The sequence below is a fragment of the Streptomyces sp. ISL-36 genome, from assembly GCF_018614205.1.
Lineage (GTDB): Bacteria > Actinomycetota > Actinomycetes > Streptomycetales > Streptomycetaceae > Streptomyces.
Window position 1 is genome coordinate 1 of sequence record NZ_JAGGOS010000095.1, and the last position, 56,098, is coordinate 56,098.

Sequence of the window (56,098 nt, forward strand, 5' to 3'; positions counted from 1 at the left end):
CCAACCTCACAGGGCAATACAGCTAGGGCCGTCCGGAAGGGTCGAGCAGGTCAGGATGAGGTGCCCGGCTTTTGCCTCTGAGGCAAGAAAATTGCCTCAGAGGAAAGATCATGGCGGAATGGAGGCATGGAGCACCTCCCCGGGGGGTCCCCGGACCCCGCTGCACCTGCACCTGCACCTGCGCCTGGACCTGCACCGGACACAGCCGATCCGTCCGACGCCCTTCCCGACACGCTTCCCGACGTCGCTCCGCAGCTGCGGGGGCTGCGTCGCCGCCGGGGGCTGACCCTGGAGGCCGCCGCGCAGCGGGCGGGTCTCTCGCCGGCCCATCTCTCCCGGCTGGAGACGGGGCGCCGGCAGCCCTCGCTGCCGATGCTGCTCGCCCTCGCCCGCATCTACGGCACGACGGTCTCCGCGCTCCTCGGCGAGGTTCCGCCCGAACGCGATCCGATCGTCCGGGCGGGCCGTTCCGAGCCCGTCGAGGCCGACGGCTGGGTCTACCACCAGGCCGGCGGCCCGGGCCGCGCCCTGCAGGCGCTCCGCGTCCACGTGCCGTACGCCACCCCGGCCGACATCGTCCGTGTCCATCCCGGCGAGGAGTGGCTGCACGTCCTCGACGGCCGGGTGCGGCTCGCGCTCGGCGACGCGGTGCACGTCCTGGACCCCGGGGACAGCGCGCACTTCGATTCGCTCACCCCGCACCGTATCGGCGCCGCCACGCGCGGCGGCGCCGAGCTGCTCTTCGTCCACACCCTGATGCAGAGCCCCGTCGCCGAACTGTGCCTCGGCGCCGGCGCCCCCCATCTCCGCTGAGCCGTCACCGAACCGAGACCGTCAGGAAGGGCAGTCATGTCCGAAAAGTCAGTTCCGACCACCGGCGAGGAGCGCGGCGGCGGGAAGTTCCCCAAGGGGCTGGTCCTCAGGCTCTTCGCCTACCTGGTGGCCGGCCACCTCTTCGCGGGCTTCCTCTACCTGCTCTTCATGCTCGGCGGCCAGAACCGGTAGCCGCCCCGGCCGGCTCGGCTACGCCTCGGTGACAAGGCGCTCGCGCAGCCGCTCACGCGTCTCGGGGGAGAGCTTCAGCCCGTCCGAGAGGTAGCTCTCGACCGTCCCCCAGCTCTGCTCGATCGTCTCGAACGCCGCCCGCAGGTACTCCACGCGCGCGTCGAAGAGGGGGCTGAGCAGCTCCATCACCTCGGGCGACATGGCGTCGGCGGCGGTCGAGCTGCGACGCACCTTGTAGCGGCGGTGCGGGTCGTTCGACTTCACGTAGTCGGCCTCGATCGCCTCGCGCTCGACGCCCACCGCGAGCAGCGAGATGGCGATGGAGAGCCCCGCCCGGTCCTTGCCGGCCGCGCAGTGCATCAGCGCGGGGATGCTGTCCTCGGCCATGGCGTGCAGGACGCGGCTGTGCTCCGCCGTCCGCTCGACAATCATCTTCCGGTACGAATCGGACATTCGGGCCGCCGCCTTGCCGTCGGCGAGCACGGAGCGGAGCTGCTCGAGATCGCCGCTGCTGACGAGCTTCCAGAACTCCTTGCCGTCGGCCGGGTCATTGAGCGGTATGTTCACATTTCGTACACCCGGGAGTTCGACGTCGGCGCCCTCCACCTTCCGGTCCGCCTGATTGCGGAAGTCGAAGACGGTGTGCAGCCCGAGCGTGGAGAGGAACGCCGCGTCCTCCTCGGTGGCGTGCGCCAGGTGGCCACTGCGGAAGAGTCGTCCGAACCGCACCGACCTGCCGTCGACGGTCGGCAGGCCGCCCACGTCCCGGAAGTTGCGTACCCCGCTCAGCTCGGGCTCGGTCGACGGGACCTGAGGCAGCTGCTGCGTCACGAGTGCTCCTGAGTGTTGTGAAGATCTTCGACGATATGAGATCGGTTCCTGGCGCAATCATCCCGGGTCGGGTCACGTCGGCACACCCCTCGGGCGGTAATGAGCGATCTGTCCGAATTGGGATGTAAGGGATAACGCGCCCTGGTTGCAGGGGAGATGGTCTTCGGTGCGTGAGCAGCGTCATAACTGTGACGGACCGTGCCTGATCATTTTGCGCAATTTCCCTGCGCCAAAAGGAAATCGAGGTTCCGCCATCGACGGAGGGTGACGGGAATTTCGTGCGGATATCGCGGCGCGGAATGCGAGATGAATCCGACGGCTTGTTCGCGCCGACCCCGCTCGTCTACGGTCACCGTCAATCCGGTCGGACCGCCGAATCCTGCCACCGACCGGAATCCGCACCCACCCACGTATGGCAGGAGCGGGGGACCCAGGTAAGTACGCCGATCCGGTCGTTCCGGACGGCTCGGGGTTAAGCCGCGTGAAATCGCGGCCGGACATCTCCAGTCCGAACCCGACAGCTCACCTCGCAGGCGACGGAGAGGAATTCGCCATGCCCGCAAAGGGTAAGCACCGCCGTCCCAAGGTCAACCCGCTCACGCGCGGTTTCGTCGCCGCCGGTACCGGTGGCGCCGTCGTCGCCCTCCCGCTCCTCGGCGCGACCGGCGCCCACGCCGCCGACAAGGCCGCTCCCGCGCTCACGCCGGAGCAGGCCGTGGCCGCCGTCGCCGCGGCTCCGGCCAAGGCCGCTCCGGCCGCCGCGCCCGCCGCCAAGGCCAAGCCGACCACGTACTCCGTCGTCCCCGGCGACTACCTCTCCAAGATCGCCGCCGAGCACCACCTGGCCGGCGGCTGGAAGAAGCTCTACGCCGACAACCGACAGGTGGTGGGCGAGAACCCCTCGCTGATCCTGCCGGGCATGAAGCTCACCCTCGGCGCCAAGGCGTCCGCGCCCAAGGCCGCTCCGAAGCCGGCTCCGAAGGCGGCTCCGAAGGCCGAGAAGCCCTCCAGCGACGCGAGCGAGTCGCGTAGCTCCCGCAGCAGCGAGCGCCCCTCCGTGGAGTCCTCGCCGGCCCCCGAGGCCGCGCAGACGACTCAGTCCGCGGAGCCCTCCCAGGCCTCCTCCTCCGGCTGGGTCGCCCCGGTCGGCGGCGGCATCTCGACCCCGTACCGCGCCTCCGGCTCCATGTGGTCCTCCGGCTACCACACCGGTGTCGACTTCATCGCCTCCTCCGGCACCTCCGTGAAGGCCGTCGGCCCGGGCACCGTCTACTCCGCGGGCTGGAGCGGCTCGTACGGCAACGAGGTCGTCATCCAGCACGCCGACGGCACGTACTCCCAGTACGCCCACCTCTCCTCCCTCTCCGTCTCCGCCGGCCAGACCGTCGGCGCCGGCGACCAGATCGGCCTGTCCGGCTCGACCGGCAACTCCAGCGGCCCGCACCTCCACTTCGAGATGCGCACCGGGCCGAGCTACGGCTCCGACATCGACCCGCTGGCCTACCTGCGTCAGCAGGGCGTCGGCATCTGACCCACGCGCGACAAACTCCGCCACAACTCCGCACGCCAGAAGGCCCGGCACCCATGTGCCGGGCCTCCGGCGTATTCCGGCTTGGCGGAATCTTGACCGGTGGCATATCTCACCCACCGTCAACCCCTCCTTACGGTCGCGTAGGTCACACCCATAAGGGAAAGATGTGCTCCCGTGGCAGACGATTCGAGATCAAGAGACACGCACGTATTCGGGTCGTACGCGGCGATCGGTGACAGCTTCACCGAGGGCGTCGGAGACCCCGGACCCGACGGGAAGTACGTCGGGTGGGCGGACCGCTTCGCGGTCCTGCTCGCCGACCGACTGCCGGAGCACGACACCTTCCGTTACGCCAACCTGGCCGTACGCGGCCGGCTCCTCGACCAGATCGTGGCGGAGCAGGTGCCCCGGGCGAAGGAACTCGCCCCCGATCTGGTGTCCTTCTGCGCGGGCGGCAACGACATCATCCGCCCCGGCAGCGACCCCGACGACGTCGCCGAGCGGTTCGAGCGTGCCGTCGCCGAGCTGACCTCCGCCGTCGGCACGGTCATGGTGACGACCGGCTTCGACACGCGTGACGTTCCCGTGCTCCGGCACCTGCGGGGCAAGATCGCCACCTACACGGCCCATGTCCGGGCCATCGCCGACCGCTATGACTGCCCGGTCCTGGACCTGTGGTCGCTCAAGTCCGTGCAGGACCGGCGTGCCTGGGACGCCGACCGGCTGCATCTGTCGCCCGAGGGGCACACCCGGGTCGCGCTGCGCGCCGCCCAGGTCCTCGGCATCGAGGTACCCGCCGACCCGGACCAGGTCTGGCCGCCGCTGCCTCCCCGGGGCACGCTGGAGGTGCGCCGCGACGACATCCAGTGGGCCAGGGAGTACCTGGTGCCGTGGATCGGGCGGCGGCTGAGGGGCGAGAGCTCCGGCGACCACGTGGCCGCCAAACGCCCGGACCTCATGCCCCTGTAGCGGTCCCGGTGGCCCGAGCGGTCCCGGTGGCCCGAGCGGTCCCCGAGGCCCGGGCGGACGGTCCCGGTGGCCCGGGCGCCCGCCACCGGGATCCGCTCCAGCACGCCGGTCCGGCAGGGGAGACCGGCCGAGGGGTGCGGGTGGCGGCTGTACGGGGAGATCGGTCTGGATCGCGACCCGCTCGATGTGCGGAAGCCGGGACAGCTCGCTGAGCGCCGGACGGCACCTTCCGTACGTACTGGTTGCGGGTGCCGCCGGAGACCACGACCGCGCGGCAGGGGGTGGCCCGGACTTTGGGCTCGCGGCGGCGGCGTGCGAGCCGCTCGCGCAGACCTGAGCGGGTGACCGGGCAGGAGTGGCGCGCGGGCGGGGGAGGCGGGGGGTGCTGGGATGTCCGCGCCGGATCTTCCGGTATCCACCGTCGAAAGGACCGACTGTGACGATCCGCCACTTCCCGACCGCCCGCGCCGGAATGCCGCCCGCCGACCGCGCGCCCCGCCGCACGATCACCATTGGCCTGGTGATCGGCGCGCTGACGCTCGCGGGAGCGGGCCCCGCGCTCGCCGCGAACGCCGGGGGCTCGGCGCCCGCACCCGTCGTCGCTGCCACGGCTCCGGCTGTGGCTCCGGCTCCGGCGACGGCCCCGGCTGCGGCTCCGGCGACCCTCACCGTCACCGGGACCGGACGGGCCGCCGCCGCGCCCGATATGGCCATTCTCTCGGTGGGGGTGGAGGTGACCCGCGTCACCGCCAAGGAGGCGATGTCGGCCCAGCGCACGGCTGCCGAGGCGCTGCTCGGCGCACTGCGGAAGCAGTCGGTCGCCGACCGGGACATCCGGACCGACAACCTGTCCCTCTCGCCCGTCTACACCCAGAACTCCAAGGGTGAGAACAAGGTGACGGGCTATCAGGCCGGGCAGACCTTCTCCGTGAAGGTCCGGGACGTCGGCAAGGCCGGCCAGGTCATCGGGGCCGTGACCGGGGCGACCGGTGACGCGGGCCGGGTCAACAGCATCGCCTTCGACGTCGCCGACCCCAGCGCGCTGCGCGCCAAGGCCCGCGAGGCCGCACACCGGGACGCGTATGAGAAGGCCTCCCAGAACGCCCGGCTCAGCGGCCACCGTCTCGGCCGCCTCGTCTCCCTGACGGAGGGCGAGAGCCTGCGCCCCAGCCCTGGTGCCGGCATGCCCGCCGACGCGCCGGAGGTTCCTCTGGCTCCGGGCGAGATCGAGGATCAGGTGACGGTCACGGCGGTCTACGAACTGGTGTGACGGTCGCGGGGGGAGGCCGGGGCGGGGGCCTCCTGAGGGGCAAGGCCGAGTTCGCGGACGAGGGCCGCGTCGGCCCACTCCAGCATGACGGCGCGGGAGAGCGACCCGGCGTAGGAGGTCATCTGCACGGCCAGCCCGTCCAGGAAGGCGGTGAGTCGCCAGGCCGCCCCGGCCGGATCCTCGCAGGGGAACTCCCCTGCCGCCGTGCCCTCGGCGATCACCTGCGCCAGCGCCGCCTTCCACTGCTGGTCGAGCGCCGCGGCGACCTCACGCAGCGCCGGCTCCCGCAGACCGGCCGCCCAGCCCTCGATCCACAGCCGCCAGCCCTTGGCCTGCCCGGTCGGGGCGTACCAGCGGACGGCCGCGCGCAGTCGGCGCAGGGCGGTGGTGCGGCGCCCGAGGAGCCGGCGCAGATGCGCGAGGTCGGCTTCGGCGGCATGGGCGAAGGCCGCGGCGACGAGCTTCTCCTTGGTCGAGAAGTGGTAGAGCACGAGCGCGTTGCTGACTCCGAGGGCGGCGGCCACATCGGCGATCCGGACGGCGGCCACGCCTCGGGCCTCAATCTGTTCGACGGCGGCCCGCAGCAGCTCCTCCTTGCGTTCCGGCACACTCAACCGCACTCTCGCCACGGCGGTCAGCCTACACAGAACATGACACGGGCATGATCGTTTATTCGCCCGCCCGCCCGCCCGCCCGATCGGCCGCGCTGCCCGCCACGTCGGCGGCCCGCGTCGGCGACCGCGCAAGGCGACGGGCGCCGAGCGCCCCGCGCGCGTCAGTACCACCCGTAGCGCTCGGCGATCTCCGGCAGCCGTTCCTCCACCAGCGCGTGCGCCGCCGCGCGCGGCGTGACGCCCTCCGCCTCCGCCCGGTCCATCATCCGGCCCACCAGGGACCGCATGGCCCGCCGCGTGTGGGCGAAGGCCTCGTCCGCGTCCGCCCCGATGTCGCCGAACAGCGTCCACCACCACCAGGCGTTCGTCGCCGAGTTGACCACCACGTCCGGGAGCACCACGACGCCCCGTGCGGCGAGCAGTTCCTCCGCTTCCGGCAGCACCGGCATGTTGGCCGCCTCCACGATCCAGCGCGCCCGGATCCGCCCCTGCGCCGCCGCGTCGACCGCGTACGAGACCGCGGCCGGCACCAGGACCTCCGCCTCTGCCGAGAGCCAGGCGCCGCCCGCCTCCTCGCGGTCCCCGGGCCGCAGCGCCGAGCGGTCCACCGTCCCGTGGCCGTCACGGGCGGCCAGCAGCGCCTCCACGTCCAGCCCCTCCGGGTTGACGATCGTGCCCTTCACATCGGCGACGGCCACCACGCGGAGGCCGGCCCGGTCCAGGAAGCGTGCGGCCGCCCCACCCATCGTGCCCAGCCCCTGGAGCGCGACACGGGTCTCCCCGTAGGGTCTGCCCGCCCGGTCCAGCGCCACGAGGACCGCCTCGGCGACCCCGCAGCCGCCCACGAGTGCGTCGAGCCCGATGCCGTCCACCTCCACGGCGAACGCGTCGGCGAGCCTCTGCCGCGCCTCCGCCTCGTCGTCCAGGAGGGGATAGACCGCCTGGATCGAGGAGACCAGTCCCGCCTCCGCCGCCGCCCGGTCGATCAGGTCCTGGGTCAGCCCGAGGTCCTCACCGGTGGTCCAGAACCGCTCGATGTACGGACGCATCGCCCGCAGGTAGCGGACCAGCACGCCGTACGCCTCGGGGGAGCGCGGGTCGCAGTCGATGCCCCCCTTGGCGCCGCCCAGTGGGACGTACCGGCTGGTGGGGTCGTAGTGCAGCGCCTCCTTCATGGTCATGCCCCGGGCCAGCCCGGCGACCTCCTCGGCCGTGCACCCCGCACGCATGCGCAGCCCGCCGCTGGCCACCCCGCGCACCAGCCGGTCGACGACCAGATGACCGCGGCGGCCGGTGACGTGGTCCGTCCAGCCGACGGTCAGCAGGGGGGCGGTGCTCATGGGGTGCTCCTCCGGAGTGGCGCTGTACTGAACGGTGGTTCAGTATCGCGGATCGCCCCGCCGCGATGACCGAGGGCCGCTCATAATGGAACCCCGACCCTCAGGAGGCCCTGTGACCGGCACCGGCTCCGACCCATCGCTGCGGGCCCGTCTGCGCGCCCGGCGGCCCGAAGCCTTCGGCGCCGACCCGACGGGGGAGCGCCTGGAGCGCATCAGGCGCTCGCCGAACTTCGCGGACGGCGTCTTCCAGAACCCCGTGGCGTCCCGGACCGTGCCCTCCGGCTCCGGCGTCGAGCTCGCCAAGATCTACTTCCAGAAGGAGGCACGGGCGAGCCGAGCACCCACCGGCGCCGTCCCCGTCCACGCCACCACTCTGGCCGATCTCGCCAAGCGCCCGGTCTCCGGCCTGCGGCTCACCTGGATGGGGCACTCCAGCGTGCTCGCCGAGATCGACGGCCACCGGGTGCTCTTCGACCCCGTCTGGGGCGACCGCTGCTCCCCCTTCTCGTTCGCCGGTCCCAGGCGGCTGCACCCCGTGCCGCTGCCGCTCGCCGCGCTCGGTCCCGTCGACGCCGTCGTGATCTCCCACGACCACTACGACCACCTCGACCGGCCCACGATCAAGGCGCTGGCCTCGACCGACACCGTCTTCGTGGTGCCGCTGGGCGTCGGCGCCCACCTGGAGCGCTGGGGGGTGTCCTCCTCCCGTCTGCGCGAGCTGGACTGGAACGAGTCCACCGAGATCGGCGAGACGCGCTTCACCGCGACACCGGCCCGCCACTTCTGCGGCCGTGGTCTGCGCAACCAGCAGCACACCCTGTGGGCCTCGTGGGTTGTCGCGGGGGCCGAGCACCGCATCTACCACAGCGGTGACACCGGATACTTCCCCGGCTTCCGGGAGATCGGCGCCGAGCACGGCCCCTTCGATGCGACCATGATCCAGATCGGGGCGTACAGCGAGTACTGGCCCGAGGGCCACACGGGTACCACGCCGCTCCCGGGAGCGTGGCCGGACATTCACATGACCCCCGCCGAAGGCGTGCAAGCCCACCTCGACCTGCAAGGCCGCAAACCGCACGGGGTGCTGCTCCCGATCCACTGGGGGACGTTCAACCTGGCCTTCCACGCCTGGGCGGAACCGGGGGAGTGGACGATGGACGCCGCCGCGGACGCCGGGCAGGCCGTCGCCGTCCCCCGGCCGGGTGAGCCCTTCGAGCCCACGGCTCTCCTCCCCGTCGACCCCTGGTGGCGGGCGGTCTCCAAGCCCGTCGCCCGCCCCTGGCGTGGCCCGCAGCCGGTGACCGTCCCCTCGGAAGCCACCCCGCGGAGCGACCTCGATCTCGCCGGCGAGCGATGAGGGATCGCCGGTGACGGATTCCAGGTGACGGGCCCCCGGCCGCCGAAGGCTCCCTGGGAGCGCCGCAGAGGCGTCCCGAGGAGCCTTCCGGCCATGGGGGCCGCCCCCTGGCCATGGGGTGGCATCTCCTGTCCGGGGGCGGCACCGCTCCTGGGTACGCGCACACGCGCCGACTGAGGCCCGCGCCCCGCGGGAGCACGTGCCGCCTCGGTGTACGCCGCCCCAGCCCGGCGGGCCCGCCCGGTGGCGGGCCCGCGGGCGGCTCCGGCGCGGACCGACCCACGCCGGTCAGCTCCTGACCAGCTCCTGACCAGCTCCCGGTCAGCTCTTTCCGCCGCCCCCGAAAACGGTCTTCTGCACGTCGTCGGGGCCGTCGTACCGCTTCGATCCGGAGCTCCGGAGCTTCTCCACGACACTGTCGTCGGCGCCGTTGCTCTTGGCCAGTGAGACCAGGTCCTCGCCGCTGGCGGGGTACTCGGCCCCCTTGAGAGCCTTCTGGACATCGATGGGGCTGATGTCGGCCATGGTGCTGACCTCTCTCTTCTCCTCGTGCGTGCATACCGGTCTCGTGGCCGGTGCCCAGAATCCGGCCGCCGATTCGGCCGCGGGACGCCGAGGTGGCGGCCGTTCGCGGGGGAGGCCCCGGCGCTCGATTCCGGGCTGGGCCACCCTCCGCTCCTACGGACGGTCACGGCCTCCGCGTCCACGGGAACGGGCGCGCGGCCGTCTCCCCGCGTCACCGGAGGCCGCCGGACGGTCCGGGAACCGTGACGGGCGCCGGCCCCCGCGCTCCGCGCGGCGCGCGCGCCACCCCGGCCCGAGAGCGCGACGGCGGATTCCGGTCGCGGGCGATTTCCATGGCGGGCGGGGCGTGCACCCGCCTCCGCCCGCTTCCGCTCCATGCTCCCCGACGCTGCGTCATGTTTCGGCCAAGCATTCTCGGCCGGTTGTGCGAGGGGTAATACCAGAGTGGGCGGCTCTCCGGGTAAGTTTGCCAACTGCGCACCGCACATGAACGGTTGACGACTACAGTGTGTGGTTGGTGATCATCGGTAGGCTCATCACACGCACGTAGCACGCACCCCTCAGTACACGTTGCAGTACGCCGATTCCTGGGCACGTACCAAGGACACTCATGTCTCAACTTCGCGCACCCGCCTCGCGGTCCGAACGCCGCGAGGGCGGGCGGCACGGCCGGTCAGGCGCCCGCTCCGCCCCCAGCGCGGGGGCCCCCAACCCCGCGCAGCATCCCGCGCCGCTCCCGACGGAAGCCCGCATACGTCCACAACTCCTGCGCACGTCCGTGCTCCCGGCCGTCGCAGTGGCACTCGGCGGCGCCGCCGCCGTTCTCTTCACCCTCCGCTCCACCGGGGCCAGTCCGACCCCCGGCCTCTGGGCGGCGCTGACGGGCGCCGCTGCCCTCACGGTCGCCTCCGTGACCGCGGCGGCCCTCGGTGCCGACCGGGCCGCCAAGGCCGTCCTCGACCGCTGCAACTCCCTGCGCCGCTCCAGCGCCAGGAGCCAGAGCGAACTGCGCGCGGTCGTCGAACAGCTGCGCCGCGGCGAGGGGCCCCCGGCCCGCCCGGCCGTCCCGCCCGCCGCCGCGTCGGGCGACGAGTTCGACCTGCTCGCTCAGGAGTTGACCCGCTCCCACGAGGCCGCCGTGGCCGCCGTGGTGCAGGCCTCCCGGCTCTCCAGCAGCGTGGGCAACGAGCAGAAGGTCGAGGTCTTCGTCAACCTCGCCCGCCGTCTGCAGTCGCTCGTGCACCGCGAGATCCAGCTCCTGGACGAGCTGGAGAACGAGGTCGAGGACCCCGAGCTGCTCAAGGGCCTCTTCCACGTCGACCACCTGGCCACCCGCATCCGGCGCCACGCGGAGAACCTCGCCGTGCTCGGTGGCGCCATCTCCCGTCGCCAGTGGTCGAATCCGGTCACCATGACCGAGGTGCTGCGCTCCTCCATCGCGGAGGTCGAGCAGTACCCGCGCGTGAAACTCGTCCCGCCGATCGACGGTACGCTTCGGGGCCATGCCGTGGCCGACGTCATCCACCTGCTCGCCGAACTGGTCGAGAACGCCACACTGTTCTCCGCTCCGCACACCACGGTGCTGCTGCGCGCCCAGTACGTCACCGCCGGCCTCGCCATCGAGGTCGAGGACCGCGGCCTGGGCATGCCGGTCACCGAGCAGAACAAGATGAACGCGCTCCTCGCCGACCCCGACCAGGTCAACGTGGCCCACCTGCTGCAGGACGGCCGCATCGGACTGTTCGTGGTCTCGGCGCTCGCGCGGCGCCACGGCATCGCCGTACGTCTCCAGTCGAACATCTACGGCGGTGTCCAGGCGGTCCTCGTGCTGCCGCAGGGGCTTCTCGGCGCCGACCCGGAAGGGCTCGCGCGGAGCGAGAACCAGGCGGGAGCGGTGACCGCCGGCCAGGCGGCCCAGGCTCAGGCCCAGGCGGCCCAGACCCACGCCGCGCAGCAGCTCCAGGGCCAGGCGCCCGCCCAGCCGCAGCCTCTCGCGCCCGCGGCTCCGGCGGCCCCCGCGGCCCCTGTCGCGACCGGGTCGCCCGCGCTCGGACCCGCGCCCGTACGCGTACCGGCGCAGACCTCCTCACCCCAGCCCGTACAGGCGCACGGACAGGGGCAGGCACACGGACGCACACACGGACAGGGGCAGGGGCAGGGGCAGGCGCAGGCACCCGACCCCGGGCAGCGGCCGCTGACGTACACCCCCTCAACACCGCCCGCCCTGCCGACCCAACCGGCACGCCACGGTGAGCCCTCCCCGGCCCCCCCGAGTGCCCGCACCGGAGGCGCCCCCCTGCCTCCTCAGGCGCCCCCGACCCCCCCGGCCCCGCGCGCGGAAGCGCAGAGCCGCCCGCTCCTCCCCAAGCGGCGCGCCCAGGAGCACCTCGTCCCGCAGCTGCGCGACGAGCCGGCCGCCCGCAAGCCGGAGGAGCACACCCTGCACGACCCCGGTCTGATGGCCGCCTTCCAGCGCGGCATCGGACTCGCCGAATCCCAGCCCTCCCCCCAAGAACCGCTGCGTCCAGGCGACGCGCACAAGGAGTAGATGCACCATGGCGAGCAATGTGCCGAACGGCCATTCCTCGGATCTCGACTGGCTGCTGAGCGGTCTGGTCCAGCGGGTCCCGTACACCCGCAACGCGGTACTGCTCTCCTCCGACGGCCTGGTCAAATCGGTCCACGGCCTCGACACCGACGCCGCCGACCATATGGCGGCGCTCGCCTCCGGGCTGTACTCGCTCGGGCGCAGCGCCGGCGCGCGGTTCGGCGATGGCGGCGAGGTGCGCCAGGTGGTCGTCGAGCTCGACTCCACGCTGCTGTTCGTCTCCACCGCCGGTTCCGGCACGTGCCTGGCGGTCCTCGCCGGACGCGAGGCGGACGCCGCCGTCCTCGGCTACGAAATGGCGATGCTGGTCAAGAGCGTACGGCCGTATCTGGTCACGCCCGCCAGACAAGCGGCGGGCGCGGCGGGCAGTACGGGGCAGTGAGCGTGACGTCCCCACAGGAGGGGCCCTGGCTCGACGACGCGGCCGGCCGGCTGATCCGGCCCTACACCGTCAGCGGCGGCCGGACCAAGCCCACCACCGCGCTGGACCTTCTCTCCATGGTGATGGCCACAGGCTCCTCCCCGCAGGGGCACATGGGCCCCGAGCACAGCCTGGCCCTCGGGCTGTGCGACGGGCCCACCTCGGTGGCGGAGATCGCGGCGCACTTACGGCTCCCGGCGGTCGTCACCAAGGTTCTGCTCTCCGATCTCGTGGACTGTGGGGCGCTCACCGCCCGGGCACCCCGCTTCCACGCCAACCCAACCGACCGTTCCTTGCTGGAGGCAGTGCTCGATGGCCTACGACAACGGCTCTGAGCGCAACGAGAGTTTCGCGACCGACCCGTTCCCCACCGCGCTCAAGATTCTGGTGGCGGGCGGCTTCGGCGTGGGCAAGACCACCTTCGTGGGCGCGGTCAGCGAGATCGAACCGCTCAGTACCGAAGAGCTGCTGACCCAGGTCAGCGCGGGCACGGACAGCCTGGAGGGCGTGGAGTCCAAGACCACGACCACGGTCGCGATGGACTTCGGGCGCATCACCCTCGACGACCGCCATGTGCTGTACCTGTTCGGCACACCGGGCCAGGAGCGCTTCTGGTTCATGTGGGACGAGCTCTCCGAGGGCGCGCTCGGAGCGGTCGTCCTCGCCGACACCCGCCGACTGGAGGACTGCTTCTCCGCGGTCGACTTCTTCGAACGGCGGGGCATCGGATTCGTCGTGGCCGTCAACGAGTTCGACGGTGCCTACCGCTACGAGCCCGACGAGGTGCGGTCCGCGCTCGACCTCAAGCCCGAGGTGCCGGTCGTGCTCTGCGACGCCCGGATCTCCAGCGCCGGCATCCGCACCCTGCTCACCCTCGTCCAGCATCTGCTCACCACCATCCCGGCCGCCGTGCCGAGCTACGGAGCACCGACATGACCTACGACCCGACCGGTCATCTGCTGTTGACCCCCGTCGACCAGGAGGCGCCCGCCCGTGTGCAGCGGCTGCGCGAGCTGGGCCTCGGGGAGCGGCCGGAGCCGGCCTTCGACGAGTTCGCCCACCGGCTCGCGGAGGTGACCGGCGCCCCGTACTCGATGGTCAACTTCATCGACGAGAACCGGCAGTTCTTCGCCGGTCTGCACACCCCGGCGGGCACCCACTCGGGCAGCGACCTGGGCGCGGCGGCGGCCGGCGGCAACGTCGGCCGGTTCATGGCCCGCGACCACGGCTACTGCCCGCACGTGGTGGTGCGCCGCAAGGCGCTGGTCCTCGAGGACGTCTGCGACTACCCGCGGTTCGCGGGCAACCCGGTGGTCGACGAGATCGGCATCCGCTCGTACATGGGCGCGCCGCTGATCGACCGTACGGGGATCGCGCTGGGCACGATCTGCGTGGTCGACACCGACGTACGGCCGTGGGGCCGGGCCGGTCTGGAGACCATCAAGTCGCTGGCGGCGGAGCTGGTGGAGCAGATCCACCGTCGTGAGGAAGGCCTGCTCTGACGGCAAGGGGGCGCCCCGGAACGGCACATGGCCGGGCCGGGGCGCTTCTGTGTCGGCGGACGTTCCGTCGCGCGAACCGCCTCCGCCTCCGTCTCTGCCTTCACGTGTACCCGTACCTGTCCCTGTACCTGGACCTGTTCCCGCACCCGTACCCGCGACTCCGCTCCGCAGAAGTCAGGCGTGGACCGGCTCCAGCCTGACCAGGTCCGACATCCTCTCCGACCAACTCCCCTTGTCCTGGCCGAGGGCGACCTCCGCCAAGCGCAGCAGCTGGATGTCCGACGTACCGGCCGGGGCGAAGATGTGGTGCGCGTCGCGCAGATAACGCTCGATGGAGCGGTCCGTGAAGAGCCCGGCCGCGGCGTGGATCTCCATCGCGTTGCGCCCCGAGTCGAGGGACGACTCCACGTTGACCAGCTTCGCGTTCATCAACTCGGCGTCGCAGGACATGCCCTGATCCAGCAGGTGCACCGCGTGGTAGGCGGCGAGCCGGGCCGTCATGAGCCGGGACTGCATCTGCCCCAGCTTCAGCTTGACGGTGGGCAGCTCGTGCAGCGGCTTCCCGTAGCGCTGGCGCTCGGCGCAGAACCGGGTCGTCTCCTCGAGGATCGCCTGGTGGATGCCGAGCGAGACGGCGGTGAGGTTGGCGCGGCCGTACAGCACGCTGGAGGAGTACGCCACGGACAGACCGTCGCCTTCGTCGCCCAGGCGGTTGGAGGCGGGGACCCGGCAGTTCTCGAAGATGAGCTCGCCGAAGCTGAAGCCGTGCAGGCCCATCGCCGGCTGCTGGGGACCGGTCCGGAACCCAGGGCGATCGGATTCGACCAGGAAGGCCGTGAGTCCCTTCGATCCGGGACCGGTCCTGACCACCACGCCGTGCAGATCGCCCACATGGCTGTTGCCGACGAAGACCTTGCTGCCGTTGAGGATGTAGTCGTCCCCGTCGCGAACGGCGCTGGCGGTCATGCCCAGGACATGGCCGCCGGACCCGGGCTCGGTGACCGCGATGGTCGGCAGGCACTCGCCGGCCGCGATGGCCGGAAGCCACGTCTTGCGCTGCTCGTCGCTGCCGAAGTGCACGATCTTGGCGGTGCCGAGCTGGGAGGCCTGGACCATGGCGCCCATCGCGCCGCTGACGCGGGAGAGCTCCTCGATGATGATGGTCTTGGCCAGGTGCCCCGCACCCATGCCGCCGTACTCCTGGCTGATAGTCGCACCCAGCCAGCCCTGCTCGCAGATCAGCCGGGAGAGCTCGTGGTGCACCGACCGGGACGCCTCCATCTCGGCTATCCGTGGCCGGACCTCACTCTCCGCGAACGCGCGGACCGTTTCCCTGAGCTGATGATGCAGTCGGCTGCTGAAGTAGCCGTCCATACGAGTCCTCCCCTGCGAAACGCCTGCCCGTTCGGTTGTTCGAGCAGGTGGTGCATCGGCAGTGGTCCCGTCCCGAACAGGCCGACACTTCATGGTGTTGATCTTTCCTGGGCGGATCAATATCGCCACCGAGTTTGTCCGAAACCCGAGTGGTTGACGTTTGAATCTGACTGTGTTTCGCGTGGACTTGGCCTGTTCGCTCGGGTCCCCAGGGCATTCCCCGTGGGCATCTTTCTGCCACATGCCAAGGGCACCCAGTTCTTGGGCATATGGCGTCGAGGCGTACCGGCTCGCCTCATACGTCACGTCATCCCCAACGGGGACGCATAACGGAAGTCTCCGCGAGGCCGCGGAAGCCCCTGATCGCGGGGCCGTGGCCTCGCTCAACCCTCCGGCGCGGGCTCCCGCACGGCGCAGAGGTGTGCCCGGTGGCGCCCGGGCGCGTCACGGGGAGTGACCGGCGCACACTCCGGCGCATGCGCCGACGACGGCGTGGGCGACGGCGTGGGCGACAGCCCCGACGGCGGCGCGTCCTCCTCCTCCTCCTCCTCCTCGTCGGCGTCGGCGTCGGTGCCGTTGTCGGTGGCTGCCCGTACGGTCGGGGTATGGCCACCGCCGACGACGTACGCCGCATCGCACTCTCCCTGCCCGGGGCGGTCGAGAAGCTCGCCTGGGGCATGCCCACCTTCCGGGCCGGACCGGGAGGGAGGATCTTCGCCTCGCTGGACGACGACGACCAGGTGATAGGGGTGAAATGCCCCAAAGAGGAGCGCGAGGAACTCATCGCGTCCGAACCCGACAAGTTCTTCGTGCGCGAGGGCCACGACGACGGCTATGCCTGGGTACGGGTCCGGCTCGCCGCCCTCGACGACGAGAAGGAGCTCCGCGCGATCCTCGCCGACTCCTGGCGCCAGGCCGCTCCACGCCGGCTCCTGGAGCAGTATCCGGAGGTGGGTGCCCCGCGGCAGGAGCGCTGAAAGCCGGACGACCGCCGGGCCGGGCGGCGAGCGGCCGGTACCGACCGCCGGCCCCGTGGCCGCCGCAGGTCAGCGCCCGAGGAAGGCCGTGATGCGTTCCCGCAGGCCGGCCGGGTCCAGGCCCTGGCCCACCAGGTGCTCCTCCATGCTGCCGTACGTGCGTAGCTCCCGCCGGGAGACGCCGAGGCCCAGGACGCGATGGGGCGTCTCGGCGAGGGCGTCGTTGGCGGCAGTGGTCGAGGTTCCGGCGAGGTAGGGCTCCACCAGGACGACGTCGGCGCGGGTCTGGGCGACCGCGTGGCGCAGTGTGTCGGCGTCGAAGGGGCGGATCGTGGTGGCGTAGAGGAGGGTCACGTCGAGGCCTTCGACGGCGGCGAGGACGTTGTCGAGCATGGGGCCGACCGCGACGACGACTCCGTCACGGCCGTCGCGCAGCGTGGTGAAGCCAGGGGAGACGGGGCGGGCCGAGGCGTTGGACTGCAGCGAGAGCCGGACGTAGACGAGGTCGTCGCCCGCGACGGCCCGGCGGAGCAGTGCCTCCGCCTCGTCGGGGTGGCCGGGGACATGGACCGTCCAGCCGTCGAGGGTGTCGAGCAGGGCGACGTCGCCGGGCGACATATGGGTGAAGCCGCCGGCGGGCCAGTCGTACGAGGCTCCGGCGCTGACGAGGACCCCAGAGACGCCCTGATGGCCGAAATCCAGCTTGACCTGCTCGAAGGGGCGCTCGACGAGGAAGCTCGCGAAGGTGTGGACGACCGGCCGCATCCCGGTCAGCGCGAGTCCGGCGCCCGCGCCGATCATCAGCTGCTCCCGGATGCCGACATTGATCACACGATCGGGATGGCGGCGTTCGGCCTGCTGGAAGCCGTCGCTGCTGATCTCGGCGAGAACGAGCGCGAGGCGGGGATCCTCGTCGAGAAGGCGACTGGTGGTCGAGATGAAGCGGTCACGCATGGTGTCCATGGAAGGCTCTCCTCGGGGGGTGCTCAGGCGTGCTTGGGCTCGACACGGGCCACGACGGCGCGGGGCCGCCCCGGGTGCGGGGTGGTGAAGGCGGTGTACAGCGCTTCGTGATCACGCCCGTCGACGGTCTCCGCGGACCATCCGGCGGCCTCGAAGCGTGAGGCGATCCCGCCGGGCCAGCCGTGGGTGGCGGAGCTGTTGTCGATCACCAGCGTGCGCAGCTGCTCCAAGCCCGCGGGCCCGGCATAGGCGAGGGCCTCGTGATTGCTGCCCTCGTCCAGCTCGGCGTCCCCGATCAGCACCCACACCCGTGGCTCGGTCAGCCCCTGCGCCCGCAGCCCCAGCACGCTCCCGACGGCCAGCGGCAGCCCGTGCCCCAGCGACCCGCTGCCGATCTCGGCGCCCGGCACCAGCGTCCGGTCGGGGTGGTGCCCGAGGGGCGAGTCGTAGGACCCGAAGCGGGAGAGCAGCTCCTCGGGGAAGAAACCCTTGGCGGCGAGGACGGCGTAGTACGCCATCGGCCCATGCCCCTTCGACAGCAGGAACCGGTCCCGCCCTCTGTCCCCGAAGGTCTCGGGCGAGACCCGCAGGACGCGGTCGTAGAGGACCCAGAGCGCGTCGAGCGTGGAGGTGGCGGCGGGGGAGTGCTTCTCGTCGCCGGTCATGAGCCCCATGAGCCGCTGAAGCCGATCGAGGTCGGGACGGGGATCGCGCGGGGCGAGGGTGTCTGCCGTGTTCGTCATGCGACTCACGGTGCTACCTCGAGCAAGGTTGAGGTCAAGCACGGAAGTGGTTCGTGATCACCCGGGGAAGTGCGGTATTGTTCTCATGCGCGTTCGGCCGGGGGGAAACCCCAGGTCAGACGGGCACCGGGACGTGGCGCAGCTTGGTAGCGCACTTGACTGGGGGTCAAGGGGTCGCAGGTTCAAATCCTGTCGTCCCGACTCGAAAGAGTCGCAGGTCAGGGGACGTTTCAGAGCAATCTGAAACGGCCCCTTGATCGTTTCTGGGGACCACTTGGGGACCAGTTCACCTTGACCCGGTCAGCGGGCCACGACGATCGGGCTGGGCAGCGACCGGGGCGCCCGGAGCACGCTGAGGTGGGCGGTGAGGGCGGCGCCGGCGGCGGTGATCTGGCGGACGTCGGGGTGCAGGTATCGCTGTGTGGTGGTGAGCGATCCGTGCCCGGCGATCTTGCGTAGGACGTGCACGGGGACGCCGGCGTCTGCGAGCCAGGTGAGTCCGGTGTGGCGGAGGTCGTGGCGGCGCAGGTGCTCGTATCCGAGCTTGCTGACGACCTCGTCCCAGTGAGTGGCGTCACGCAGAACGGCGGTGGAGATAGGACCGCCGCGAGGTCCGGTGAACAGGCGGGCATCGGGATCGGGGCCCGCGGCCAGGACGCGCTGCGCGACGAGCGGCCGGATCTCCTCGATGATGGGCACCTTACGGGCGCGCTTGCCCTTGGTCCCCTTGTCGACCAGACCGCCCGGAGCCGGGGTGGTCTGCCGACGGACGGTCCAGATCCAGTCGGTCGTGTCGATGTCCCCGACCCGGCAGCCGGAGACTTCGCCGATGCGGGCAGCCGTACAGGCGGCGAACAGGACGACGTTGCCCCAGCCTCGGTACTCGCCGTGGGAAGCGGCGACGAGGGCGTCGGCGAGCTTGATGAGCGCCTCCCCGCCGGGCAGGGCCAGCGCTCGCGGGTCGAGGAGCTCGTCCTCAGCCTGCTTGTACAGCTTCTGCCAGCCCGTCACGCGGGCTGGGTTGATCTTGATGATCCCGTCGCGGACTGCCTGTTCCATGACGCGGACGAGAACGGCGATGGTGTTCTTGACCGTTGACCGGCTGTGCTCGTCGGTGATCCAGTTCTGTACGGTGCGGTCGACCGCACCGTTGGTGATCATCCGAACCGGCAGGTGACCCAGCGCGGGCACCACGCGGAGCCTCCACCCCGAGAGGTAGGGGTCGCGTGTTTTCAGTTCAAGGCCTCGCAGCGCGAGTTCCATGTTCGCGTTGCCGTAGTCGGACAATGTCATCGTGGCGAGCGATGGGTTGATACCGGCTTCGGCGGCCTCGATCAGGCCGGTGAGCCACTCTTGGGCTTCGTCCTCGCTCTCCTTGGCGGCGGAGAGGGACTTGCGGGACTTGGTCGCCGGGTCCCACCAGCGCACGCGCGCGCGGTATGGAGAGGGGCGGTCGGGGCGGTATTCGACGTCGGTCTTGAGGCGGACGCCGATGGGAATGGTTTCGGCGGCGGCTGTAGAGGGGGCTATGACCAAGTCAGGCCGCCTGTTCGGGGTCGACACGGCGGCTGCGCAGCCAGTGTTCGACGTCGATGGCGCTGTAGAGGATGAGACGACTGGACACGGGGACGAACGGCGGCTCTTGCCGCGGGCGGGCCGTACGCCAGCGACGAAGCGTGGAGGGATCGACGTTCAAGATGCCTGCGAGCTCATCCGTCGTGAGCCATTTGCCGGCGGCCAGATCGGAGGAAACGTTTCGTCCGCTCTTGGTCAAATCATGGGATGTCATGAGGTCCTTGTGACGGTGCAGAACGCCGATGTAGCGCGTCGGTGCATGAGGCAGGTCGGTCACGCTCCCCTGCTCGGAGGAATGGTGGGACGACGACCATAGGGGGAATGGTCAGAAAGTCCAGCGAAGGACCGCCTGATTCGCGCACGGAGAACGACTAATTGAGCGTCGCCTGATTCGAGAACCGCATGCGAGGCCTCGACCTGCGGCTCGCTGACGGACCACCGCGCCCCAACTCCGGGCCCTGGCAGCCAAACCCGGGATGGAAAGGGGCGGCGTCGGAAGACGAGGGTGAAACCGTTGCATGAGCTGGCGAGAACCGTTCGGCTAGCGGACAGGGATGTGGCGGTCGAGGTTCGATCATCCGCACGATCCCCGGTTTCGGAAACCGGGGATTCTCCGCTATATTCCGCCCCGGATCGGCTGCATGGTGATGTGAATTGACGATCGAGCGGGCGGGCGCCGGCCATGGAACTTTCGACCTTCGGCTTTCAGGGGCCACCACAGGTCAAGCGCTTCGGCCCCGGTTCCGACGGTGAAGATCAACAGGACTACGACTTCCCACGAGGAAATCTTCTTGAAGTCCTCGCCCTCAACGCGCTGACCTGCGCGGATAGCCGTGTGAGGTGTGCTGAGCTGCAACTTTGCAGCTTTCAGGGGCTTTCATGATGATGCTGTCTTACGCGGTCGATTCTCCCCAGACGCCCCCCAAGGGGGCTTAATTCTCCCCGGATTCTCCCCAGCTGGCACTGCTTCGGTAGGAGCACCGCCCCTGGCCAAGGCTAGTTCTCGGCTCGGAGAAGCGACTACGCATAGTGTCGGGGGAGGAGCATGACCGTGTGGTGCGTCTTCTGGACGGCCCGTCCCGGCGGGAGCCTTCCGTGAGCGGCCAGCGGTTCGTGCCCTTGCCGTCCAGAGCGGGGTCGTCCCCGGTTGTCGTTCGAACACGCGCCTGGGTTTCTGAGCAGGGACCCGAAGGAGTCCGCCGACCAGGATCCCTCTTCGGCCTTCATCGGTTCACTCGGGTGCAGCTGGATCAGTTTTGTTAGGAGCGCTCTTGTCCTGCGGCGCTGTTGGTTGGGAGGTCGGGGTAGCTCGCCGATCCAGGTGCGCCTGGTAGCGGTGCTGCGAGTCTGGCTCGCAGAGACGGAAGATCGCTGTGGAGGCCCAGTGCGGCGTCCACCAGCCACAGTTGTGCTGCGAGTGCTGGTCGCAGGGACGGCCGAGTGAGTCAGCAGACCCATGCGCAGGAGGTGGTCGCCGTGGTGGTGCTGCGAGCCGGACTGGCAGAGACAGCGTCGCAGATCCGGCTACTGTGGCGCTGGGCGTAGGGGCCGTAGTGGTGCTGCGAACCGAACTCGCAGAGATGGGTCCTCCCGGTACCCGAGAGGCGCTCCGCTTCGTAGCCGCGGTACAAGGTTGGCGTCCACCTTGCCGCACTCATCCTCTGGCTTCGCTAACCCATCCAAGATCATTTGTCAGACAGGCCCTAGCCCTAAGACAGACCCTTGATGGGCCAGGACGGTTCAGCCCCGCGCGGGCGGAGCAGACGCCGAGCCGATCTTGCCGATGTAGTCCTCGAACGGTTCAGCTCCGCGCGGGCGGGGCGGACACGGTGACGACGAAGGCGATGATGCCGAGGGGTCATGCGCCGTGGCTTGTCGAACCCCCAGTTCCGTGTGTTCCAGAACGGGCGCGAGCTTCACCTGGGCGAGTACTTCACCGACACCGTGACACGGCGCGGGCAGGGCATCCGCTTCGCGAACATGACCCGCCTCGGTGCCCTGATGGGCGAGGGCTGCACTTTGGTCCTCGACGAACTCGATTTCTCCGACCCCACTCTGGAGGCGGCGTGCCGGGCGCTGTAGTGGTGGTCCCACGAGCTCGTCCAGGTGAACGCGTATCTGACGACCCAGGACGCTGCCGGCTTCGCGCTGCACTGGGACGACCACGACGTGGTGATCGTTCAGGTGGCCGGCGAGAAGTCCTGGGAGGTGCGAGGAACGTCGCAGCCGGTACCGATGTACCGGGACGCCGAACCCAACAACACGCCGCCCGATGAGGTGATCTGGAAGGGCACCCTTCGGGCCGGGGACGTCATGCACATCCCCCGAGGCCACTGGCACCAGGCCACTCGCACGGACCGGGCGGACGGATACAGTCTGCACGTGACGTTCGGCTTCGTGAAGCGCACGGGGGTGAACTGGCTGGCATGGCTGACAGACCAGTGCCGCCGCGAAGAGGTTTTCCGCACCGACCTGGACCGCTGGGGCACAGCCGAAGCGCAGGCCGAGCAGATCGCCGCGCTCGCCTCGGCGACCGCCCGCCTGACCGACCGATTCGGGGCCGCCGCGTTCCTCGCGGCCCGGGAGCAGGAATGCCCAGCCGCCCGGCACGTGCAGACCGCCGGCCTGTTCGGGCCGCCGGCCGCTGTGGTGTGCGTGACGGAGTTCCCGCCGATCCTTGAGCCGGCGGCCATGTGACCGTCACGGCAGCGGGCAAGCGTCTCACCTTCCACGGCTAAGCCCTGCCCGCGCTGCGCCTGTTCCTCTCCGGCGCGCCGGTGGACATCGAGCAGGCGGCCATCGAGACCGGCATCGACGCCGGCGAACTTGCCGACATCCTGCTCCGGGAGGGGCTGTGCGCGGAGCTGACCGACGAATTGCGCTCGGGCTGTACCGGGCTGGTCCCAGCCGCCCTGTCCTCGAACGCGCACTAGAAGTCGGCGTTACCGCGGTCGATACGGCCTACAACTACAGCCGGGCCGTGGTCGCTGTACCTCGGCGATGGTCCGTTGGCAGGGTTCCCACGCCAGGCCCAGGCTCGCCGCGGTGGCCAGGGCCAGCACCAGGAAGGCGAGTCGAAGCCACGGCTGCTGATTGAACATGTCCGCCGTCATGTCGCCGGCCCCGAAGAGACCGAGCCCGGCGAGCCCGGCGCCCATGTAGGCGATTCGCCGGGTCTGGTAGTGGGCTTGTTGTTGCAGCCACTCCCAGGTGTCGGCCGTCACACCTAGCCTCCCTCCTCATCCACGGGAGGCGACTTCCACCAGCCGTCAATGAAGCGAGAGAACGAGACCAGAAACCGTGGCATCCGCCCAGCGCCTCCATGCACGCCGGGTACTGGTCCTGGTGCCCACCCTGGACCTCCTGGCGCAGATGAGCGCTGCCTGGCGGGCCGGCGGCCGCGCGATCGCAGCGGCCGTCGTCATCGAGCGGGACTGCACACCCGCCCAGTACAAGGAGCTGGAACAGCGGATCATCCAGCGCACCCACGAGCTGTAGCCAGGAGACCGGGCCGCGGTGGTCGATAGAGTGATCAGTCGCGGGACGGGTCACCGGTGTCTGGCCGGTGACGGAACGCCCGCCCTGCGCTCCTACCCCGGATCAGCCAGGACGAGAAGAGCCCCGCGAGCGGCTCTGTCTCGCATGACGCTGTGTGGCGGGCCCGGCCGAGCGGTGTGAGCCAGTCATGGCCAATGCGCGCATCTCAGCCACGAAAGCGGTTGCAAGTGGGCGGGCATAGGCGCTGTGCGCGTCATCCACGGCGAGGCACAGGGAAAACTGCCCCCCGAACTGCACAAGCACCGCACTGATACTCATGCCCGCAGAAAGGTTAGGGACGCCAAGGAGAGACGCGGCGCTGTGGCCATTGACCATCAAATCCTCGGTGCCTTCGCCGTACCGGGAAAGCTACAGGAGAAGGTAGCCAGTGAGCCGATGCCCATCTGACGAGCAACAAATCGCACCCCGACCCCGCCAAGGCCAGCTAGGTAGTCCACGAACCGTGCCAGACCATGCGCGCTGCGCAGTCGCTTGTTGTCATCCATCTGGCGCCCCACCTCGCGCAGCCGCATCATCGGATCAGCCATCTCCAGCGGCAACCGCACCCGCACACCCGACAAGAAATTGCCCAGCGCATGACGAAACTCCGGACCGCGCAGATCCACCGGTACCGCCGCACATACACGGTCCAGCCGCGGTCCCCTTCCCAGGAGGCCCGGGCAGGCGTGCACCGCCGAGGTAAAGGCGGCAAGGAAGACGTTGTTGGGCGAAGTACGCCCTTCCGGGAGCGCCTTCCTGGCCGCGTCCATGACGTCAGCAGGAAAGCTGCTCCACGCCACCGTGCGACCTGAGACCGCCACCGACTCGCTGCACTGGTAACGTCCCGGGCGACGCCCCAAACCTCGCAGCGCCTGTGCCATCTCCCGGACGCCGCCTGTGGCTGCCGGTACAGCTTCAAGCTCTCGTGGCACGGGTGACACTGATCCCGCTTTGTCATCACCCAGCAGACGCATAACAGTGAGCATCGAGGCACCATCCAACAGAGCGTGATGCGCGCGGAGCACCAACGCGAAGTGCCCTGGAGCGGCGTCATGCACGACTCGAAGATCCCACAAAGGCCCCCCAGCCACGCGCGGCATACTGCGGCCGATCAGATCGGCCGCCAAGTCCTCCAAGCACTGACCACTTCGCAGGCGATCGTGCGCCACATGGCAGGCAACGTCCAGCTCATCCGCAAGACGCCATACGTACGGTCGCCGCAGCCTCCCCCTGGCGTCGGTCTCCATCCGTAGGCGCAGCCGCGTGACCGGCCCGAGGCGCTGCCGCACTCGATCATTCAACTGCTCAGGTGTCGGCGCAGGGCCTGGAAAGACAGCCACCAACCCGATGGTGGCTGGAAAGCCTGAGTTCTCCTGCTGCAACGCCAAAACCGCGTCCACAAATATGCATCCTCATGACCTGCATCCTTGGGATAAAGACCATCCGGGTCGGATCGGGCACGAACAGGATCGAACGAGGACGACCCCGGAGCGCGAGATTCGTAACTCAATGCAGCTTACCATTTTCGTAGAGTAGTAAGCGCTGGAGGCTGCGCGCAGGCGCGAATTGACTTCGCCGCAACTACCGCCCCCCTCCTCCAGGACTTGCCGTGGCCGGCTTGACCCGATGCCTGCGTGGGAAAGGCACGAGAATGCGTGGCGAATGCGTCATGCCCCGCCTTCCCCGGCTGCAATAGCAGGACGCCGCAGAGGTTGCCGGGTGTGTCAATTTAACGGCTGATCTTAGTTGTTGAGGTTCAGTTGTTGGCCGGGGGGAGCCAGCCTTCGAAGGCGATCTGGAAGGCGTTCAGGGGTGCCTTCCAGCGCATGGTCCACCTCTTGCGGCCCTTGCCGGTCGGGTCGAGGCTCATCAGCGCCATGTAGACGCACTTGAGGGCAGCGGTCTCCGACAGGAAGTGGCCGCGAGCACGAACGCCCCGACGACACCGAGGAGGTCGTACGCCACCGGCTGCGCGTCTACCGTGAACAGACGTGCCGCTCCTCGCGCACTACGCGGACATCGTCGTCCAAGTCCCCGCCGACGGCCCCGTCGAGGAGGTCACGGCCCGCGCGAGCGCGGCCCTGGAGGAACTGACGGCAGCTTGAGACCTACGAGCCCCTCGGGCCCCGACCCCCGGGGCCCCCGGCCCCCGGGGCAGCCATCCGGCGATCCGGCGATCCGGCGATCCGGCCGGGCCGGCGCGGCGGGGCGGACCATAATGGAACGCCCCGACTTCCCCTGGAGGTGCCGTGACCGGCTGCCGTCCCACGAGCAACGGGCTGCGCGCGCTGCGGCCGGCGGCCTTCGGCGCCGACCCGGCCGGGGCGCGACTTGCGCGCATCCGCCGCTCACCGCACTTCAAGGACGGCGTGTTCGTGAACCCCGGCGGCGCCGCCCGCACCCGCCCGTCCGGCTCCGCGCTGGACCTCGCGAAGGTGTACTTCGACAAGGAGGCCCGCCTCCGGCGCTCCCCGACCGGCACGGTTCCGGTGCACGCCACCACGCTCGCCGACCTCGCCCGGCCGCCGGTCACCGGGCTGCGGCTGACCTGGATGGGGCACTCCAGTGTGCTCGCCGAGATCGACGGGGAGCGGGTGCTGTTCGACCCGGTGTGGGGTGAGCGCTGCTCGCCATTCCCCTTCGCCGGCCCCAAGCGGCTGCATCCGGTGCCCCCGCCGCTGGCCGCGCTCGGCCCGGTCGACGTCGTCGTCATCTCGCACGACCACTACGACCACCTCGACATGCCAACGATCAAGGCACTGGCCGGCACGGACACCCTGTTCGCCGTGCCGCTCGGCGTCGGCGCCCATCTGGAGCACTGGGGCGTCGCGGAAAGCCGGCTGCGCGAACTGGACTGGCACGAGGAGACGAAGGTCGGCCCCCTCACCCTGACCGCGACCCCGGCCCGCCACTTCTGCGGCCGCGGCCTGCGCAACCCACAGCACACGCTGTGGGCGTCCTGGGTCGTCGCGGGGGAGCGGTACCGGATCTATCACAGCGGCGACACCGGCTACTTCGACGGCTTCAAGGACATCGGCGCCGCCCACGGGCCGTTCGACGCGACAATGATCCAGATCGGCGCGTACAGCGAATTCTGGCCCAAGAACCACACGGACTATGCGCCGCTGCCGGGTGCGTGGCCAGACAATCACATGTCGCCCGCGAAGGGGGTGCAGGCGCACCTTGACCTGCAGGGAGGTGGTCCGGGCGGGGTGATGCTGCCGATCCACTGGGCGACCTTCAACCTGGCCCCGCATGCGTGGGCGGAGCCGGGCGAGTGGACGAAGGACGCGGCGGAGGAAGCGGGGCAGGCGGTGGCGTTCCCGCGTCCTGGTGAGCCGTTCGAGCCGGCGGGGAAGCTGCCCGCGGATGCTTGGTGGCGTGGTGTGTCTCAGCCGATCGCTCATCCGTGGCGCCGGTCGAGGCCGGCGCAGACTCCTGTCGAGGCACCCGAGCATGATCTCGACCTGGCTGGTGATCGGTGACGTCGGGTGAGGAAGAGCTAGGCAGGGTCGTGGCCCTGCTGGCCCGCCTTTCGGCCGAGGAGCGTGATCGCGTTGTGCGTTGAAGCTGTTCGACACGACGAACGGCGTGACCGAGGTCACGCCGTGGCTGGCTGAGGCTGAGGCCGATGTGCAAGCGCTCGTCGAGAGCGCGATGAGTCCATGCTCGGGGTCCGCTTCCTGGCCAGCGAGTGCAGCACCGGTCCCGTTCACGGCGGGCGCATCGACTCACTCGGGCTGGACGAGAACGGTTCACCGGTGATCGTCGAGTACAAGCGGGGGACCGACCCGGGTGTGCTGTCGCAGGGGCTGTTCTACGTGGCCTGGCTGATGGACCACCGAGAGGAGTTCGAGGCTCTGGTCCGCGAGCGGCTCGGGGCTGCGGCTGCCGCCGGAGCTCTGTGGTGCGCGCCCCGGCTGATCCGCGTGGCCGGCGGCTTCACGCGCTACGACCTGCACGCGGTGCGCGAGCACCGGCGGTCCATCGACCTGGTGCGCTACACGATGCTGGGCGAGCACATCGCGCTGGAGACCGTCACGTCGGTCGCTCCCCAGGGCAGCGGAACGCGGCGACAGCGCCTCCGTAGCGGGCGGGAGGCGTCACCGCGCCGGCGAAGCGACGCCATGGCGGAGCTGGCGGCCGTGGTCGACGAGACGCTGCTGGGCCTGGGCCTGGGCGAGGGCGTAACGAAGGTCGAGCGCAAGCAGTACGACGCGTACCAGCGGCTGCCGAACTTCGCCTGCGTCACGCCGAGGCAGGACCAGCTGCTCAAGAGCCTCACCCGAGACCTCTATTGATCACGACTCATACGCGCCCTCACTCCCCTCGTTCTGAGTGCCGAGAGCTCTGCTCTTGCACTGTAGATGCCACCAGAGAGGGTGGAATCACTCAGATGAGTGGTTGCACATAGTCCTGAAAAGCCGATGAAAGAAAAATCGCACTATGTCATTAACGCCCTCTGGAAGCGAACAACCCGTCTCCGGTGAGTACTAACACCTGTGCGCACGACGGCGGTTGCACGATCAAAGGTTGTTACTGTCGCCGCTAGCAGGTATACAGCTCCAGGCGCATTGCTGCGGCCCGCTGCCAATTCACATGGCGGGTGAAAAAAATGCGCCGCGGCGTATCCTGCGAACTGCGGGACGCCCGTATGTGTCACCGATCTCGGCCATCGGCCCGGACGACGTCCCGTGGACGTGTCTGATCGAGTTGGAGGGCCATGGAATCGTTGGAATCGGCGTCTGCGCCCCTGCGCATCGAGGTGAATCAGCTAGGGCCCTTGCCGGCGTTCCTGACAGAAGCCCCGGGAGCCGTTGCTCGTGTGACAGCACCGACCGGCGACAAGGTGTGGCTCGTACGTGACCACGCCCTCGGGCGCCTGGTGCTGACGGACGACAGATTCAGCCGGGTCGCGGCCGCCGGGGCCCGGGCGCCGAAGCTGGTCGACGTCCAGCCTGCCCCGCAGTCGATGGTGAGCATGGACGGCCCCGACCATGCGCGGCTGCGGCGCGTGGTGGCGGGCGCGTTCACCGGCCGCCGGGCAGCGCTCCTGGGCCCGTCCATTGAGCGGTTGGCCGACGAGCACATCGGCCGGCTGATCGCTGCTGGGCCACCCGCGGACCTGAGCGGAGGTCTGGCCCTGCCGCTGGCACGCGGCGTGCTGTGCTCGCTGCTGGGCATCCCCGCGCAGGACAGCGACTGCTTCCGTGACCACGTGGAAGTGGTGTTCGACTGCACGCACGGCACACGCCAGGAAAAGGCGCGGCACCGCGTCCGGCTGGTGAGCTATATGGCGGGCCTTATCGAGCGCCGACGCCAGGAACCGGACGACGACCTCCTCACCGCGATGATCCAGGCACACGACGAGGACAGGCTGTCTTCTGCCGAACTGATCACCATGGGCTTGACGTTGCTGACGGCCGGATATGAGACGACCGCGGGTCAGATCGGTCTGGCGGCGCTCGCCTTGGTGTCCGACCCGCTCGCGTACGGGCAGCTGCGCCGACGGCCCGAGCTGCTGCCCGCGGCGGTGGAGGAGCTGCTGCGGCTCACGCCCTCCACCCCGGTGAGTCTGACCCGGGTGGCAACGCAACCGGTACGGCTGGGCGGAGTCACGGTCGCCGCGGGCGAGGCCGTTGTGGTGTCGTTGCTGCACGGCAACCGGGACGAGAGCGTTTTCGCCGAGCCGCGGGGCGGCACGTCGCAGAGCCGTTCCGTCACTCACCTGACGTTCGGTCACGGCGCGCACCGGTGTCCCGGCGCGCCGCTCGCCAGGCTCCAGCTGCAGATCGTCCTGGCGCGACTGCTGCGGCACTTCCCGTCCTTGCGTCTGGCCGCCGGGCCGCCGCAGGCCGTCGCCTGGAAGGAGGGTCTGTTCACCCGCGGGCTCTCCAGGCTGCTTGTGGAGTGGTGAGCCAGGGTGCCCGGGGGCTGGCCCTTTGCGCTGTGCCGCGGTGGGAGCCTCTTACGGGTGAAAGGCCCGCTTTTGGTCGGGTAGGCGGGGTTTTCCCTGCCAGAATCGGGAGTCGCGCACCGATGACAGCAGCCGGTTCGAGCGACGTCACGAGGAGTTTGCAGTGGGCACGGGATACAGCATCGTCGTGGAAGTTCTGGTCGGCGAATTCGGGTGCCTCGAGGGTGATCTGACGCCCGAGGCCACGATGGAGGACGTGAACCTGGACTCCTTGTCGCAGGTCGAGTTCGCCGTCGCCCTGGAGAGGCGGACCGGCCGGCCATTCAGCCACGATCAGGTCACCTTGGACACGACGCTGAGTCAGGTTGCCGCCGCCATCGATGGCTCGTACGCCTCCGGTGCGGAGATGACGGCACCATGACACCGAGCAGTGGCCAAAGCGCGCCGAGGCCCGGAGAGGGAAACGCGGCTCACACGACGGGCAAGAGTGTGTTTCTGTCGCCCGTCGATGAACTCCTCGCCGGAATTGGCGCGCGTCCCTCACCTCCCATCGGAATGGCCCTGCTGTTCACGGGGACACCGCCGTCGCTTGCTGATCTGCGCGCTCGCGTGGCCGACCGCTGGGGCGGCATTCCGCAGCTGCGCCGCGTCCTGCTACCGCCCGGGCCACCCTCCTGGCTGCGCCGTCACCGCTGGCACCACAGTAAGGACGTCGACCTTGGCGCTCATGTCGCCGAGATCCGCGCGGCGGTGCCCGGTGACGGTATGGGGCAGGAGGCGTTCACGGGACTGCTCGCCCGCCTGATCACCCAGCCGGTGCCCGGCGGGCGGCCCTCCTGGCGGCTGCTGCTGGTCCGCCCCGGCCAAGAGGGGTCGCAGGAGCGCTTCGCCCTCATCCTCACCGCCCACCACGCCCTCATGGACGCACGGTCCCTGGAACGCCTGCTGAGCGGGCTCCTCGACAGCGGCAGCGAGCGCGGCGGCACCACGCACCGCGGTGTGCGGGCCGCACCTGCGCCGCGGGGTGCCGGCCGGCCGCTCGACACCCTGCGGTGCGGGCGTGCCCTGCCACGTCTGTGCGGGCCGGCCCGCCCGGAGAGGGACTTCGCCTGGAGTGGCCTGGACACCGACACCGTACGAGCGGCCCGCCGGGCTTTGCCGGGGCTAGGCGCGACCTTCAACGAACTGCTGCTCGCGGCGTCCGCAGGCGCCCTGCGAGCCGTCCACGGCCCCCCGGAGCACTGGCCCGGCGCGGCTCGCCCGCTCTACGGCATGTTCTCCGTGGACCTGCGCACACCTGAACAGAGCGAAGAGCTCGGCAACCTCCTCTCCGTGGTGCGCATTCCCCTGCCCGTGGCGGTCGACGACCCCCAAGAACGGCTGCGAGCCTGCCGTGAGCTGCTGGCCGGCCTCGGGCCCGTGCAGCGGGCGCACGCCACGCTCGACCTGGTCAACGCCGCCTCCCGCATCGGGCCCTGGGCGCTGCGCCTTGTCAGCATTCCGGCCGCTCTGCCGAACTGGGCGCCCGTGGCCTGCACCGTCATCAGCTGGCCGCGCGGGCCCTGGTCCCTGGACGGCGCAGCGCTGGAGCGGGTGATTCCCCTGGCGCCGTTGCAGACCCGCGGAACGGTCCGCCTGACGCTCACGGACTACGCGCGCGCCTTCACGCTGACCGTGACGGGCCACACCCCCGAGGGCCACGCCCGGGACCTGGCCGACGCGTTCGGGCGAGAACTGGCATCGCTCGCGCACGGGGTGCCCGCGTTCAGCGCCCGGCCTGGTGACCGGCCCGTCACCGGTCTCGGACACCGGGCCGGTCGCTGTGCCATGGACGTGCCTGATCGGCGTGGAAGGCCATGAGTTCCGCCTCCCCGGCGCCCGGCATCGGGGCTGTGTACCGACGGAAGACCGACAGGCGGTGTCGCTCATGAGACTGTCCCTCGCCGACGAGATGCTCCTGCGCAACGGATGCTCCGGTGTCACGGGGCTGGCGGCGGTCTTCACCGGGGAACCGCCTTCGCTGGAGGAAGTGCGGCAGCGGGTCGCCGAACGCTGGACGGCCCTGTCCCGGTTGAACCAGGTGCTTCACTTCCCGCCGGGCGCCGACGAGGACGGGCGCCGCGCGCACTGGGCCGTCCCGGGACCGTTCCACCCTGATGAGCACGTTCTTGACGCGGACTGTGAGTTGCACGAGCTGTGGGCCCACCTCGTCAACCGGCCGCTGCCCGGCGGGGTGCCGCTCTGGCGGCTGTTCCTCGTTCCGGGCGGATCGAAAGGCGGCTTCGCGCTGGCGCTGGTGGCCCAGCACGTGCTGATGGACGGGCACTCCCTCACCGTTGCGCTGCGCGTGCTGATGGACGGTGCCGACCCTGTACGGACCACCAGCCTCGTGCCCCGGCCCCCTCGAATCCCGCTGGCTGCGGTGGCCCGGGAGCTCAAGGCGCTGACCTCACCCGGGCAGATCCTCCCCCTGCCCTCGCCTGACCAGGCGGAGCCGTCGGTCGCCGTCCGCCTGCTGCCGGCTCCCACGCTGCGTGCCGCGGGCCGGCACCCTAAGGGCACTCGCGGCGCCACCCCGAACGAGCTGCTGACCAGCGCGGTGGCCGGAGCGCTGCGCACCCATTTCGGCCCTTTGAAGGACTGGCCGTCCGCGCGGCCGGTGTACGCGTGTGTGCCGTGCGACCTGCGTACCCGGGAGAACCAGGACGAGCTGGGCAACGTCGTCACCGCCATTCGGGTCGCGCTGCCCCTCGGCCTCGCCGACCCGGTGGCCCGCCTGCGGGTCTGCCAGGGGGCGCTCCAAGCGGTGCCCGAACGAGCCGGCGTTCACGCCGCCGTGCTGCTCCCCCTGGCGGAGAGCGTTCGGCGGATGGCGCCGTGGGCGGGCGCGCGGCTGACCGGCAGAGGAGGCCGGCCGTCCTACATGGCGACGGTGACGACCACCGTGAAGTGGCGTGCCCGCTCGACCACCTTTCAAGGCCGGGAGCTAGGGCACATGGCGGGCCTGCCCCCGTTGTCCCGGCCGGGCGGTGCCAGCTTTCTGCTGATGCAGACTCCGGGCGCGTGCGCGCTGACCGCCGTGTGCCACCTGCATCCCGGCAGCGCCGACCGGCTCGCCGACGCCGTCGTCCAGGAGATCGACACCTTGGCGCGGATGTCAGAGCCGGGCCACTACGCCGGCCACGCCGGTGCGCACCGACCAGGCCTCTGATGAGGCACCAGAGCAAAGGAAGACATCGTGAAGACAGCACACCTGGACCACTGGGATGAGCTGCGCGCCTTGTGCGCGAACTGCCTGTCCGTGCCGGTGCAGGACGTCGTGCCGCAAGCTCGGCTCGTGGCCGACCTCGGAGCCGACAGTTTGGACATCACCGAACTTCAGGCTGCCGTGGAGGACCACTTCAACGTGTCGTTCCGAGGCGTCGATCCCGCCTCGGTACGCACGGTCGGCGACCTGGCCGAGCTCATCGAGCAGCTGCGCACCACCCGTGCCTCGGGAGTGGTCACCGGATGACTCACCAGAGCGCCGTCGCGGTCACGGGCCTCGGTGTCCGCTGCGCGGCAGGGACGAGTGTCGGCGCACTGTGGGAGAACCTGCTCGCCTCCCGCTGCCCGGCCCAGATGCACGCCTTCGATGCCGAAGGCACCGTCGTACGCCCCGCATGCCCGATGCCCGAGTTCACATCGGAGGGCTACCTCACCTACAAAGAAGCGCGGCGAACGGACCGGTCCGTGCAGATGGCGGTGTGCGCCGCCACGGACGCCGTCGCGGATGCCGGAGGCCTTCAAGCCCCCGCAAGCCGCAGGGCGGTCGTCACCGGCACCGCCTACGGCGGAGTGATCGCCCAGGAGGCCGGGATCGGAAGGCCCGACGCGACGTACGTACCCCGGATGATGCCCAACGCCGGCGCCCACTGGATCAGCGCCAAGCACGGCGCCACCGGCCCCACACTGACTCTCTCCACGGCCTGCGCCTCCGGCAGCCATGCGGTGGGCGAGGCGATGCTGATGATCCGGGCCGGGCGCGCCGACGTCGTCATCGCAGGCGGCCACGAAAGCCCGATGACCGCGACGACCGCGCTCGCCTTCGGACGATCCGGTGCCATGATCACCGAATGCGACGACCCTGCCCGTGCTTTGAGGCCCTTCGACACGGACCGGCAGGGATTCCTGCTCGCCGAGGCCGCAGCCTTCCTGGTGCTGGAGCGGCTGGATGACGCCCGCGACCGCGGCGCCCGGATCTACGCCACCCTCACCGGATACGGCAGCACCTCCGACGCCCATCACCTCACGGCGCCTCACCCCGAAGGCACCGGCGCGCGAGCGTGCATGGAACAGGCGCTCGCCGACGCCGGCACCCCCGCCGACGCCGTCACGCACATCAACGCGCACGGCACCGGCACCGCATTGAACGACGTGGCCGAAGCACGCGCCCTCAGCGCCCTGTTCGGCCCCGCCGCCGTCCCGGTGACCGCCAGCAAGGCGGTCACCGGGCACTCCCTCGGGGCGGCGGGAGCCCTGGAAGCCGTGATCACCTGCCTGTCACTGCACGAGGAGCTCGTGCCGCCGACCGCGAACACCGTGCGCCTCGATCCGCAGTGCGACGTGGACCTCGTGACCGACCGGCCCCGCAAACTGCCCGCCGGACCGGCCCTCAGCACCAGCTTCGCCTTCGGAGGCCACAACGCCTGCCTCGTCTTCGACTCCTCCCGCATCTGACCCGCCGACCGCACCGAAAGCAACGACCGTACCTATCAGGAGCACAGGGAGATCCGCATGCGGCTGTCAGGGAAAGACGCAAGCTTCCTGCGCCCGGGGCTGCCCGGAACAATGGGCTCTGCCACGCTGTACACGGGCAAGCCGTTCGACCTGGCCGAACTCCGCTCCCGTGTCGGTGAGCGGTGGGGTGGGCTGGAGCGGATGCACCAGATCCTGCAGCCGCCTTCCCGGCTGCCGGCACTGTCCGCCCACCGCTGGGCGTTCGCGGGGCCGTTCGATCCGGCCGCCCACGTCACCGCCTGCGCACAGGAAGTGCCCTCGCTCCTGGCCGCGGCGGCAGTGCGGCGGCTTCCTGCCGACCGGCCCCCGTGGCAGCTGCTGGTGGCCGAACCCGCACCGACCGGCGAACAGTCCCTGGTGCTGCTGGCCCACCACGCGCTTCTCGACGGCGTCTCCGTCGCCATGCTCCTTCGCCTTCTCATGGACGAGGCCGACCTCCGCGTCCGCGCACCGAAACCCGCCCCGATGCTGCCGCGGCCCCGCGTCCCGGTCGCCGAGCTGCTCGGGGAGTGGCGTGCCAGCAGCGGCCGGGGACAGCCCCTGCCGCCGGCACCTGGCGAATGCCACCCCTCCGTCACCGCCGCCCGGCTCGACCCCGCCGTGATGCGCTCGGCACGGCGACAGCCCGCGACCGGGCGGGGCGCGACGTTGAACGAGCTCCTCCTCAGCGCCCTGGCCGGTGCCCTCCCCGCCTGCTACGACACCCTCTCCACCCGGTCCCGCGAAGCCGCGCCCCTGTACGCGAGAGTGCCCGTGGATCTGCGCAGCCCGTCCGAGGCGCAGACGCTCGGCAACCTCAGCACCGCCATCCGCGTCCCGCTGCCCGTCGACACCGATTCCCCGGCCGACCGCCTGCGGACCTGCCAGCACCTGCTGTCGGCCGCGAACCGGCGATGCCAAGCCCACCGCGCGGCCCTGCCCGTCCTGGAAGGCATCTCCTGCACGGCACCCTGGCTGACCACAGCGCTGACCAGGCGTCTGATCCAGCCCGATGTGAGCACAGCAGTGTGCACGGCGTTCAAGTGGCGAGGCGGCCCGAGCCACCTGCACGGCCGCCGCCTGACCGGCATTACAGCCCTGCCTCCCCTCCCTCCACCCGGCACCGTCAACCTCGACCTCGTCCAGAACGCGGAGACCTACACGCTCACCGTCGTCAGCCACCTCCGCCCTGGTGACTCCCAACTGATCGCCGACACCGTGGCAGGGGAACTGACAACGCTGGCTGCGATGAGCACTTCTAACGTCGCATGAACAGCTGGGTCAGCGGAGCGAATCGGTCGGCATAGGGCCAGGCGGCACACGGCTGCTGCTCGTGTAGCAGGCCGGTGCTACCGGTGTGCTGCTCCGTCCCGGCCGGGGACGACGACGGCGCCCTCCCGATCGGGGGGCGCCGTGATGGTGCGCAAGGTGCGGCAGTCGGTTCAGCCGGCGAGCCGGAGGGTGGGCCGGACCTCGGGGGCCGGGGCGTCCTCGCCGCGTTCCGGGTCGGGGTCGAAGTCGGTGCCGGTTCAGGCGTCTCGGGCCCGCGGGGGCCGGATGTCGCCGGTCGGGAAGTTCAGCGGCCACACGAAGGTGTCGGGGTCCTTGAAGTGGTTGACCATGTGGGTCAGCGACTCGTAGCCCGGCGTGGGCGGCCGGGAGCCAGACCTTCACCGCGAACGGCACCTTTACGGTGCCGCAGGGAGTCACCCGGATCACCGTCGAACTGTGGGGTGGTGGCGGGGGTGGAGGCGGCTACTACGGTGAGGGCGGTGGTGCTAGCGCCTACACCAAGTGCGTCGACCTGCCCTGTGAGACCCGGCGAAGAGAGACCGTGGCGCGACCCTACTCCGCTCCGTGTGAGCAGGTGCGCCAATGGCGCGTTCTAGGGCCTGTGTGATGTCGTGATCAGTCGGCGACCTTCAGGAGGTCGTCGATCCAGATCATTGCGGCGCGGAGGTGGAGGCCTGCGAGGTAGCTCTCGGGCGCCTTGTCGTAGCGGGTGGCGATCCCTCGCCAGGCCTTCAGTTTGTTGATCAGGCGTTCGACGGTGTTCCGTTCCTTGTAGAGATCGGCGTCGTGGCTGATGGGCCGGCCGCCTCTCGCGCCCTTTTTCTTGCGGTTGGCGGTCTGGTCCTTCTTCTCCGGGATGACTGCCTTGATGTTTCGTTTGCGCAGGTAGGCGCGGTTGCCGCGCGACGAGTAGGCCTTATCCGCGGCGACCGCACCGGGCCGGGTACGGGGGCGGCCGACGGGCAGGCGGACCCGAACCTTCCTGAGCACGGGGATGAACTGCGGACTGTCTGCGGCCTGCCCCGCGGTCAGGACGAAAGCGAGCGGGCGGCATTTGCGGTCCGCGGCGAGATGGACCTTGCTGGTAAGTCCACCGCGGGACCTGCCGAGCAGGGCTTCCTTCGGTCGGAGCTTGCGCCGGCGCCGGACGCGTCGACGCTCGACCTGTCCGTTCTGTTCCTCCGGCCAGCCCCTTTTTGTCGGGCCTCCTCCTGCTCACGCGCGGCTTCTTCCAGGGCATCCATGAGGTCCTTGCCGACACGCATCCCATCGGCGTCCTGATGGGCGCGAGCAGTGGTGGAATCCACGCTGACCAGCGACAAGTCCGTTATCCCCGCGCGGGCGGCCTCGGCGATCAGGCCTTCCAGCAGAGCGGAGAAAACACCGGCGTCCCGCCAGACGCGGAAGCGTCCGTAGACGGTGGCCCAGGGGCCGAACTCAGCGGGCATCTCCCGCCACTGTGCACTGGACCGGAACCGCCAGACCACTCCCTCGAACTGCTCCCGCAGCCGTTCGGGGTACGGACCGTACCGGCCGATCGGCAGGTACGGCTCGATGAACTTCCACTGACTGTCGGTGAGTTGGCTGCGCGTCACGGCTAATTCCTACCGGGTCCCGCCCCGCGAAGGAGGCAGAACCCAGCGACTGATCACAACGTCACACAGGCCCTAGCCGTGTGCCGAAGGCGGCTGTCCGAGGAACTCCATGGCGCCGCGCAGCCTCGTGCCCAGCCGGCGCTGCGAGGCGCGGCTGTCGAGGCGTACGTCCAGGGCGCCCGGGAGGCCAGTGTCTGCCCGTCGGCCGAGGGGCAGCCGGGAAGGATCGATGCCGTCGCGTCGGGCGATGAGCACGCCGAGCTCGTGGCGGCTGATGGCGTCGTGGCCGGCCAGGTGGAAGACGCCGGTCGCGTCGGTGAGCGCGAGCTCCCACAGGGCAGCGGCCAGGTCGGCGACATGGACGGGGCAGCGAATGTCGTCCGTGAACAGCGCTCCTTCCCGCGTCCCGGCGGCGAGTTCGTGGGCCAGCCGTTCGTGTGCGGACGCCCCATCGCCGATGATCAGCGAGGTGCGCGCCACGATAGAGGCCGGGTGAAGGAGGCGTACGGCGGTCTCGGCAGCGGCCTTGCAGGCCCCGTACGGGGTGACGGGATCGGGTAGGGCTGTCTCGTCGTAGTGCACGTCGGTGCCGGAAAAGATCGCGTCGCTGGAGACGTGCACCATGCGGATCCCCCTGCTTGCCGCGGCCACGGCGAGGTGGAGGGGACCGTCGGCGGTTCAGGGCGTTCAGGACTGTGACGGTGCCTCTCGCGAAGGCCCCTATCGGGACACGCCCGCCGGTCCACCGGCAGCGAGAGCCGCTCCGGACAGTGGCCGACAGATCAAAACCAAGGCACCACGGCCAGTCGTAACGCGGGTCAGGCCACCGCCCGAAGCGACTCCTGAACATCCTCACAGTCGTATCGGGTGTCCAGGCCGCGCCACTGCTTGAGCCTGTTGATGCACCGTTCGACGGTGTTGCCCTGCTTAGGCCCTCCCTCCAGCGTGAAGCGTGGCGAGCCAACGGCAACAACTTCCGCCGTGCCGCTCACGCGCTGGGCTTGGGGTCGACGCCTTCATCGTCGGCGAGCGAAGCCATTGCTTCCCACATGGCCTCATCGTCGTAGTCCGGCACTACGAGGTCAGGCGCCAGATCGTCGCTGTCGGGATCCAACGAGGTGTTTTCCGGCCTTGCGGTAGCCCAGTGTGCGCACGGCGGAGAGCCGCTTATGTTCCGGCGGCGACCACGGCCCAACCACTGGCGCCGCACCGTCCTGCCGGTAGCGCAGCTCCTCCAGCTCAGGCAGGGCGCGAGTCGGAAAGCCGTCCGCTTCGCGCGCGGCCTCTGCCACCTTGCGTAGCCGCTCCTGCTGGTGCTTCCCACGCTGTTGCTTGCTCACGACCACGCATGCCGAGGGAAACTCAGCGATACGCCGTAGCAGCTCGGCGTCGTCCACCCACATGAAGGCCCCGAGCATCGCCGGCCCCAAGCTACGAAACCCCGGCCGCTGCTCGAGATCCCTTCTAAACCTGTCGATCCCCTCAATGAGACCCGCGAGTACGTTCGTTCCGAACTGGGCGGGACGGGTTCCGTCCAGCACCGTCTGGACATTGAACTGGTTTGAAAATGACGGATTCATGCGCCCCCCTGCCTCACCACCCTTATGACCTGCCGTAACGGACCCCTGATGGAGATCGTCAGACAGCGACCCCAGGGTGGGCTTCAAAGCTGCGCTGCGGTGGCGCCCTTGGCGCATCACCCAGATCCTGCCTGGTGCACGTCTGGCTCGACTGCTCTCTGACTCAATCGACGGTCCACGACGGCCCTCTAAGGCGCTCGGCGCACCTACCGCCACGGTGCTTGGGCGCGCTGGGCCTGTCGTCGGGCGGAGGCGGCTTCTGTGCGCGCCATGACTAGGAGGTGGGGGAGCCGGCCGGCTGCGTTGGTGTTCCACCAGCAGTGGGCGTCGGGGGAGAAGGCGGCCTTGGGGACGTTGTCGATCGCTTCTTGGTAGACGGCTGGTGAGTCGTGCCAGTCGGTGTCGGCGATCACGTCGAGGGAGCGGCGTGAGAGGCTGTCGAGGAGGGTGAAGAGCCGGGGGAGTGCGGTCAGACGATGTTGGCTGCGGCCGGCCTGACGGACACCACCCGGGTATTGGACCCAGAGGATCTCCTGGGCCAGCCAGGGAAGATCGATCACCTCGCGCCCGTCGTAAGCCACGACCACCGGCTCGGCCATCGACGCAGCGATGCCGGCCACCAATCCTCGACCGGTGTGGTGCAGGCGGTCGGTCAGCCGCACCGCCCAGGGCTGGTCCTGAAGATCACGCTTGATTGCACGCTCCAGCACGTCGTGGGCACGGGCCCATCGGGCCGCGACAGGTGAAGGACGGGCGTGCTGTACGGCAGGTGAGAGGTCCATGAGGGCCGTGAGCCACTTCTCGCACCATCGGTCGAAGCCATGCCGGTAGTCGTAGCGGAGCTGGCCTGACGAAGGGTTCTCCGGCTCCTGCGCATCGAGGGCTTCTTCGCAGATCTCTTCCCAGGCCTCCTGCCAGGGCAGTCGGAACTTCCCCGGTCGGCGGCGATGGAAGTCGGCGTGGAGCAATGACGCCGTGCCGATCAGCAGGAGCTCTTCCGTGGCCTCCCCGCCGCGGTAGACGCCGGCGTGGCGTGCCGCCACCTGGTCCCGGGCTGCTGCCAGGGCCGCGAGCGGTTTACGCAGGAGGCGGTGGGCGTCTTTCGGGTCACGCCCTCCCAGCCCGTGCATCCTGAAGGCGAGCACCCCGCAGTAGGCGTCCAGGTCGTGTCCGGCTTTCAGGCGATCGGCCAGTTTGCGGAGCTCATCCATGCGTGAGACCAGGTGGCGGGCCTCGGTGTAGTAGTCCGGAAACGGGTTGGGGCAGCTCTGGCAGCCTCCCGGCTCGGGAACGTCGGCCATGCTGCCGCGGTCCGGAACGCGCAGGCTGACGCCAGCTCGCTGTGGAGGGACTCGGAACGCTCTGCACTCGGCCGACAGGTGGAGCACTGCACCGGTAGCTGCCTTCCACAGTGGTACGTCCATCCCTGCCAGGGGGCCGAGCGGAACGTCGCGGGCCGTTGGAAGGGATGGCTCGTTCTGTGCTGCAACGCTCGCGGACACGCTCGTGCGCTCCTGCCCTCGGGATGTCGGATGTGTGCCGCATCAGACTGTCGTACGGCCGAGGGCCGCGGTGTGTCTTTCGCCGATCGAGTGACGGGACAGGCCATCGTGCCGACGGCCTCGCCGGGCTGCGCGTTCCGCTGCAGCACACGGCTCAGCTCACGCGAGCGAGTGGCGAGTGTCACAATCGAGGGGAGGTGGCTCCCCATCTCGCCGGGGAGTCCAGCAGTGGAGGTGGCGCGTCGTTGGGGACCACATGGGGACCAGCATCGCCGCACGCCGGTGCACGGCAGGTGCGCTCACGCACGTTAGCCGCCCTTAAATAGTGGCACATGTCCCAATTGTGGCCCCGGCGCAGCCATCTGGGGGTCAAGGGGTCGCAGGTTCAAATCCTGTCGTCCCGACTGTGCGGAAACGCAGGTCGGAGGCCGTTCTCTCATCCATGGGAGGGCGGCCTTTCGTGCGTCCGGGAGCGTGGTGGTCGCAGTGTGGTCGCAGGCCCGAGCCGGGGCTGGTTCGCCAGGGTGCTGGTGGCGTGTGGTGCGAGGGAGCGGAGCTGGTGGAGGGCTTCGCGGACGCGGTGGATGTGGTCGCGCGGTGGTCGCAGCCACGCAGGCCGGTCCGTACGGCCGACCGTCTGCTCGGCTCCGCTGAGAACGTGGTCGATGGTGTCGACGGCTTGGTGCGCGGCTTGCTGGGTGTGGGGGCTGTAGAGGTTCGCAGTGGTTGACAGGGTGGAGTGCCGCAGTGTCTTGGAGACCACGGTCAGCGGGACGCCGGCGGAAATGGTGATCGTGGCGGCGAGGTGCCGCAGGTCGTGGACCGTGACCCGGGGGCACCGGCTTCCTCGGACAGCCGGTGGAGCCGGTCGAGCACCAGATGCGGCCCGAGCGGGCGGCCGTCGGGTCGGCAGAAGACCAGCCCCGCAAAGGGGTCGTTGGGGTCGCCGCGGGCCCGGGGTGCCGAGCGTGCCCGGCGGCGGAGTGCGGTGGCGAGGCGGGGTGAGATGGCGACCCAGGAGTCAGGGAGCGGGTGGACGCCAAGCCCAGCACCGTACTTGCTGTGCTCGCCGTGACAGGTCAGGTCGATGCCGGCCCGCATGGCGAGAAGCCGGATCCCCCGGACTGCTCCGTCGACCCAGGCGTTTCGTACCGCGTGGGGTGCGCGACCATGGCGGTCAACGACCCCTTCGTATGGCGGGGCGGGAACCTCGACGAGTACTCCTCCATCGCCCTCGGCGAGGAACGTCTCCGCATCCAGAGCGCCCCTTCCCTGAGAACCGTTCGGAAGCCTCGCGCGAGACTCTGTTTCTCGTCTTGCGTGTACGTGGACCATTCGCGCACGCGCATGCCGACTCCCCTCTCGGCGGCCGGGCCATCCGGCCGGGACGGCGACTCCATTCCGCCGCTCTGACACGTCTGCCGAGCGGGCGTGCCAGGAGTTCGTTGAGCGGGCCGGGGCCGTCCGCGGCGTCCCCATGCCTGATGTTCCGCCGGTGACGAGCGCGACGTGCCCGGTCAGGTCCATGCCGACGGCGGTCGGCACCAGACGACTTCCTGACGGTCGCCCCATGCCATGGCGTCACTCGTGAACCCGCCGTTCGTCACGGAGGGCGGCGAGAGCTTCCCGGGTAGAAGGGCCGCGAAGAAAGGACGGCCGGTATGGGCGAGTTTTTGATCGGGACGTGTTCATGGACGGACAAGGCGCTGGTGGCCAGCGGATGGTACCCACCCGGGCGGCGTGACCCGGAGGGGAGGCTGCGGCACTACGCCGAACACTTCTCCGTCGTGGAGGTCGACGCCGGCTACTACGCTCTCCCCAGCGTGCGCAACAGTCTGCTCTGGAACGAACGCACTCCGCCGAGCTTCCGGTTCGATGTCAAGGCGTTCTCCCTCCTCACCGGCCACCCGACCCGCAAGACCGCCCTGCCCGCCGACCTGCGCGGCCACGCCCTCGGCGACCCGGAGCTGCTCGACGAGGTCTGGCACCGTTTCGGCGCGGCCCTGCGGCCCCTCCGCGAGTCCGGCCGGCTGGGCGCCGTACTGTTCCAGTTCCCGCCGTGGTTCGGTCCGGGCGCGCGGGCGGAGACCGTGCTCGATGCCACCAGGAAACGGGCGTACCAGTGGCCGATGGCCGTGGAGTTCCGCCATCCCGACTGGTGGCGCGAGGACCGGCGGGAGCGCACTGCCGCCCTGTTGAGGGACCTGGACGCCACCGCGGTGGCCGTCGACACGGCCCAAGGGCTGCCCGCCTCGATGCCCGCCGTCACACCCGTCACGTCCTCGAGGCTCGCAGTGGTCCGCTTTCACGGCCGTAGCGCCGCCTGGGGGACCGGAAGCAAGGAAGACCGCTTCCGCCATACCTACACGCGGGAGGAACTGGCCGCCTGGCTGCCGCGCCTGCGCTTTCTGGCGGACCGGGCCGAGCAGCTGCACGTCCTGTTCAACAACTGCTGCGGTGACGCCGCGGTACGTGCCGCCGAGACGCTGCGCGATCTGCTGGAAGGTTCCTGAAGCGACCGTACGGTTAACGCCGCCGCAGTGGCGAGTGGGCGCTCACGCGGCAGCGGACTGGAACGCGGGTCGGAGGCCGTTGTCTCCTCCATCAGAGGGCGGCCCTCGTGCGTCCCCGCCCCGCGTCCGCGACGGCGCGGGGCACCCGCAGGTGCCGCGCCGCGCCGGTCGCGGGGAAGCCGGCCCATCTCAGGACGTGCTGCTCCACCCGGCGGTCAGGGAGTACGAGTCGAGCAGGTCCACCACGAAGACGAGGGTCGAGTGCGCCGGGATCAACGGTGAGGGTGACTCCTTGCCGTAGCCGAGACGCGGAGGAATGACGATCTCGCGCCGACCGCCGACTTTCATCCCCCGCACACCCCGGTCCATGCCCTTGATGACCCTGCCGCCGCCCAGGGCGAACTTGAACGGCTCGCCGCGGTCCCAGGACGCGTCGAACTGCGTCCCGGACTCGAAGGTCACCCCTACGTAGTGCACCCGGACCACCATGCCCGGCTTCACCTCGGCCCCGTCCCCGACGACCAGGTCGCGAATGGTCAGCTCGGTGGGAGCGGCACCCTTCGGAACGTCGACCTCGGGCTTCGTCTGCTCACCCATCACAGCCTCATCACTCTCCGCCGGCGCCCCGTACGGACCAGTCGGACACACGGACTCTCCATGGCAGCCTATGCCGGTCTCGTGGCGGTCGCGGACGCTGCTCGGGGGATACTCCACCGCACCCGGGCCGCTACCCGGATGTCCCCTCGGCCGGGGGCCGAACAGGACGGACGGACACACCCGGATCCACAAGCAAGGTCCCCTGTGCTCACTCTCACGTCCCTGGGCCGCCACGTGACGCGCACCACCGCCGTCGGCGCTCTCGCCTCGGGGCCTGCGCCAGCCTGATGAGCGGCAGCGCCGGAGCGATCGTCAACGGGACCGATGCCACGGAGCGTTACCCGTGCGTGGCGGTGGTCCCGGAGTCGACCCCTGAGCAGGGGGTGCTCGACGGCAACTGCGGTGCGTCTCTGATCCATCCGCGGTGGGTGGTGACGGCGGCCCATTGCGTGCGGGGGACGGCCTCCGGCTGGACGGCATCGTCCGGATCGGAAGCGAGCGGCGGAAGTCCGGTCATCGACCGGGCCGTCGTTGACTCCGGCTATGTGACCTGTACACCGACGTGCCGGCCTATGCGGACGGCATCCGGAAGACCATCCGGCACCACGCCTGACCCGGTCAGGGGCCCACGGTTCGATGAGGCCCACGCGGATGGCGTACCGGGTGAGCTCCAGGCGGTCGCGCAGGCCTAGTTTCTGCAGCAGGTTGGCGCGGTGCCGCTCGACGGTCTTGGCGCTGATGACGAGGAGGCTCCGATCTCCTTCGAGGTGTGGCCCTCGGCAATCAGTTTGAGGATCTCCTCCTCACGTTCGGTGATGGGCCGCGCGGGGAGGGGGTCGCCCCGTCGGGCACGCTCGGGACAGATGTGGATGAGGGGCGCCTCGACGCCGGGATAGACGAAGGGTTCGTCTGCCGGGGGTCCGGCCGCTGGCGTGCAGCATCGATCCGGCTACAGGGCCGGAAGGCCCCGATGCCTCTGCAGGCGGTCGGCGGGCTTGCGACCTCGGGACGGCTTGAGGCGCTCGCACGGGATGTCGGCCGCGTCGGCGGGCGACGGCAATCGGTCTCGGCAGGACGTGCACCGGGACGCCTGCGCCGGCGAACCAGGTGAGGCCGGTGTGTCGGACGGTCCAGATCCAGTTCGTGGTGCCGATGTCCCCGACTCCGCATCCCGAGACTGAATTGATCTCGAAGATGCCGTCGCGGACCTGACCTACGGTCGACGAGCCGTTCCTGCTGCAGGAGCCGCGCCCCGGCCGGTCCGGGTCGGCAAAATGGTTTGAGCCTTGGCGACGGCACCGGCAGGATCGGGTGACACCGATGAGTTCTTCCCGCCGCCGTGGTCTGTAAGTGTGCTGCGCCCCCGCGGAGGACACTCACATGACGGAAGGCACCATGCTCGCACCACATGCAACGCCCGCCCCCACGCCCGCCCGCGTCACCGGCGTGCTGCGGATTCTCGTGCTGTCCACGTTCGTGGTCCTCCTCAACGAGACGATCATGGTCAATGCGATCCCGCGGCTCATGCGCGAGTTCGAGGTCACCGCGGCAGCCGCTGGATGGCTGTCCACGGCCTTCATGCTGACCATGGCCGTCGTCATCCCGGTGACGGGGTGGTTCCTCCAGCGCGTGACGACTCGGACCGCCTTCGGCCTGGCCATGGCGCTGTTCCTCACCGGCACGGCGTTGGCCGCGGCCGCGCCTGCCTTCCCCGTGCTGTTGGCCGCCCGCGTCATCCAGGCAAGCGGTACCGCCGTCATGATGCCGCTCCTCATGACGACGCTGATGACCCTCGTACCCTCGCACGATCGCGGCCGGGTCATGGGCAACATCACCCTCGTCATCTCCGTCGCACCCGCCCTGGGCCCGGCGGTCTCCGGTGTTCTGCTGCAGCTGGGCACATGGCGGCTGTTGTTCCTGGCCGTGCTGCCCATCGCCGGAACCATGGCCATCTTCGGCCTGCGTCAACTGGTCAACATCGGCGAACCGCAGGCCGGCCGGATCGACTGGCTGTCCGTCCTCCTGGCGGCAGCGGGCTTCGGCGCCCTGGTGTACGGCCTGAGCGGGCTCGGCGCAGGGAACGCGGACGAGGCCACTCTGCCGCCGTCGGCCACGACCGTGGTCGGTGCTGTGCTGGTGGGCCTGTTCGTATGGCGACAGCTGTCACTTCAGCGTTCATCCACGCCGCTGCTGGACCTGCGCAGCCTGACGTTCCGTCACTTCTCCGTGGCACTCGGCTTGATGTGCCTGTCGTTCATGGCCCTGATGGGCGCGTTCATCCTGCTGCCGATCTATCTGCAGGACGTGTGCGGCCTGACCTCGCTGCAGACCGGGCTGCTCCTCATCCCCGGCGGCCTGACGATGGGCCTGCTCGGGCCGCAGGTCGGCAAGCTCTACGACCGGCTCGGCGCACCACGCCTGGTCGTGCCGGGAGCCGTACTGACAGCGTTCTGCCTCGCGCTGTTCGCCTTCGCGGGCGAACAGACCTCGCCGTGGCTGGTGCTCGCCCTCCACGTGGCACTGAGCGCCGGTATGGCGTTCGTCTTCACCCCGATCTTCACCTCCGGCCTGTCCGTACTGCCGCCACACCTCTACGCGCACGGCTCCGCCATCCTGGGCTCGCTCCAACAGGTCTCGGCTGCCGCCGGCACCGCCCTCGTCATCAGTGTCATGTCGGGACACGCAGCCACGGCAGCAGCCGATGGCGCCGACACCACCGGTGCCCTGGCCGCGGGCATCCGATGGGGATTCGGCGTCGGCGCCGTGCTCGGCGGACTGACCGTGCTGGTCGCGTTGCTGGTCCGCACCCCGCCCGCTACGCAACCATCCGCTGCGGCGGAGGCCCAGGACGAAGACGGCACCACTGCGAACGAAACCGCCCGCACACCCATCTGACGCCCTGGAGGATCGGCCCGGTGGTCGCCGCTGCGGGAGAGTGGAAACACCGCACCGCGCGACGGCAGGAGCGCTCCCACTCGCTGAGCCTCCGCAACGCCGCACCAGCGGACAGGGACCACGGCTGCGGTGTCAGTCTACTGAGCTATCCTTCCCGCCACCGCACACCGACTGTAGGGACCACGAGAATTGACCGGCCTGTCTGCTTTCCCGCTGCCCTTTCATACTTCCCGTTCCATATCGTTCGCGACACCCCGAACGCTGCGGGAACTTCAGATGATGCAGTGCAGCGCACACATTCGGGCGAAGCCGGGGTGGTTCGACAAGATGAACGATGCCCACATCGTCGCCAGGTGGACGCAAGAAGCGGTCGCCCAGGGCCTCACCGAAGCGCAGGTTCGTTACGTGCTTGCCGAACTCGCGCATTACGCCGCGCTGCGGGACGGACGAACCGGCGTCGAGGTGTCCGCCGTCGACGGGGTGTGGCAGTCGGACGCACTGGTCGACGACAAGCTCAGATCCCGGCTGCGCGAGGCGGTTCGGGTTCTGGAACAGGTCCCCGAAGCGGAACGGGACTGGCATCCCGGATCCGACGGGCAGGTACTGGATCTGGTTCATCCGTCACTGTTCTGCCTGGTGAGAGGGGTGAGCGGCGCGCCCGAGCGGGCTTGGCAGAATCCGACGGACCGCTACTCGAAGTACGAGTTCTCGGAGAGGTTCCAGTGGCTGCCCACGGACGTCGACGTCAGTGACGACGGCGACGTCGCCTTCCGTTCGTACGTCAACAACGTCCACCCCAAGACTCATCACGAACTGGCCTCGGTCCTGCCGGACTTGTTGGCGCGCATGCGCCCGCTGCTGGAGAACGTGCTCACCGATCTGCGCCATCCGCGGCCCCTGCGGATCGAGGCCGATCCTTACGGGTGGTACGACTCGGAGCCGGAGTATCCGGACAAATCTTCCTACAGTGATGCTGCGGCCTACGCAGAAGCCCTCCGCATATGGGAGGAGGCCCAGGACGACTGGTGGGAGAACCGCCGCCCGGTCATCCCGGACGCCCCGGCCTTCACCCCGCCCGAGCTGCCCGAAGGATCCGCCCGAGTCGACCTGCGCGGCCGCCGTCTTCAGGTCATCGTCAAGCTCGCCACCATTCATCTCACCTCGGACAAGCCCGAGTACCCCGGAGGTTCCTGGCATGTCGAGGGGATGTTGAACGAGCGGATCGTCTCGACCGGCATCTACTACTGGGACAGCGAGAACATCACCGAGAGCCGGCTGAGCTTCCGGGCGGCACTCGACGACCCGGACTACGAACAGAACGACGACAACGGTCTGCGCGAGGTCTACGGCCTGGAGGACGAAGACGCACTGAACCAGATGCTGGGATCGGCATCGACGCCAGCGGGTCGCTGCCTGGCGTTCCCGAACATCCTGCAACACCGCGTCGGCTCATTCCGCCTCATGGACCCCACCCGCCCGGGACACCGCAAAATCCTGGCGTTCTTCCTGGTCGACCCGTCGGAAAAGATCGTCTCGACATCCGATGTGCCACCGCAGCAACCGTGGTCCGACACCTCTACCATGACGCTCGAACAGGTCAAGGACTACCGCGAACAACTCATGCAGGAACGCAAGTTCTTCGTCGACGAACACAACGATCAGCTCTACGAACGAGAATTCTCCCTCTGCGAGCACTGAACCTCTGTCGGGAACCACACGGTGTGCGCGATGACGCACGGCGGAGGCCGTTTCAGAGCGATCTGCGGCTGGTACTCGGCGAACCAGCGCAGCACCGTGGGCATCCAGGAGGTGTCCGGTCGATCACGTGGAAGTGGAGGAAAATGGGGGGCCGGGGTTGCCGGCCCCTGGTAGAACATGGGTCGATGGGTATTCAGGAACGTGACCGCAAGGTGTACCGGCCTCTGCGGCGGGCCGGCCTCGAGGTGATCCCCAACGCTGTGCCAGCGGGCACGATGCCGTTCGTCCGCGGATACGATGCGGAGGACGTGGCCGGAGGCTTCTCGCACCGATACGACACCTCGCGGCTGGTCGAGCGGCTCAATAGGGACTGGTACGACCTGGCGGTCTCCTCGGGCCTTTTCGACTACCAGCGCGAGTTCCTCGTGCAGCTTCCGCAGGGCACCCGTTCGCACCGGGCCGCTCTGAAGCACCTGCACAGCGGCAACACTGCACCGGCGCTCTGGACCCGGGTCCGGCTGCTGGATCGCTGGGACATCATGGGCCGAGGCGCGGCATCGGCGTTCCTGGGCGTGCACTCGGGCCACCCGGGCTTCGGCATGATGGCTCTGGACGGCAGCGTGTACGTCGAAGCCTCGACGGGCGAGACCGGCATCGACGTGCTCGTGGTGCATCACCCGGACCGCTCAGAGAACGTCCTGCGATACCTGGAGTGGATCACGCGTTACGACAGCCCCTATGCAAACCGCGAGGAAAAGCAGCGCGTCGCCGTCTGGCTCGCCGGCCGTGCAGGGGGCCTTCCGGGTCGCTGATGACGAGGTCCCGGACGGGCTGACTGATCATGTGCGGAGCCAGATGACGAGGGCGGCCGCGGTGACGGTGCCGAGGAAGACGTATCCGCGCTTGTCGTAACGGGTCGCGGCACGGGGGCTTCAGCTTGTTGATGGCCCTCTCCACCGTGTTGCGCTTCTTGTACCGCTCCTCGTCGAAGCCCGGTGGCCGTCCGCCTCGCGATCCTTTCCGAAGGCGGGCGGCCTGACTGTCGGCCTTCTCCGGGATCGTGTGCCGGATGCCGCGCCGCCGCAGGTACTGACGGCAAGGACCGTTGCTGTAAGCCTTGTCGGCCGCGACGCTGTCGGGCTTCTTGCGGGGTCTGCCCAGTCCGAGGCGGGGGACCCGGATCTTTTCCAGCACCCGGAAGGAACTGGGTGCAGTCGGCTCGCTGCCCGGGCGTGACGATCAAGGACAGCGGGCGACAGTGGCCGTCCGCGTGCTGGTGGGCGCGCACGATGGTGGAGTCCACCGAGATGTCCCAATCGATCTCGCGGGCCGCGTCGGCCGCGGCCTGGACCTGTTGCAGCAGACGTTCCCAGGTGCTGTCGGCGGACCAGAGCCGATGGCGCTCGTAGACCGTCTTCCGACCAGGCGACAGTCACATGATCGGCCGGACAGCTCCTCGTCGGTCGGGACGACGGCGCTGCCGAGGAAGGGCAGGAAGGGCAGGAAGGTCAGCGGCAGCGGCGCGTTGCTCGCCGACTCCGGGGTCCTGGCCACGAGTCCCATGGCGGCCGCCGGCCAGGTCCGCGCGAGGACGAGCGGGGTCAGCAGGCCGACGGCGGCGATCCACTCGACGAGGGAGGCGTCGGGGCGGAAGCCGATGGCGGGCGCGACGCCGATCACCGGGGCGACGGCGACCGGGGTCTGGAGGACGCTGCCGGCGACGTGCCCGGTCAGGAACGCGGCGCGGGAGATCGAGATCGTACGGAAGCGGTTGACGATGCCTTCGGTCAGGTCGACGCAGACCCCGACCGCCGTCATCACCGCCCCGGCGGTCGCGGCCATCAGGATGATGCCGGGCGCGACGGAGATCCCGGCGCCGAGGGCGCCGCCGAAGGCGTAGTCGAACAGCAGCAGCATCGTCACCGGCATCAGCGCGACGGAGAACGTCATCGCGGGATAGCGCAGCGCATGCGTGAGGTTGCGCCGCAGCATCGTCATGGAGTCGCTGACGTGATGGGTGAGAGTGCTCATCGGGCCCTCTCCATGGTGATGCCGGTCGTGTCGTGGCCGGTGAGGGTCAGGAAGACGTCGTCGAGATCGGGTGTGTGCACGGTCAGCGACTCGGCCCGCAGCGCTGCGCCGTCCAGGACGTCGAGTACGGCCCGCAGGGTCGGGATGCTGCCGTCGCCAGGGACGCGGTGCGTGAACTCCTCAGGGCCGCAGGCCGCAGCGCCGAAGTGGCGTACTGCAGTGTCGAGTTCGGCGAGCTCCGAGAAGCGCAGCCGGATGTGGCCGCCGGGGATGAGGCGCTTGAGCTCGTCCCCCGTTCCCTCGGCGACCAGCCTGCCCTTGTCGAGGACGGGCGATGCGGTCGGCGAGCAGGTCGGTTTCCTCCAGATACCGACTGGTCAGGAAGAAGGTGACGCCGTCGTCGGCGACGAGCCCGCGGATGATCTCCCCCATGGTGCGACGGCTGCGGGGATCCAGGCCCGTGGTCGGCTCGTCGAAGAAGATGATCCTCGGGTCGCCGACCAGGGTCATCGCCAGGTCGAGCTTGCGGCGCATGCCGCCGGAGAAGGCGGAGACCGGCTTGCGGGCGGCCCGGGAGAGTTCGAAGCGCTCCAGGAGTTCGACCGCCCGGCGGCGCCCCTCGCGCCGTGGCGGATGAGGAGTCGCAGGTTGTTCAGGGCCGCTGACGGTCGCGTCGGCGGCCCGCCGGCAGGGGCACGAGCTCGGCCCCCGGCACCACGGTGTTGGTGAGCGTCCCGATGCCCTCGACCGTGAGGGTGACGGTGTCGCCGGGCTTGAGCGGCGGCGGGGTCTGCTCACCGCGCACGCCCCAGAGCTCCGCGAGGCAGCCGCCGTTGCCACAGGTGCCCGAGCCGAGGACGTCGCCGGGGCGGACGAGCGTGCCGCGGGAGGCGTAGGCGGTCATCTCCTCGAAGGTCCAGCTCATATGGGAGAGCAGGTCATCGCCGACGGACTCGCCGTTGATCTCCGCCCTCAGCGCCAGGCGCAGGAATCCTTCGGCGTCCCGGTACGGCTCCAGCTCGTCGGCGGTGACCAGATACGGGCCCAGGGTGGTGGCGGTGTCCTTGCCCTTGCAGGGGCCGAGGCCGACCTTCATCTCGGCGGACTGAAGGTCCCGGGCGGACCAGTCGTTGAAGACGGTGTAGCCGACGATGTGGTCGCGGGCCTGCGCCGGCGAGAGGTCGCGGCCCTCGCGGCCGATGACGGCGGCCACTTCGAGTTCGAAGTCCAGGACGGCGGAGCCGGGTGGCACCGGTATGCCGTCGAACGGACCGTAGATCGCATGAGGGTTGGTGAAGTAGAAGGTGGGTGCGGCGTACCACTGCTCGGGCACGCCGCCCGTACCCTCCACGGAGCGCCGGACCCCCTCGACGTGCTCCTCGAAGGTGACGAAGTCCCGTACCGCCGTGGGCTGTACGGGAGGCAGCAGCCGCACCTGGGAGACGTGCGGGCCGGGGAGCGCGTCGAGTGCCGACGCCCCCGCGTCGAGCAGCCCGGGCAGACCGCCGGTCTCTCCGAGCAGCGCGGTGAGCGAGGAGACGCCGGGCAGGGGGAAGAGCGTGCCGTCCTCTTCCAGGACGGCGACGCCGGGGCGATGTTGGTGCTCGTAGGAGGCGAAGCGCATGTGCGGCTCCTGGTGGGAAGGGTCGGTCAAGGGGGACGGCTGCTTCGACCGAGTCGGTGAGGACTCAGACGGGCGGGGCGACGAAGACGCCGCGGTCGGGGTCGTTGAAGGACTCCTTGGCGACGAGCTCGTTCATGGCGTTCGCCGTACCCCACTGGTCCGTGACCTCGGGCCGGGAGAAGTCGTAGACGTGCGGGTGCCAGGTGTCCTCGTCGAGCAGCTCCAGCTCGGTGGTGTACTCGACGGTGTTGCCGTGCGGGTCGAGGAAGTACGTGAAGGTGTTGTCACCGGCCATGTGACGGCCAGGGCCCCAGATCTTGCGGAAACCGGCCCGGATGACGCGGCCGGAGCCGCGCATGTACTCGTCGATGCCGCGCATCTCGAAGGAGATGTGGTGCAGGGAGGTGTGCGGACCCTTGGCCAGCGCCATGGAGTGGTGCTGGTTGCTGATCCGCATGAAGTGCATGACGTCGCCCATGTGGGGCGAGCTGAGGCTGTCGGAGAGGCGGAAGCCGAGGTGGCGCTCGTACCACGCGCGGGTGCGCTTGAGGCCGGGGGAGTTCAGGACGACGTGGGAGAGCTTGACCGGGATGGCCTCCTTCTCCTCGATCTTGCGGTGCTGCCGTACCTGGACGTCGGCGGAGACCTCGATGGTGCGGCCGTCGACGTCGAAGAAGCGGAAGCCGTAGCCGCCACCAGGTGTGTCGACCGTGCCGGGCCGCGAGATCAACCGCGCACCGCCCGCCAGGAGCCGTTCGGCGAGGGTGTCCACGTCGGTCGCGCTCGCGGCGCCGTAGGAGACCAGGTCGAGGCGCTTCTCCTCGGCCTTGCGCAGCCGTACCACGTACTGCTCCGGGGAGCCCTCGGCGGCCAGGAAGGAGATGCCGGAGTCCTCGGCGACCTTGGTCAGGCCCCAGACGCCGGCGTAGAAGTCGAGCTGCTTGTCGTAGTCGGGCACGGCGAGGTCGACGTGCCGCAGGTGGGTGAGCAGACGTGCGCTCATGGTGGGTACCTCCTCAGACGAGGGCGAGGTTCAGCAGGGTGGCCGCGTTGCCGCCGCGTACGGCGTCGAAGTCGGTCCGGGGCAGGCGTGCGGCGCGCAGGGCACGGACGGGGTCCTCGGTGCCCATGTCGAAGGGGAAGTCGGACCCGAGCAGCACCCGGTCCGCGCCCGCGACCCGGACCAGCTCCCGCAGCACGTGCGGGTCATGGACCAGCGAGTCGAAGTACAGCCGCTTGAGGTAGCTGCTGGGCGGCTGTGCGCAGCCGGCGCTCGCGTCGGAGCGGGCCGACCAGGCGTGGTCGGAGCGGCCGATGTGGGTGGGCAGGTAGCCGCCGCCGTGGGCCGCGATCAGCTTCAGTCCGGGGTGGCGGTCCAGGACGCCGGAGAAGATGAGGTGCGAGAGCGCGACGGCGTTCTCGGTGGGCTGGCCGACCGTGTTGGACAGGTACCACTCGTCCAGGCGCTCGTCGAGCGTGCAGCCGAACGGGTGCAGGAAGACGATCGCTCCCGTCTCGCCGGCCCGTGCCCAGAAGGGCTCGTACGCCGGGTCGGACAGTTCACGGCCCGGTGCGTGGCTGGAGATCTCCACCCCGACCAGTCCCTGCTCCAGGGCGTGGTCGAGGGCGCGTACCGCCTGGTCCGGGTGCTGGAGCGGGACGAGCCCGAGCCCGCGCAGCCGGTCGGGTGCGGCGGAGCAGTGGGCGGCCGTGGCCTCGTCGGCGAGCCGGTACACCTTCTCGGCCGACTCCTCGTCCGCCCAGTAGTGGTAGTGCGAGGGGGACGGGCTGACCAGTTGTACGTCCACGCCCTGCGCGTCCATCGCGGCGAGGCGTACGGTGACGTCGGTGAGGCGCGGGATGCGTTCGCGGACCATGGGGCCGCTGACCGCGAGGGCCGCGGGGCCGTTACGCCGGGCGTCGAGGGCCCTCGCCTCCGCCAGGCCCGGCAGGCCGTCCACCAGGGCCTCGACCTCGGGCAGCAGGACGTGGGCGTGCACGTCGACGGTGGGCGCGGCCGGCGACACCGCTCGGGTCACGGCGCTCACGGCAGTTCCCGCAGCATCGTCATGGTGCGGCCCATCAGGCCGGGAAGGTCCGCGTCGCGCACGCCGTCGAGCTGCCACCGCCCGATCTGCACGGACGCCTCCACGACCGGCCGTACGCGTGCGATGCGCCGCTCGTAGAACGCCTGGAGCAGAGCGTCGTCCCAGTCGTCGGCGCCGGTCAGCATCTGCGCGAGCACCCACGCGTCTTCGAGGGAGAGTGCGGCACCCTGCGCGAGGGTGGGCGGGCAGCAGTGGGCGGCGTCGCCGATGAGGACGACCCGGCCGCGGTGCCACGAGCCCTCGACCAGCATCCGGTCGAACCAGGTGTAGTTGACCTTCGCGGGGTCCGTGATGCTCTCGGTGATCTGCGGCCAGAAGCCGCCGTAGGCGGAGGCCAGCCGGCGCATCTCGTCGGCGTACGACTCAGGCGGGATGGACGTCCGGTCGCGGTTGGCCTCGACGACGTACGCGTACAGGGTCGTGTCGCCGGTGGGGCAGTAGCCGGAGATGTAGGCCGGGCCGCCGTAGGCGAGGTCGGTGCGGGTCACCTCGGCAGGGCGCGGCGCGGCGACGCGCCAGATGGCCATGCCGGTGGGCTCGGGCTCGGCGGTGATGCCGAGCGCGGCGCGGGTGGTGGAACCGAGGCCGTCGGCCGCGATCACCAGGTCGTAGCGGCCCTCGGCGCCGTCGGTGAAACGGACGGAGACGCCCTCCGCGTCCTGGTCGAGGGTCTCGGCCCGGGTGCCCAGGCGAACCCGGGCTCCGCTCGCGCGGACGGCGTCGATCAGGATCTGCTGGAGCCGCGGGCGCTGTATGCCGATGGTGGCGGGCAGGTCGTCGCCACCGGTGCGCAGATCGCGGTCGACGTGCAGGACGGTGCCGTCGGGTGCGGTGATGCCGACGGAGTCGAAGCCGAAGCCGGACGCCTGCACCTGCTCCCAGACACCCAGTTCACGCAGCACGCGCAGGGCGTTGCCCTGGAGGGTGATACCGGATCCGGCGGTGGCGTTCCAGTCGTCCTTGGCCTCGATCAGATCCACCGAGAGACCGGCGCGGCGCAGCAGGATCGTGACGGCGTTGCCGGCCGCGCCGCCGCCGACGACGAGGACCGTGCGGGTTGCGGTCATGGGAACTCCCTTGTTCCTCTGGTTACTTGACGGCTATCGGGTTGATCGGGGAGCCGACCGCGCCGGTGATGGGCAGGGGAGCTGCGGTCAGCCAGAACGCGTACACGCCGTCGGCCGCACAGTCCTCGGCGAGCGACTCCAGATCCCACATCTCGCCGATCAGCAGGCCGATGTGCGGGATGGCCACCTGGTGCAGGGGCTGGAAGGCGTGGTCGAACTCGTTGGGCCGCACTTCGAAGCCCCAGGTGTCCGTGGCGATCGCGGCGATCTCGCTGCCGTGCAGCCAGCCGGCGCTGGTGAAGGACAGCCCCGGGGCCGGTCCGCCGGCGTAGTCGCCCCAGCCGTCGCGCCGTACCCGGGCGAGCTGTCCGGTGCGCACCAGGACCAGGTCCCCGCGCCCCACGGCCACCCCCTGGGCTGCCGCGGTGGCCGCCAGGTGCTCCTCGGTGATCGCGAACCCGTCGGGCAGCTCACCGTCCCGGCCGACGGCGCGGCCCACGTCCAGGAGTACCCCGCGCCCGGCGACGGAGGACGCCATGTGCTCGATACCGGTGACCAGGTCGCCGTCGGACGTGACGACCTTCTCGGCGGGACGGCCGTTCCACGCCCTGCCGTGGTCGAAGATGTGCCCGAGGCCGTCCCACTGCGTGGAGCACTGCAGGGGCATGGCGATCACGTCGTCGGCGCCGCCGATGCCGTGCGGGAGGCCCTGGTTGCCGAGGGCCGCGTCGGTGCCGGTGTCCAGCATGGTGTGCACCGGATTGGTGCGCCGACGCCAGCCCTTCTGCGGGCCGTTGATGTCGAAGCGCTGGGAGAGGGAGAAGCTCACCCCGCGCCGGACGAGCGCGGCGCCCTCACGGCGCTTGCCCTCGTCGAGGAAGTTGAGTGTGCCGAGCACATCGTCCTCGCCCCAACGGCCCCAGTTGGAGTACGCCTTCGCGGCGCGGGCGATCGACCCCTCGGGGTCACGGCGGTCCAGGCTCATCACGCCTCCGCGACACAGCGGTTGCGCTGCGCACCGAGGCCGGCGATGGCGCCGTCCATCACGTCGCCGTCACGCAGCAGCCGGCCCCAGTGCATGCCGTTGCCCGCGGGGGAACCGGTGAGAACCAGGTCGCCGGGGAGGAGGCGGGCGGTCCGGGACGCGTAGGCGACCACCCGAGCCACGTCGAAGATCATGTCCTTCGTGGACTCGTCCTGCATGGTCTCGCCGTTCAGCTTCAGCGTCAGCCGAAGGTCACCGGGGTCCGCGATCGACTCGGCGGGCACGATCCAGGGCCCGAGCGGAGTGAAGCCGGGCGCGTTCTTGCTGCGCAGCCAGTCGGTGCCGATCTGCGGCATGTCCCGGCGGAACACGGTCGCCCGGTCGGTCAGGTCGTTGGCGATCGTGTACCCGGCGACGCACTCCCACGCCTCCTCCACGGACACCTGGTGGGCAGGTCGCCCGATCACGGCCGCCAGTTCCAGCTCCCAGTCGGGCTTCTCGGCCCAGGAGGGGAGGACGACGTCGTCGTACGGACCGGTGAGGGAGCTCGGCAGGCCGATGAAGACGTACGGGAGATCCTCCGCCGCCCGCCGGTCCATGATCTCCGCCGCCTCGGCTCGCCGCTCCTCCTCGGAGCGGTCGTCGTCCGGCGCCCGGTGCGCCACGTGCAGGTCGATCACATGCTGCCGGTAGTTGGCACCCGACTGGAACACCTGGCGCGGCTCGACGGGCGCCTGCACATGGAAGTCCGCCAGGGGCCTGTGATCGGGACGGTTCTCACCGGCCAGGGCCC

The 56,098-nt window shown here is 70.0% G+C and carries 51 protein-coding genes, 1 tRNA gene, 9 pseudogenes and 1 riboswitch (1 of these 62 cut by a window edge); of the genes and pseudogenes, 33 read left to right on the forward strand and 28 right to left on the reverse strand.

Features of this window, described 5'->3' with window-relative positions; translation table 11 throughout:
• Window positions 1–126: 126 nt before the first annotated feature.
• The gene (locus J7E93_RS23775; RefSeq protein WP_215071972.1) at window positions 127–813 is read left to right on the forward strand and encodes a helix-turn-helix domain-containing protein; all 687 of its coding nucleotides are present in this window, start codon (window positions 127–129) and stop codon (window positions 811–813) included.
• A 36-nt stretch (window positions 814–849) separates the two neighbouring features.
• On the forward strand, window positions 850–1,005 hold the full coding sequence (locus J7E93_RS23780) for a DUF6126 family protein (protein WP_215071973.1): 156 nt from the start codon (window positions 850–852) through the stop codon (window positions 1,003–1,005).
• An 18-nt stretch (window positions 1,006–1,023) separates the two neighbouring features.
• Here J7E93_RS23780 and J7E93_RS23785 read toward each other — a convergent pair whose 3' ends face one another.
• Complete coding sequence (locus tag J7E93_RS23785; RefSeq protein ID WP_215071974.1) at window positions 1,024–1,836, reverse strand: tyrosine-protein phosphatase; 813 nt, start codon at window positions 1,834–1,836, stop codon at window positions 1,024–1,026.
• Between the two features lie 360 nt (window positions 1,837–2,196).
• A riboswitch (cyclic di-AMP (ydaO/yuaA leader) is annotated at window positions 2,197–2,385 on the forward strand.
• Window positions 2,386–2,389: 4 nt separating this feature from the next.
• Here J7E93_RS23785 and J7E93_RS23790 point away from each other — a divergent pair.
• The 4 genes and pseudogenes from J7E93_RS23790 to J7E93_RS23800 all read left to right on the forward strand — a co-directional run bounded on the left by J7E93_RS23790 (window position 2,390) and on the right by J7E93_RS23800 (window position 5,606).
• Window positions 2,390–3,367 (forward strand): LysM peptidoglycan-binding domain-containing M23 family metallopeptidase, encoded by a 978-nt coding sequence (locus J7E93_RS23790; protein ID WP_215071975.1) that lies wholly within the window; start codon window positions 2,390–2,392, stop codon window positions 3,365–3,367.
• Between the two features lie 174 nt (window positions 3,368–3,541).
• Entirely contained in the window at window positions 3,542–4,336 is a 795-nt protein-coding gene (locus J7E93_RS23795; RefSeq protein ID WP_215071976.1) for an SGNH/GDSL hydrolase family protein, read from the forward strand.
• Between the two features lie 215 nt (window positions 4,337–4,551).
• Window positions 4,552–4,673 (forward strand): annotated as a pseudogene (locus tag J7E93_RS38140) (DUF6745 domain-containing protein); the annotation flags it as partial.
• A 99-nt stretch (window positions 4,674–4,772) separates the two neighbouring features.
• Window positions 4,773–5,606, forward strand: coding sequence for an SIMPL domain-containing protein (locus tag J7E93_RS23800; protein ID WP_308368761.1), 834 nt, complete (start codon window positions 4,773–4,775; stop codon window positions 5,604–5,606).
• Here the strand turns inward: J7E93_RS23800 and J7E93_RS23805 are convergent.
• A complete protein-coding gene (locus tag J7E93_RS23805) occupies window positions 5,591–6,235 on the reverse strand; it encodes a TetR/AcrR family transcriptional regulator (protein WP_215071977.1) in 645 nt (214 codons plus the stop codon). The two genes, J7E93_RS23800 and J7E93_RS23805, sit on opposite strands and share 16 nt — an antisense overlap.
• Window positions 6,236–6,381: 146 nt before the next feature.
• Window positions 6,382–7,560 (reverse strand): Glu/Leu/Phe/Val dehydrogenase dimerization domain-containing protein, encoded by a 1,179-nt coding sequence (locus tag J7E93_RS23810; protein WP_215071978.1) that lies wholly within the window; start codon window positions 7,558–7,560, stop codon window positions 6,382–6,384.
• Window positions 7,561–7,645: 85 nt separating this feature from the next.
• Here J7E93_RS23810 and J7E93_RS23815 point away from each other — a divergent pair, with 85 nt between their 5' ends.
• A complete protein-coding gene (locus tag J7E93_RS23815; protein ID WP_215071979.1) occupies window positions 7,646–8,917 on the forward strand; it encodes an MBL fold metallo-hydrolase in 1,272 nt (423 codons plus the stop codon).
• A gap of 321 nt (window positions 8,918–9,238) precedes the next feature.
• Here J7E93_RS23815 and J7E93_RS23820 read toward each other — a convergent pair whose 3' ends face one another.
• Window positions 9,239–9,442, reverse strand: coding sequence for a DUF2795 domain-containing protein (locus J7E93_RS23820; RefSeq protein WP_215071980.1), 204 nt, complete (start codon window positions 9,440–9,442; stop codon window positions 9,239–9,241).
• A gap of 610 nt (window positions 9,443–10,052) precedes the next feature.
• On the opposite strand from J7E93_RS23820, the gene J7E93_RS23825 reads away from it, so the two are divergent.
• From J7E93_RS23825 to J7E93_RS23845, 5 genes are read left to right on the forward strand one after another with little or no spacing between them, the layout of a single operon-like run.
• Complete coding sequence (locus J7E93_RS23825) at window positions 10,053–11,990, forward strand: sensor histidine kinase KdpD (RefSeq protein WP_215071981.1); 1,938 nt, start codon at window positions 10,053–10,055, stop codon at window positions 11,988–11,990.
• A 7-nt stretch (window positions 11,991–11,997) separates the two neighbouring features.
• A complete protein-coding gene (locus J7E93_RS23830; protein ID WP_215071982.1) occupies window positions 11,998–12,432 on the forward strand; it encodes a roadblock/LC7 domain-containing protein in 435 nt (144 codons plus the stop codon).
• 2 nt (window positions 12,433–12,434) lie between these two features.
• Window positions 12,435–12,806: a DUF742 domain-containing protein gene (locus J7E93_RS23835; RefSeq protein WP_215071983.1), complete on the forward strand. Its 372-nt coding sequence runs from the start codon at window positions 12,435–12,437 to the stop codon at window positions 12,804–12,806.
• A complete protein-coding gene (locus tag J7E93_RS23840) occupies window positions 12,784–13,407 on the forward strand; it encodes an ATP/GTP-binding protein (RefSeq protein WP_215071984.1) in 624 nt (207 codons plus the stop codon). The genes J7E93_RS23835 and J7E93_RS23840 overlap by 23 nt, the downstream gene beginning before the upstream one ends.
• On the forward strand, window positions 13,404–13,973 hold the full coding sequence (locus J7E93_RS23845; RefSeq protein WP_215071985.1) for a GAF domain-containing protein: 570 nt from the start codon (window positions 13,404–13,406) through the stop codon (window positions 13,971–13,973). The genes J7E93_RS23840 and J7E93_RS23845 overlap by 4 nt, the downstream gene beginning before the upstream one ends.
• A gap of 174 nt (window positions 13,974–14,147) precedes the next feature.
• Here the strand turns inward: J7E93_RS23845 and J7E93_RS23850 are convergent, their stop codons facing one another.
• Entirely contained in the window at window positions 14,148–15,347 is a 1,200-nt protein-coding gene (locus J7E93_RS23850) for an acyl-CoA dehydrogenase family protein (RefSeq protein WP_215071986.1), read from the reverse strand.
• 605 nt (window positions 15,348–15,952) lie between these two features.
• On the opposite strand from J7E93_RS23850, the gene J7E93_RS23855 reads away from it, so the two are divergent.
• Complete coding sequence (locus J7E93_RS23855; RefSeq protein ID WP_215071987.1) at window positions 15,953–16,324, forward strand: MmcQ/YjbR family DNA-binding protein; 372 nt, start codon at window positions 15,953–15,955, stop codon at window positions 16,322–16,324.
• A gap of 69 nt (window positions 16,325–16,393) precedes the next feature.
• On the opposite strand, the gene J7E93_RS23860 is transcribed toward J7E93_RS23855, so the two are convergent.
• Window positions 16,394–17,287, reverse strand: a complete 894-nt coding sequence (locus J7E93_RS23860) for a transketolase family protein (RefSeq protein ID WP_215071988.1) — start codon at window positions 17,285–17,287, stop codon at window positions 16,394–16,396.
• Window positions 17,288–17,310: 23 nt separating this feature from the next.
• The gene (locus J7E93_RS23865) at window positions 17,311–18,030 is read right to left on the reverse strand and encodes a transketolase (protein WP_215071989.1); all 720 of its coding nucleotides are present in this window, start codon (window positions 18,028–18,030) and stop codon (window positions 17,311–17,313) included.
• Window positions 18,031–18,157: 127 nt separating this feature from the next.
• On the opposite strand from J7E93_RS23865, the gene J7E93_RS23870 reads away from it, so the two are divergent.
• A tRNA-Pro gene (locus J7E93_RS23870) sits at window positions 18,158–18,231 on the forward strand.
• Between the two features lie 99 nt (window positions 18,232–18,330).
• On the opposite strand, the gene J7E93_RS23875 is transcribed toward J7E93_RS23870, so the two are convergent.
• Window positions 18,331–19,560 carry a site-specific integrase gene (locus J7E93_RS23875; protein ID WP_215072019.1) on the reverse strand — a complete coding sequence of 410 codons (1,230 nt, stop codon included), beginning with the start codon at window positions 19,558–19,560 and terminating at the stop codon, window positions 18,331–18,333.
• A gap of 7 nt (window positions 19,561–19,567) precedes the next feature.
• Window positions 19,568–19,882 (reverse strand): helix-turn-helix domain-containing protein, encoded by a 315-nt coding sequence (locus J7E93_RS23880; protein WP_308368762.1) that lies wholly within the window; start codon window positions 19,880–19,882, stop codon window positions 19,568–19,570.
• A gap of 405 nt (window positions 19,883–20,287) precedes the next feature.
• Here J7E93_RS23880 and J7E93_RS23885 point away from each other — a divergent pair, with 405 nt between their 5' ends.
• From J7E93_RS23885 to J7E93_RS37340, 4 genes are all read left to right on the forward strand, one after another.
• Window positions 20,288–20,488: a hypothetical protein gene (locus tag J7E93_RS23885; RefSeq protein WP_215071990.1), complete on the forward strand. Its 201-nt coding sequence runs from the start codon at window positions 20,288–20,290 to the stop codon at window positions 20,486–20,488.
• Between the two features lie 989 nt (window positions 20,489–21,477).
• A complete protein-coding gene (locus tag J7E93_RS37330; RefSeq protein WP_251066992.1) occupies window positions 21,478–21,687 on the forward strand; it encodes a hypothetical protein in 210 nt (69 codons plus the stop codon).
• 24 nt (window positions 21,688–21,711) lie between these two features.
• Window positions 21,712–22,302 (forward strand): JmjC domain-containing protein, encoded by a 591-nt coding sequence (locus J7E93_RS37335; protein ID WP_308368763.1) that lies wholly within the window; start codon window positions 21,712–21,714, stop codon window positions 22,300–22,302.
• Between the two features lie 80 nt (window positions 22,303–22,382).
• The gene (locus tag J7E93_RS37340; RefSeq protein WP_251066993.1) at window positions 22,383–22,538 is read left to right on the forward strand and encodes a hypothetical protein; all 156 of its coding nucleotides are present in this window, start codon (window positions 22,383–22,385) and stop codon (window positions 22,536–22,538) included.
• A gap of 9 nt (window positions 22,539–22,547) precedes the next feature.
• Here J7E93_RS37340 and J7E93_RS23895 read toward each other — a convergent pair whose 3' ends face one another.
• On the reverse strand, window positions 22,548–22,829 hold the full coding sequence (locus tag J7E93_RS23895) for a hypothetical protein (RefSeq protein ID WP_215071991.1): 282 nt from the start codon (window positions 22,827–22,829) through the stop codon (window positions 22,548–22,550).
• A 76-nt stretch (window positions 22,830–22,905) separates the two neighbouring features.
• Between J7E93_RS23895 and J7E93_RS23900 the strand changes: the two genes are divergently transcribed.
• Window positions 22,906–23,103: a hypothetical protein gene (locus J7E93_RS23900; protein ID WP_215071992.1), complete on the forward strand. Its 198-nt coding sequence runs from the start codon at window positions 22,906–22,908 to the stop codon at window positions 23,101–23,103.
• A 374-nt stretch (window positions 23,104–23,477) separates the two neighbouring features.
• Here the strand turns inward: J7E93_RS23900 and J7E93_RS23905 are convergent, their stop codons facing one another.
• Both J7E93_RS23905 and J7E93_RS23910 read right to left on the reverse strand, forming a co-directional pair.
• On the reverse strand, window positions 23,478–24,542 hold the full coding sequence (locus tag J7E93_RS23905) for a wax ester/triacylglycerol synthase domain-containing protein (RefSeq protein WP_215071993.1): 1,065 nt from the start codon (window positions 24,540–24,542) through the stop codon (window positions 23,478–23,480).
• A 356-nt stretch (window positions 24,543–24,898) separates the two neighbouring features.
• A pseudogene (locus J7E93_RS23910) lies at window positions 24,899–25,090 on the reverse strand (IS256 family transposase); the annotation flags it as partial.
• Window positions 25,091–25,391: 301 nt separating this feature from the next.
• Between J7E93_RS23910 and J7E93_RS23915 the strand changes: the two are divergent.
• The 9 genes and pseudogenes from J7E93_RS23915 (at window position 25,392) to J7E93_RS23955 (ending at window position 35,089) form a co-directional block, all read left to right on the forward strand.
• On the forward strand, window positions 25,392–26,627 hold the full coding sequence (locus J7E93_RS23915; protein ID WP_215071994.1) for an MBL fold metallo-hydrolase: 1,236 nt from the start codon (window positions 25,392–25,394) through the stop codon (window positions 26,625–26,627).
• A gap of 79 nt (window positions 26,628–26,706) precedes the next feature.
• Window positions 26,707–27,404: pseudogene (locus J7E93_RS23920) on the forward strand (transporter); the annotation flags it as partial.
• A 563-nt stretch (window positions 27,405–27,967) separates the two neighbouring features.
• On the forward strand, window positions 27,968–29,059 hold the full coding sequence (locus J7E93_RS23925; protein WP_308368764.1) for a cytochrome P450: 1,092 nt from the start codon (window positions 27,968–27,970) through the stop codon (window positions 29,057–29,059).
• A gap of 163 nt (window positions 29,060–29,222) precedes the next feature.
• Window positions 29,223–29,480 (forward strand): acyl carrier protein, encoded by a 258-nt coding sequence (locus tag J7E93_RS23930; RefSeq protein WP_215071997.1) that lies wholly within the window; start codon window positions 29,223–29,225, stop codon window positions 29,478–29,480.
• Between the two features lie 134 nt (window positions 29,481–29,614).
• Entirely contained in the window at window positions 29,615–30,919 is a 1,305-nt protein-coding gene (locus tag J7E93_RS23935) for a wax ester/triacylglycerol synthase domain-containing protein (RefSeq protein ID WP_215071998.1), read from the forward strand.
• A 67-nt stretch (window positions 30,920–30,986) separates the two neighbouring features.
• A complete protein-coding gene (locus tag J7E93_RS23940) occupies window positions 30,987–32,270 on the forward strand; it encodes a wax ester/triacylglycerol synthase family O-acyltransferase (protein ID WP_215071999.1) in 1,284 nt (427 codons plus the stop codon).
• A gap of 27 nt (window positions 32,271–32,297) precedes the next feature.
• Window positions 32,298–32,573, forward strand: coding sequence for an acyl carrier protein (locus J7E93_RS23945; protein ID WP_215072000.1), 276 nt, complete (start codon window positions 32,298–32,300; stop codon window positions 32,571–32,573).
• Window positions 32,570–33,778 carry a beta-ketoacyl synthase gene (locus J7E93_RS23950; RefSeq protein ID WP_215072001.1) on the forward strand — a complete coding sequence of 403 codons (1,209 nt, stop codon included), beginning with the start codon at window positions 32,570–32,572 and terminating at the stop codon, window positions 33,776–33,778. Before J7E93_RS23945 ends, J7E93_RS23950 begins: the two co-directional genes overlap by 4 nt.
• A 57-nt stretch (window positions 33,779–33,835) precedes the next feature.
• Window positions 33,836–35,089, forward strand: coding sequence for a wax ester/triacylglycerol synthase domain-containing protein (locus J7E93_RS23955; protein WP_215072002.1), 1,254 nt, complete (start codon window positions 33,836–33,838; stop codon window positions 35,087–35,089).
• Between the two features lie 636 nt (window positions 35,090–35,725).
• Here the strand turns inward: J7E93_RS23955 and J7E93_RS23965 are convergent.
• The 5 genes and pseudogenes from J7E93_RS23965 to J7E93_RS38415 form a co-directional block, all read right to left on the reverse strand.
• Window positions 35,726–36,705, reverse strand: a pseudogene (locus J7E93_RS23965) (IS5 family transposase).
• A 72-nt stretch (window positions 36,706–36,777) separates the two neighbouring features.
• Window positions 36,778–37,383, reverse strand: a pseudogene (locus J7E93_RS23970) (sugar nucleotide-binding protein); the annotation flags it as partial.
• 404 nt (window positions 37,384–37,787) lie between these two features.
• Window positions 37,788–38,285, reverse strand: coding sequence for a hypothetical protein (locus tag J7E93_RS23975; protein ID WP_215072004.1), 498 nt, complete (start codon window positions 38,283–38,285; stop codon window positions 37,788–37,790).
• A gap of 206 nt (window positions 38,286–38,491) precedes the next feature.
• Window positions 38,492–39,586, reverse strand: a complete 1,095-nt coding sequence (locus tag J7E93_RS23980; RefSeq protein WP_215072005.1) for a hypothetical protein — start codon at window positions 39,584–39,586, stop codon at window positions 38,492–38,494.
• A 637-nt stretch (window positions 39,587–40,223) separates the two neighbouring features.
• The gene (locus J7E93_RS38415; RefSeq protein WP_215072021.1) at window positions 40,224–40,805 is read right to left on the reverse strand and encodes a tyrosine-type recombinase/integrase; all 582 of its coding nucleotides are present in this window, start codon (window positions 40,803–40,805) and stop codon (window positions 40,224–40,226) included.
• A 643-nt stretch (window positions 40,806–41,448) separates the two neighbouring features.
• On the opposite strand from J7E93_RS38415, the gene J7E93_RS23990 reads away from it, so the two are divergent.
• A complete protein-coding gene (locus J7E93_RS23990; RefSeq protein ID WP_215072006.1) occupies window positions 41,449–42,300 on the forward strand; it encodes a DUF72 domain-containing protein in 852 nt (283 codons plus the stop codon).
• A 189-nt stretch (window positions 42,301–42,489) separates the two neighbouring features.
• Here the strand turns inward: J7E93_RS23990 and J7E93_RS23995 are convergent, their stop codons facing one another.
• Window positions 42,490–42,897 (reverse strand): FKBP-type peptidyl-prolyl cis-trans isomerase, encoded by a 408-nt coding sequence (locus J7E93_RS23995; RefSeq protein WP_215072007.1) that lies wholly within the window; start codon window positions 42,895–42,897, stop codon window positions 42,490–42,492.
• 287 nt (window positions 42,898–43,184) lie between these two features.
• On the opposite strand from J7E93_RS23995, the gene J7E93_RS24000 reads away from it, so the two are divergent.
• Entirely contained in the window at window positions 43,185–43,589 is a 405-nt protein-coding gene (locus J7E93_RS24000; protein WP_251066995.1) for a trypsin-like serine protease, read from the forward strand.
• Here J7E93_RS24000 and J7E93_RS37865 read toward each other — a convergent pair.
• A pseudogene (locus J7E93_RS37865) lies at window positions 43,527–43,807 on the reverse strand (LuxR C-terminal-related transcriptional regulator); the annotation flags it as partial. The gene J7E93_RS24000 and the pseudogene J7E93_RS37865 sit on opposite strands and share 63 nt — an antisense overlap.
• 470 nt (window positions 43,808–44,277) lie before the next feature.
• Between J7E93_RS37865 and J7E93_RS24010 the strand changes: the two are divergent.
• From J7E93_RS24010 to J7E93_RS24020, 3 genes are all read left to right on the forward strand, one after another.
• Window positions 44,278–45,792, forward strand: coding sequence for a DHA2 family efflux MFS transporter permease subunit (locus J7E93_RS24010; protein ID WP_251066997.1), 1,515 nt, complete (start codon window positions 44,278–44,280; stop codon window positions 45,790–45,792).
• A gap of 189 nt (window positions 45,793–45,981) precedes the next feature.
• Window positions 45,982–47,490: a DUF4246 domain-containing protein gene (locus J7E93_RS24015; protein WP_215072008.1), complete on the forward strand. Its 1,509-nt coding sequence runs from the start codon at window positions 45,982–45,984 to the stop codon at window positions 47,488–47,490.
• A gap of 185 nt (window positions 47,491–47,675) precedes the next feature.
• On the forward strand, window positions 47,676–48,302 hold the full coding sequence (locus J7E93_RS24020; protein ID WP_215072009.1) for a hypothetical protein: 627 nt from the start codon (window positions 47,676–47,678) through the stop codon (window positions 48,300–48,302).
• A gap of 27 nt (window positions 48,303–48,329) precedes the next feature.
• Here the strand turns inward: J7E93_RS24020 and J7E93_RS24025 are convergent.
• The 9 genes and pseudogenes from J7E93_RS24025 to J7E93_RS24065 all read right to left on the reverse strand — a co-directional run.
• A pseudogene (locus tag J7E93_RS24025) lies at window positions 48,330–48,907 on the reverse strand (transposase); the annotation flags it as partial.
• Window positions 48,908–48,981: 74 nt separating this feature from the next.
• Window positions 48,982–49,521 (reverse strand): annotated as a pseudogene (locus J7E93_RS24030) (ABC transporter permease); the annotation flags it as partial.
• Window positions 49,518–50,157, reverse strand: a pseudogene (locus J7E93_RS24035) (ATP-binding cassette domain-containing protein); the annotation flags it as partial. The pseudogenes J7E93_RS24035 and J7E93_RS24030, both read right to left, overlap by 4 nt.
• A 16-nt stretch (window positions 50,158–50,173) precedes the next feature.
• Window positions 50,174–51,145 (reverse strand): fumarylacetoacetate hydrolase family protein, encoded by a 972-nt coding sequence (locus J7E93_RS24040; protein WP_215072023.1) that lies wholly within the window; start codon window positions 51,143–51,145, stop codon window positions 50,174–50,176.
• Between the two features lie 64 nt (window positions 51,146–51,209).
• A complete protein-coding gene (locus tag J7E93_RS24045; RefSeq protein WP_215072011.1) occupies window positions 51,210–52,148 on the reverse strand; it encodes a VOC family protein in 939 nt (312 codons plus the stop codon).
• Between the two features lie 13 nt (window positions 52,149–52,161).
• Window positions 52,162–53,193 carry an amidohydrolase family protein gene (locus J7E93_RS24050; RefSeq protein ID WP_308368765.1) on the reverse strand — a complete coding sequence of 344 codons (1,032 nt, stop codon included), beginning with the start codon at window positions 53,191–53,193 and terminating at the stop codon, window positions 52,162–52,164.
• Complete coding sequence (locus J7E93_RS24055; protein ID WP_215072012.1) at window positions 53,190–54,320, reverse strand: FAD-dependent oxidoreductase; 1,131 nt, start codon at window positions 54,318–54,320, stop codon at window positions 53,190–53,192. Before J7E93_RS24055 ends, J7E93_RS24050 begins: the two co-directional genes overlap by 4 nt.
• A 22-nt stretch (window positions 54,321–54,342) precedes the next feature.
• Window positions 54,343–55,305 carry a cyclase family protein gene (locus J7E93_RS24060; RefSeq protein WP_215072013.1) on the reverse strand — a complete coding sequence of 321 codons (963 nt, stop codon included), beginning with the start codon at window positions 55,303–55,305 and terminating at the stop codon, window positions 54,343–54,345.
• Window positions 55,305–56,098 carry the 3' portion of a fumarylacetoacetate hydrolase family protein gene (locus J7E93_RS24065; protein WP_215072025.1) on the reverse strand. Its footprint extends 229 nt past the window's final position, so only the last 794 of its 1,023 coding nucleotides appear in the window; the start codon falls outside the window, past its right edge; the stop codon is at window positions 55,305–55,307. The genes J7E93_RS24060 and J7E93_RS24065 overlap by 1 nt, the downstream gene beginning before the upstream one ends.

Coding starts and splice junctions, on each gene's coding strand:
- J7E93_RS23935 (WP_215071998.1), top strand. CDS start 29,615: ATGGCCCTGCTGTTCACGGGGACACCGCCGTCGCTTGCTGATCTGCGC.
- J7E93_RS23840 (WP_215071984.1), top strand. CDS start 12,784: ATGGCCTACGACAACGGCTCTGAGCGCAACGAGAGTTTCGCGACCGAC.
- J7E93_RS23955 (WP_215072002.1), top strand. CDS start 33,836: ATGCGGCTGTCAGGGAAAGACGCAAGCTTCCTGCGCCCGGGGCTGCCC.
- J7E93_RS24045 (WP_215072011.1), bottom strand. CDS start 52,148: ATGAGCGCACGTCTGCTCACCCACCTGCGGCACGTCGACCTCGCCGTG.
- J7E93_RS23990 (WP_215072006.1), top strand. CDS start 41,449: ATGGGCGAGTTTTTGATCGGGACGTGTTCATGGACGGACAAGGCGCTG.
- J7E93_RS23885 (WP_215071990.1), top strand. CDS start 20,288: ATGGAACTTTCGACCTTCGGCTTTCAGGGGCCACCACAGGTCAAGCGC.
- J7E93_RS23950 (WP_215072001.1), top strand. CDS start 32,570: ATGACTCACCAGAGCGCCGTCGCGGTCACGGGCCTCGGTGTCCGCTGC.
- J7E93_RS24040 (WP_215072023.1), bottom strand. CDS start 51,145: ATGCGCTTCGCCTCCTACGAGCACCAACATCGCCCCGGCGTCGCCGTC.
- J7E93_RS24000 (WP_251066995.1), top strand. CDS start 43,185: ATGAGCGGCAGCGCCGGAGCGATCGTCAACGGGACCGATGCCACGGAG.
- J7E93_RS23780 (WP_215071973.1), top strand. CDS start 850: ATGTCCGAAAAGTCAGTTCCGACCACCGGCGAGGAGCGCGGCGGCGGG.
- J7E93_RS23860 (WP_215071988.1), bottom strand. CDS start 17,287: ATGGACACCATGCGTGACCGCTTCATCTCGACCACCAGTCGCCTTCTC.
- J7E93_RS24060 (WP_215072013.1), bottom strand. CDS start 55,305: ATGAGCCTGGACCGCCGTGACCCCGAGGGGTCGATCGCCCGCGCCGCG.
- J7E93_RS23855 (WP_215071987.1), top strand. CDS start 15,953: ATGGCCACCGCCGACGACGTACGCCGCATCGCACTCTCCCTGCCCGGG.
- J7E93_RS23825 (WP_215071981.1), top strand. CDS start 10,053: ATGTCTCAACTTCGCGCACCCGCCTCGCGGTCCGAACGCCGCGAGGGC.
- J7E93_RS23820 (WP_215071980.1), bottom strand. CDS start 9,442: ATGGCCGACATCAGCCCCATCGATGTCCAGAAGGCTCTCAAGGGGGCC.
- J7E93_RS23975 (WP_215072004.1), bottom strand. CDS start 38,285: ATGAATCCGTCATTTTCAAACCAGTTCAATGTCCAGACGGTGCTGGAC.
- J7E93_RS23775 (WP_215071972.1), top strand. CDS start 127: ATGGAGCACCTCCCCGGGGGGTCCCCGGACCCCGCTGCACCTGCACCT.
- J7E93_RS23865 (WP_215071989.1), bottom strand. CDS start 18,030: ATGACGAACACGGCAGACACCCTCGCCCCGCGCGATCCCCGTCCCGAC.
- J7E93_RS23790 (WP_215071975.1), top strand. CDS start 2,390: ATGCCCGCAAAGGGTAAGCACCGCCGTCCCAAGGTCAACCCGCTCACG.
- J7E93_RS24010 (WP_251066997.1), top strand. CDS start 44,278: ATGACGGAAGGCACCATGCTCGCACCACATGCAACGCCCGCCCCCACG.
- J7E93_RS24055 (WP_215072012.1), bottom strand. CDS start 54,320: ATGACCGCAACCCGCACGGTCCTCGTCGTCGGCGGCGGCGCGGCCGGC.
- J7E93_RS24020 (WP_215072009.1), top strand. CDS start 47,676: ATGGGTATTCAGGAACGTGACCGCAAGGTGTACCGGCCTCTGCGGCGG.
- J7E93_RS23940 (WP_215071999.1), top strand. CDS start 30,987: ATGAGACTGTCCCTCGCCGACGAGATGCTCCTGCGCAACGGATGCTCC.
- J7E93_RS23850 (WP_215071986.1), bottom strand. CDS start 15,347: ATGGACGGCTACTTCAGCAGCCGACTGCATCATCAGCTCAGGGAAACG.
- J7E93_RS23815 (WP_215071979.1), top strand. CDS start 7,646: ATGGAACCCCGACCCTCAGGAGGCCCTGTGACCGGCACCGGCTCCGAC.
- J7E93_RS23845 (WP_215071985.1), top strand. CDS start 13,404: ATGACCTACGACCCGACCGGTCATCTGCTGTTGACCCCCGTCGACCAG.
- J7E93_RS23830 (WP_215071982.1), top strand. CDS start 11,998: ATGGCGAGCAATGTGCCGAACGGCCATTCCTCGGATCTCGACTGGCTG.
- J7E93_RS23995 (WP_215072007.1), bottom strand. CDS start 42,897: ATGGGTGAGCAGACGAAGCCCGAGGTCGACGTTCCGAAGGGTGCCGCT.
- J7E93_RS23810 (WP_215071978.1), bottom strand. CDS start 7,560: ATGAGCACCGCCCCCCTGCTGACCGTCGGCTGGACGGACCACGTCACC.
- J7E93_RS23980 (WP_215072005.1), bottom strand. CDS start 39,586: ATGGCCGACGTTCCCGAGCCGGGAGGCTGCCAGAGCTGCCCCAACCCG.